This is a genomic window from Streptomyces parvus, assembly GCF_014648875.1.
Lineage (GTDB): Bacteria > Actinomycetota > Actinomycetes > Streptomycetales > Streptomycetaceae > Streptomyces > Streptomyces parvus.
The window spans coordinates 228,433-279,522 of record NZ_BMRY01000011.1 but is presented as its reverse complement, the minus strand read 5'-3'; the positions used below and the strand labels follow the sequence as shown (position 1 = coordinate 279,522).

Below are 51,090 nucleotides of genomic sequence, written 5' to 3'. Positions count from 1 at the left end.
GACCATCGTCGCGATCAACAAGGACGCCGAAGCCCCGATCTTCGAACTCGTCGACTACGGCGTCATCGGCGACCTCTTCGCCGTCGTGCCCCAGCTCACCGACGAGATCAACACCCGCAAGGGCTGACCCCTCCCGCACCACCCAGCAGTACCCCGCCCGGGCCGCACGGTGAACCCCACCGCGCGGCCCGGTGCCGTTCCGGGCGACCATTGACGCAGGTCGAGCGGCCTTATAACTTCACTATACGGATTGTTGATTCCGGTAAGCGGAAACAGCGAGAGCGTGGAGGGTACGGTCATGGGTCAGCAGGAGAAGGTGGCAACGAGCCTCGCCGGTGCGGTCAGCGAGGAGATCAGCGCCTCCCTCACGGCGGTCGACGCGGAACTCGCCCGCCGCTACCCAGGAGACCCCGGCACCCGCCAGCCCGTGCACACCGTCTACGTACCCGGTGACGTCTTCGAGCCCGGCACCCTGCGCTCCTGGGGCGACCAGGCGCTGGCCGCCCTCGACGAACACGCCCCCGACGCCGCCGCGTTCGCCTCCGTCCTCGGTATCCCCGAGGAGCTGGCGGGCCCGGTCCACGACCGCGTACGCGCCAAGCTGGAGCGCGAGCCCGTCGAGGACCTGCGCATCGACTTCGAGGACGGCTACGGTCCCCGCCCGGACGCCGAGGAGGACGAAGCCGCCGCCCGCGCCGCGCGCCTGGTCTCCGAGGCGTACGCGAACGGCACCGCCGCCCCGTACATGGGCATCCGCATGAAGTGCATGGAGGCCGGTGTCCGCGACCGGGGCATCCGCACCACGGACGTCTTCCTCACCGGCCTGATGGAGGCGGGCGGCCTCCCCGAAGGGCTCGTGCTGACCCTCCCGAAGGTCACGTACCCCGAGCAGGTCACCGCCTTCGTCCGGCTCCTCGAAGCCTTCGAGAAGGCCCACGGCCTCGACGCCGGGCGTATCGGCTTCGAGATCCAGATCGAGACCAGCCAGTCCATCCTCGCCGCCGACGGGACCGCCGCCGTCGCCCGCATGATCGACGCGGCGCGCGGCCGGGCGACCGGACTGCACTACGGCACCTTCGACTACAGCGCCTGCGTCGGGGTCAGCGCCGCCTACCAGGCCAGCGACCACCCCGCCGCCGACCACGCCAAGGCCGTCATGCAGGTCGCCGCCGCCGGCACCGGCGTACGCGTCTCCGACGGCTCCACCAACGTCCTGCCCGTCGGCCCGACCGACCAGGTCCACGAGGCCTGGAGGCTCCACTACGGCCTCACCCGCCGCGCTCTGGCCCGCGCGTACTACCAGGGCTGGGACATGCACCCCGGCCACCTGCCGACGCGCTACGCGGCCGTGTACGCCTTCTACCGCGAGGGCCTGGAGCCCGCCGCCGCCCGCCTCGCCGCCTACGTGGCCAAGGCCGGCGGTGACGTCATGGACGAACCCGCCACCGCCAAGGCCCTCAGCGGCTACCTGCTGCGCGGCATCGACTGCGGCGCGCTGGACACCGCCGAGGTCGCCCGGCTGACCGGCCTGACCCGCGCGGACCTGGACGCCTTCGCCTCCCCGCGCCGGGGCGACCTGACGGTCACCGCTCCGTAAGCCGGAGACGGACTCAGTAGCCTGCGCGCTCCGAGGGGATGGCCAGTCCCGCCGGGGTGCGCAGGCCCGCGACCGGCACCGTCCGCTGCCCGCCGCGCACCGGCAGCTTCACCACCCGGTCGTTGTTGAAGTCCGCGACGTAGAGCGCGCCGGCGGGGTCGAAGGCCAGGCCGTACGGGGAGTTGAGCCCGACCGCCGGGACGGTCCGCTGCGGTCCGCCGCCCGCCGGCAGCCGCACCACCCGGTCGTTGCCGCTGTCGGAGACGAACAGATCTCCTCCCCGGCCGAAGGCCAGGCCGGTCGGCTGGGAGAGGCCCGTCGTGGGCACGGTCGTCTGCGGGCCGCCGTCGGCGGGGACCTTGACCACCCGGTCGTTGAAGCTGTCGGCGATGTAGAGGTCGCCGTCCGCGTCCAGTGCCAGCCCGATGGGGCGGGAGAGGTCGGTGGTGGGGACGACGCTCTGGGGGCCGCCGTCGCCCGGCACCCGTACGACCCGGTTGTTGCCGGTGTCGGAGATGTACAGGTCGCCCGAGGGGGCGAGCACCATCCCGGTCGGGCGGATCAGACCGGTCACCGCGACCATGACCGGGGCCCCGCCGCCGGGCGGCAGGCGCAGCACGGTGTTGTCGCTGTAGTCGGAGATGTACAGGGGTGCCCCGCCGTGCGCCGGAGGGCGACCCTCCGCCGGGCCGGGTGCGGTCCCGGGGGCGGCGGAGGCGACCGGGGCCGCGCACAGCAGCAGCGCCGCGGCCATCACCGCGAGCCGCCAACGGGGCTGCCCGTGCCGCTGCTTCGGGGCTGAAGGGATCGACGGGGTCGACGAGGCCGATGGGATCGATGGGATCGGCCGGGTCGTTGTGGGACGGCTCATGGGTGCGTACCTGTTCCGGATGTACGGGGGCGGGGCGTCGGCCGCCGACGATAGGGAGCCGCCCCCGGCGATCCGTCGGCACCACGCCCCGATGGGCCCGGCTCGCCACCCCAACAGCTCTGGCGGGCCGGCCTCAGCCGTCCCGGCGCGCGGACACGCCGCCGCGGGCGCGGTAGGCCCGCATCTTGTGCCGGGCGCCGCACACGTCCATGTCGCACCACAGGCCGTTCGACGCCGGCGCCCGGTCGTAGAAGACCCAGCGGCATTCCGGCGCCGCGCAGGCCTTGAGCCGCGTCGCGTGACGTCCGGTCAGGCCGTCCCGCAGCAGGGCTTCGAGCACCGTCCGTACGATCCCCGCCACCGGCCCGTCGTCGACGGGCCGCAGGGCGAGGGTGCCGTCCGGGCGTACGGCCGGGGCGCCGGCCACGGAGCGGATCAGCCGGTTGAGGGCGTCGAGGGCCTCGGGCGAGGTCCGCTCCGCCAGGTAGGCCCGCACGGTCTCCCGGGCCTCCGTGAGCGCCGCCAGTTCGGCCGGGGCGACCGCTTCCGGATACCCGTGCGCCCGCAGCCACCCGCCCGCCGTCCCCGGCCGGGCGAACTCGTCCTCCCCGTGGAGGAGGGTCGCCGTGTTGCAGAACGCCTCGACCGGTTCGAGTTCCGCGGGTGCCGGGTTCCGTCGCATGATCCCCACTTTATCAACGTTACTGACATAGGGCATTCTCTGGTAACGTCGAAAGTCCGGCACGGTCTGCACCCGACATCAGGAGGCGTGTCATGAACGGCAATCTGACCAGGACGTATCAGACCCCGGACGGGACGGTCCGCTGGGACGTGCTGGGGGAGGGCGACCCGGTCGTCCTGCTCCACGGCACCCCGTTCTCGTCGCGCGTCTGGCGCGAGATCGCACCGGCGCTCGCCCGGGACCACCAGGTCTACGTCTTCGACCTGCTCGGCTTCGGGCAGTCGGAGCAGCGCGCGGGGCAGGATCTCCGGCTGGCCGCACACACGCGGGTGTTCACCGGACTCCTGGACCACTGGGGTCTTGAGCGCCCGAGGGTGATCGCCCACGACATCGGCGGGGCCGTGGCCCTGCGGGCGCTGCTGCTGGAAGGGGCCCGGTACGCCGATCTCACCCTGGTCGACGCGGTGGGCTGTGGCGACTGGGGCACCGGGCTCTTCAGGCTCGTACGGGAGAACGCGCACGTCTTCGAGCAGCTGCCCGTCTACGCACACGAGGCGCTGGCCGAGAGCCATCTGCGCTTCGCGAGCCACACCGGCTACCGGCCGGACGTCCTGGCCGCCCATCTCGACCCGTGGCGCGGTGAAGCGGGCAGGGCCGCGTACTACCGCCAGTACGGGCAGCTGGAGCAGGCGGCCACCGACGAGTTCCAGCATCTGCTGGGGTCCGTGCCGGTGCCGACCCGGATCATCTGGGGGCGCGAGGACGGCTTCCTGCCGCCGCCCTTCGCCGAGCAGTTGCACGCCCTGATCCCGCACTCCGAGCTGCACTGGCTGGAGGGGGCGGGCCACGCGACTCCCGAGGACGCGCCCGCGCGGCTTCTGGCGCTGCTCACCCGGGAGTTCCGGCCGGTGGCCGCCGCGGCCTGAGGGCGGGTGCCCCTGGGGTGAGGGTCTTTCGGGGCGGCGGGCTCTCTGCCCAGCCCCGGGGCCCGCGCGGGGCCCGACCCGGCTCAGGCGGGCGGCAGTTCGCCCGAGCCGCGCGGGATCAGCGTCGTCGCAAGCTCCACCCGCGCCGGGGCGTGGTCCGCTCCGTCGAGGCGGCGGAAGAGATGCTCGGCGGCGGTCCTGCCGACCGCCGCCGCGTCCTGTGAGATCACCGTGATGCCGAGCAGGTCGGCCAGCTCGATGTCGTCGAACCCGACCAGCGCCACCGGCCGCTCCCGCTCCGCGATCACCCGCACCGCCGTCACCGTCACGCGGTTGTTGCCCGCGAACAGGGCGGTGACCGGCTCGGGGCCGCTCAGCATCTCCTCGGCCGCGGCCCGCACCCGCTCCGGATCGGTGGAGCCCAGGGATACCCAGCCGTCCTCGACGGTGATGCCCGCGTCCCGCATGGCGGCGTGGTAGCCGCGCAGACGCTCGGTGGCCGTGTGGATCCGCGGCTGGTCGCCGATGAACCCGATCCTGCGGTGACCGTGCGCGATCAGGTGCGCCACGCCCTCCCTGGCCCCGCCGAAGCTGTCGGAGAGCACCATGTCGACGTCCACATGGCCCGCCGGGCGGTCCACGAAGACCGTGGCGATGCCCGCCTTGATCTCCGGCTCCAGATAGCGGTGGTCGTCGCCCGCCGGGATCACGATCAGACCGTCGACGCGGCGGGCGCACAGCGCCAGCACCAACTCCTGCTCCCGCTCCGGGTCCTCGGCGCTGGAACCGTTGATCAGGAGCGCGCCGTGCGCCCGGGCGACCTCCTCCACCGCGCGGCTCAGCGGACCGTAGAACGGGTCCGCCAGATCCTCCAGGACCAGTCCGATGGACGCCGTACGCCCCTTGCGCAGCACCCGGGCGCTGTCGTTGCGGCGGAAGCCGAGAGCGTCGATCGCCTCCTGTACGCGGCGCTCGGTGTCGGGCGTGACGCCGGGCTCGCTGTTCACCACCCGGGAGACCGTCTTCAGGCCGACTCCGGCCCGGGCCGCCACGTCCTTCATGGTCGGCCGGTTACCGTAGCGGGTCTCGGAATGACGGGCGGTCCGGTCCACGTGCGCTGTCCTGTCGTCGGATACGGGCGGGGCTTGCGGTGCTCCGGCCGGGGCCGAGCGGGGCCGAGACGGGGCGCCGCGCGGATGATCGGAGGCTGTGGCGTCGAGCATAGGCCCTGGACAACGTTGTCAACAGGATGAAGACTGTGCAGACTATGGACGGAACCCGCAGGTCCCGCCCCTTCACCGATCCGGAGAGCCCACACCGATGCATACCGACCTCGTCGCCGCGCTCGACATCGGCGGCACCAAGATCGCCGGAGCGCTGGTGGACGGCGACGGATCCCTCCTCGTACGGGCGCAGCGGCCGACGCCCGCCCGGGAGGGCGCCGAGGCGGTCATGGGGACGGTGGACGAGGTGCTGGGCGAGCTGATGGCCTCGCCGCTGTGGGCCAGGGCCGGTTCCGTCGGCATCGGCAGCGCCGGTCCGGTGGACGCCGCCGCCGGGACGGTCAGCCCGGTCAACGTTCCCGGCTGGCGGGACTTCCCGCTGGTGGAGCGCGTGCACAAGACGGCGGGCGGACTGTCGGTCGCGCTGGTGGGCGACGGGGTCGCGATGACCGCCGCCGAGCACTGGCTCGGTGCCGCCCGGGGCTACGACAACGCGCTCTGCCTCGTCGTGTCGACGGGCGTCGGCGGCGGCCTCGTCCTCGGCGGCACCCTGCGCCCCGGCCCCTCGGGCAACGCCGGGCACATCGGCCACATCAGCGTCGACCTGGACGGCGACCCGTGCCCCTGCGGTGCGCGCGGCTGCGTCGAAGGCATCGCCAGCGGCCCCAACATCGCCCGCCGCGCCCTGGAGAACGGCTGGCGGCCCGGCCCGGACGGCGACGCGACGGCCGCCGCGGTGGCCGTCGCCGCCCGCGCCGGGGACCCGGTCGCCATCGCCTCCTACGAGCGCGCGGCCCAGGCGCTGGCCGCTGGAATCGCGGCCACCGCGACCTTGGCGGACCTCGACATCGCGGTGGTCGGCGGGGGAGTGGCCGGGGCCGGCGACGTCCTCTTCGTACCGCTGCGCCGCAGCCTGCGCGAGTACGCCACGCTCTCCTACCTCCGTCGGCTGACGGTGGCGCCCGCGGTGATGGGCAACGACGCGGGCCTGGTCGGGGCCGCGGCGGCGGCCATCGCCCTGCGCTGACCGCGTGTCACGACAGCTTCCAGGAGGCGCCCGGTTCGTCAGGCCGGGCGCCTCCTGGGCCGGTTGGCCGCGTGCCGCGTTCACGCGGTGGCTGCCGGGCGGTCCGTTCCGCGGCGGCGCTGGTGGTACGCGACGGTCAGGACGACCATGAGCGGCCCCCAGAGCACCAGCGGGGCGTGGCAGAGGGAGAACCAGGCGGATTCCCAGCCTCCCGCCTCGCCGGGGAAGTCCGCGGGCAGTTCGTCGCCGCGGATCGTCGTGCCCCGGATCCCGGTGAGGATGAACAGGACCGTGAAGACGAGCGTGAGCACCGTGGCTCCGACGGCGGCCGGGACGACCACGGCCCATCTCGGGACCTGCCGCCCGCCCAGGTACGGGACCCAGCGGGGGAAGACCTCGCCCCAGCGGGCGATCAGGCCGATCGCGGTGAAGGCGAGAAGCTCGGAGGCGATCGAGAGCGACGGGACGTAGAGCGTTCCCCGAAGCCGATGCGGGTGCGACCGCGGGGTGACGGCAGGGCGTTCGTACGTCCCGGACGGCCGCATCCGGCCAACGCCGTCGCCCCCGCGGGGTTTCCGCGGCAGGGTGTTGCGGGCAAGCCACAGGGGGCTACGGAAGAGGGGGAACCGTGATCGTCTGGATCAACGGTGCGTTCGGCGCGGGCAAGACCAGCGCCGCCGGCGAACTGACCGATCTGATTCCGAACAGCACGCTGTACGACCCGGAGGTCACCGGCGCGGGGCTGCGCGCCCTGCTGCCGCAGAAGCGGCTCGCCGAGGTCACCGACTTCCAGGACCTGCCGATCTGGCGGCGGCTCGTGGTGGACACGGCGGCGGCGCTGCTCGCCGAGGTGCCCGGGGTGCTGGTGGTGCCGATGACACTGCTGCGGCAGGAGTATCGCGACGAGATCTTCGGCGGGCTCGCCTCCCGGCGCATCCCGGTCCGGCATGTGGCGCTCTCACCTGAGGAAACGATCCTGCGCAGCCGGATCGCGGGCCGCGAGGAGTTTCCCGGCGACGACGAACAGAACGACCGGGTGCGCCGCTGGGCGTACGAGCACATCGGCCCGTACCGCGACGCCCTCGGCTGGATCGCCCAGGACGCGCATGTGGTCGACAACAGCGCCCTCACCCCCCGGGATACAGCCGGACGGATCGCGGACGCCGTGCGCACCGGGAGCGCCCCGCCGTGCCCCATCGTGCAGACGCCCGAGCCGACGGGCGAGACGGTGGCCGCCGGGGTGCTGCTCTTCGACGAGCAGGACCGGGTGCTGCTCGTCGACCCCACGTACAAACCGGGGTGGGAGTTTCCCGGCGGGGTCGTGGAGGCCGGTGAGGCCCCCGCGCAGGCCGGGATCCGTGAGGTCGCCGAGGAGATCGGCCTCAGCCTCGACCGGGTGCCCACCCTGCTGCTCGTCGACTGGGAGTCGCCCCGCCCGCCCGGATACGGCGGGCTCCGCTTCCTCTTCGACGGCGGCCTGCTCCGCTCCGAGGACGCCGGCCGGCTGCTGCTGCCCGGCTCCGAGTTGCGCGGCTGGCGCTTCGTCACCGAGGAGGAGGCCGCGGGGATGCTGCCGCCCACCCGGTACGAACGGCTGCGCTGGGCCCTGCGGGCGCGTGAGCGGAAGACGGTGCTCAACCTGGAGGCGGGGGTGCCGGTGGGCTGAGCGGGGGCTGTACGGGGCCTGGGCGCGGCCGGGCTGAGCCACGCCTCCGGCGCCGCCGTGGAGGCGCCGCTGTGGAGGCGCCGCGCACGCCGGTCGCCCGTGCGGCCTCATCGGCCGCGGAAGCACTGCGCGCGCCGGGAACCTCGCGGGCCTCATCCGCCGTTCGCCGCCGCCTCCATCACCGCGGCGGCGTCCTCGGTGAGCGGGTCGCCGTGGCCGAAGCAGACGGTACGGGGTGCGAGCGCGGCCAGTCGCCGGAACGTGGCCGCCGCCTCCCCACGGTCCACGTTGAACACGCCGAGCATCACCCGCTCCACGGAGGCCACGGCGTCCCCGGTGAACAGCACGCCGTGGCGCGGCAGATGGAGCGCGACGGAGCCCGGCGTGTGACCGGGGGCGTGGACCACCCGCGCACCGTCCCCGAACGGCAGCACCTCACCGCCGGTCACCTCGCGGTCGACCCGGGTGGGCGGGGCCTCGGGGCACGTCAGCCCATGCGCGTACAGCGGCCGCTCCCAGTCCAGCAGGTCCGGCTCCGGCACGGGCCGCTCGCCCCGGATCACCGGGGCGTCCAGCACGTGGGCGAGGATCTCGGCGCCGTACCGGTCCGCCAGCTCCCGCGCGGCCCCGTAGTGGTCGCGGTGGCCGTGGGTGATGACGATGCGGCGGATCCGGGCCGGATCGTGGCCGAGCGCCCGGACCCCGTCCCCGATCGCGGCGGCCGACGCGCTGTCGCCCGCGTCGATCAGCGTCAGGTCCGCCCCGTCGCGCCAGAGATACGCCTGACCGATCCGGAAGCGGAACATGTGCAACTGGGGGAGTACCTCGACGAGATCCATGCGGCGAACGTACGCAGCGGCGGACGGACGCCGCACGGATCTACGCTCCGGGCGACTTCGCCGGGGGCGAAGCCCGCCCGTGAAGAGGCGAGGGCCCCGGCGGCCGGACACCGGGGCCCAGCGGGATCAGGCCTTCTTCGACTCGGCGTAGTTGCGCAGGAACAGCGCCTCGGCGACCGACATCCGCTCCAGCTCCTCGGGCGACACGCTCTCGTTCACCGCGTGGATCTGCGCCTCGGGCTCGCTCAGCCCGATCAGCAGGATCTCCGCCTCCGGGTAGAGGCCCGCCAGGGTGTTGCACAGCGGGATGGAGCCGCCCATGCCGGAGGACTGCATCTCCTGGCCCGGGTAGGCGTCCCGCATCGCGTCCGCCATCGCCTGGTACGCCGGGCTGCTCATGTCGGCCCGGAACGGCTGGCCCTGGCCCACCTGTTCCACCTTCACCCGCGCGCCCCAGGGGGCCCGGGACTCCAGGTGGGCGGTGAGCAGCTTCGTCGCCTCGGCCGCGTCGTGGCCCGGCGGCACCCGCAGGCTGACCTGGGCCCGCGCGCTCGCCTGTACGGACGGGGTCGCGCCGACCACCGCGGGGCAGTCGATGCCGATGACGGTGACGGCGGGACGGGCCCAGATGCGGTCCGCGACCGTGCCCGTGCCGATCAGCTCGACGCCGTCCAGCACCTTGGCGTCCTGCCGGAACTCCGCCTCCGGGTACTGGATGCCGTCCCAGTCGGCGTCACCCGTCAGACCGTCGACCGTGGTCGTCCCGTCCTCCGCGCGCAGCGAGGCCAGCAGCTGGATCATCGCGGCCAGCGCGTCCGGGGCCGCGCCGCCGAACTGCCCCGAGTGCAGGTTCCCTTCGAGGGTGTCCAACTGCACGCGCAGCATGGTCATCCCGCGCAGCGTCGCCGTCACCGTCGGCAGCCCGACCCGGAAGTTGCCGGTGTCGCCGATGACGATCGTGTCCGCGCGGAGCAGCTCGGGGTGCGCCTCCGCGTACCGCTCCAGACCGCCGGTGCCCTGCTCCTCGGAGCCCTCGGCGATCACCTTCACCGAGACCGGGACGCCGCCGTCCGCCTTGAGGGCGCGCAGCGCGAGCAGGTGCATGATGAACCCGCCCTTGCAGTCGGCCGCGCCCCGCCCGTACCAGCGTCCGTCGCGCTCGGTCAGCTCGAACGGCGGGGAGATCCACGCCGACTCGTCCAGCGGCGGCTGCACGTCGTAGTGGGCGTAGAGCAGCACGGTCGGCGCCCCGGCCGGCCCGGGCAGATACCCGTAGACGGACTGCGTCCCGTCGGGGGTGTCCAGGAGAGCGACGTCCGTGAACCCCTCGGCGCGCAGCGCGTCGGCGACCCAGTTGGCGGCGCCTTCGCACTCGCTCCTGGGGAACACCGCCGGGTCCGCCACCGACTGGAACGCCACCAGCTCGGCCAGCTCCTCCCGGGCACGGGGCATCAGCGAGGCGACGGTCTCGGGAATCGGACGGGCGGTCATGGGCACGCTCCTCGTGGGTGCGACGTTATGGGTAGGGCGCGGTGTGTACGCGACCGTGTGCGACGCCGTGTGTGCGACGACGCATGTACGACGAAATCATGGCCGATCCTCCCACAGGAGGGCCGGCCCGTAGCGCGCCGTAGGATGCCGTGAGCAGCTTGGGGCCACTGGTCGGATCGGGAGCAGAAGCACATCGTGAGCAGCGAGAACGCAGACGCCGGACGTGAGCCGGAAGAGTCGTTGGTGTGGGATGTCGTCGTGGTCGGCGCCGGACCGGCCGGGGCATCGGCGGCGTACGCGGCAGCCGTGGCGGGCCGGAGAGTCCTGCTGCTGGAGAAAGCGGAACTGCCGCGCTACAAGACCTGCGGCGGGGGCATCATCGGCTTCTCCCGGGACGCCCTGCCGCCCGGGTTCGAACTGCCCCTGAAGGACCGCATCCACGCGGTCACCTTCTCGCTCAACGGCAAGCTGGCCCGCACCCGCCGCTCCCGGCGCATGCTCTTCGGGCTCATCAACCGCCCCGAGTTCGACGCCGGCCTGGTCGAGGAGGCGCAGAAGGCCGGGGCCGAACTGCGCACCGGCGCCTCGGTGGTGCGGGTCGAGCAGCACGGTCCCGCCGTGCCCGACCGGCGAACGGTCGCCGTGGTGCTGGCCGGTGGCGAGACCGTGCTCGCGCGGGCGGTCGTCGGCGCGGACGGCAGCGCGGGCCGGATAGGAGCCCATGTCGGGGTGAAGCTCGATCAGGTCGACCTCGGCCTGGAGGCGGAGATCCCGGTTCCGGCCACCGTCGCGGAGGACTGGGCGGGCCGGGTCCTCATCGACTGGGGCCCGATGCCGGGAAGCTACGGCTGGGTCTTCCCCAAGGGAGACACCCTCACGGTGGGCGTCATCTCGGCGCGTGGCGACGGCGCGGGCACCAAGCGGTATCTGGAGGACTTCATCGCCCGCCTCGGCCTCGCGGGGTTCGAGCCCGCCATCTCGTCGGGCCATCTCACCCGCTGCCGCAGCGACGACTCGCCGCTCTCCCGCGGCCGGGTCGTGGTCTGCGGCGACGCGGCCGGACTCCTCGAGCCGTGGACCCGCGAGGGCATCTCCTTCGCGTTGCGCTCGGGGCGGCTCGCGGGGGAGTGGGCGGTCAGGATCGCCGAGGCGCACGACGCGGTGGACGCCCGCCGTCAGGCTCTCAACTACGCGTTCGCCATCAAGGCCGGCCTCGGTGTGGAGATGGGCGTCGGCCGCCGCATGCTCAAGCTGTTCGAGCGCCGGCCGGGCCTGCTGCACGCGGTGCTGACCGGTTTCCGCCCGGCCTGGAAGTCGTTCGCCGGAATCACCCGGGGGACGACGTCACTGGCCGAGCTCGTCCGTACGCACCCGCTGGCGCAGCGGGCGCTCCACGCGATGGACCGCTAGCTTCCCCGGCGTTCCGTGGTGATCACCCGTACTCCCCACGGAGTACGGGTGATCACCACGCACGGCGGACGCCGCCACGCCCGTCCGCCGTCTGGGGTGGCCGCCATGGACGAACGGCAACCGCCGCACCGGGGCGGGCCGCCGTGGCTGTCCCGCGCGCGCTCGCGGACCGCCGTCGGGCTGCCCTGGGTGAGTTCGCGGCCCGATCCAAGCAGCCGACCGCCGCCGCCTCGCTCGCGCTGCTCACCGAGCGGGAGCGGGAGGTGCGGGAGGTGATGGCGCTGGTCGGCATCGGCCTGTGGAACAGGAGACCGCCCGCAGACTGGTCGTCAGCCCGCTCACCGCGAAGACCCACGTCAGCCGCACGATGGTCAAGCTCGGCGCCCGGGACCGGGCGCAGGTCGTCGTCCTCGCCTACGAATCGAGGCCGGTGCGCCACGGCCGGCTCGGCTGAGGCCGCCCGTTCTCATCAGGTGACGGCGGAGTTGTCCGTCCAGAGCCTGGCCACCGCGCGGTCGCCGCGCAGGGTGACGGCGGTCAGCGGCAGCCGGTTCCAGAGGGCGAGGTAGAGCCCCTCGGCCGTACCGCTCAGCTCGCAGTCGGCATCCTCCGCGCTGCCCTCACCTGCCGTGCGTACGGCCTGCGGCGGGGCCTCGGAGATCCGTACCGTCCAGGTCGCCGCCGTGTCCACGGCCCGTACCCGCAGCGTGCGCGGCCTGTCCGAGCGGACCCGGCTCTTGGGGCGGGCGTGGAAGCCGGTGAGCAGCTCGTCGATGCCGTCGGCGGCACGGTCGGCGGAGACCGGGGTCAGCGGACCGCCGAGCGCCGATTCCGCGTCCACCCGGTGCACGGTCGTCTCGTGCAGCTGGCGGCGGGACCAGAACGCCAGGGGGGAGGGGGCCGGCAGGAAGGTCCAGCACTCCAGGTCGGCGGGCGCCTCCTCCAGGGACCGGACCAGGTGGCGGTGCCCCTCGCGGAACCAGGCCAGGAGTTCGGCCCCGTCGAGGTCGGGCTCGCCGCCGTCGGGGTGGTAGGCGGGGTGCCCCTCGGTGATGAACGCCGCCGCCCACCGGTGGACCATGCCGGTGTGCCGCAGCAGATGGCGTATCTGCCAGCCGGGGCAGGTCGGGACGGATGCGCCGGGACCGGCCTGTTCGGCGGCCGCCGCGAGCAGCCGCCCCTCCTCCGACAACGACGCGATGTGCTCGGTGATCTGCATGGCGGCGATTGTGCCAGTGGCGTGCGGGTTCCGACTGTGTCGGTGCCGCGCGGGGCCCGGCCGGGACCGGCGGCTCCCTCGGCCGGGCGGGCGGTCAGACGGCCGCGCTCGTCGTGGCGTTGCGGGCCGTGTAGCCCAGGACGGCAGCCGCGGCGGCCAGCAGCGCGACCGTTGTCAGGGCCACCGGCAGCGAGAACCAGTCGGCGAGGAAGCCGATCGCGGGCGGGCCGAGCAGCATCCCGCCGTAGCCGAGCGTCGAGGCGGCGGCGACCCCGCTGGGACCGGCCAGTTCGCCCGCGCGCCCCACCGCGACGGGGAAGATGTTGGCGAGCCCGAGTCCGGTGACCGCGAAGCCGGCCAGCGCCAGCCAGGCGGTCGGGGCCAGCGAGCCCAGCAGCATCCCGGCCGCGGCCGTGGCCCCGCCGAGAACCAGGGTGCGGGTCTGGCCGAGCCGTTCCAGGAGCAGGGTCCCGGTCAGCCGGCCCGCCGTCATCGTCAGGGCGAACAGCGCGTATCCGGCGGCGGCGAGCCCGGGGTGCGCGCCCAGGTCCTGTTCCAGGTGGAGCGCGCCCCAGTCGGCGAGGGCGCCTTCCCCGTACGCCGTGCACAGGGCGATCACACCGAAGAGCACGACGATCCGGCGGGCCCGGGGCGACAGCCGCTGCTTCGGCTCGCGCGGACCGACGGCCTCCGCAGCGGCGGGGGCGGGGCGGTGGCGGAGCAGGGAAGGTCCGGCGAACGCGGTGACCAGCAGGCCGATTCCGGCCAGCAGGAACAGATGGGTCGAGGCGGAGAGACCGCCCGCGACCAGGCCGCCGAGCCCGGCGCCGACCATCCCGCCCAGGCTGAACGCCGCGTGGAAGCTCGGCATCACCGGCCGGCGCAGTGCGGCGACCAGATCGACGGCGGCGCTGTTCATCGCCACGTTCATCCCGCCGTACGCGGCTCCGAACACCAGCAGCACGAGGCCGAGGGAGAGCGCCGAATGGGTCTGGGCGGGCAGGGCGATGCTCAGGGGCAGCAGGACACCGCAGGCCACGGTGACGGCATGGCTGCCGTAGCGGCGGCAGAGCCGGCCGGTGAGCATCATGGTGATCACCGCACCGGCGGAGACGCCGAGCAGGGCGAGGCCGAGGGTGGAGGCGGAAGCTCCGGTCTGCTGCTTGATGGCCGGGATACGGACCACCCAGCCGGCGAAGAGGAACCCGTCGAGGGCGAAGAACACGGTCAGCGCGGTACGGAGGCGGGCCGACGCGGGTGGGGCGGTGTCTCCGCCGGGTCCCCCGGGTAGGGCCGTCCGCAGTTTGTTTAGTTGCGGCACAAACTCAGCATAGGGGCGCTCCGACGGCGGACGCAACACCGCTGCACACCGCGCCCTCCGGGGGCGCGGCCGTGGCCTGAACGGGATCCCCGGACCGGCCCTGGGCGTCCGGGAGGCCTCCGGATCATGGGAGACTCGCCCCCATGAACGGCAAGGCGACCACCACCCGGACCAAGTTGGAGAGGGGCCGCAGCGCGCTCGGGCCCGCACTGGAACTGGTCCACACCGGACGCGCCCCCACCCGGGCCGTCCTCACCTCCGAACTCGGCGTCACCCGCGCCACAGCCGGGGCGGTCGCCGCGGAACTGGAGGCGCTCGGGCTGATCCGCGTCGACTCCAGCCCCGGGTCGGCGGCCGGTTCCCAGGGCCGCCCCTCGCACCGGCTGTCCGTCCTGGAGACCGGCCCCGTCGTCCTCGCGGCCCAGGTGCACGCCGACGGCTTCCGGGCCGCGCTCGTCGGGCTCGGCGGCCGGATCGTCGCCACCTCGCCGGGCTGCGTCGCGGTGATGGCCGACCCCGCGCAGGTCCTCGGCGAGGTCGTGGAGGCGGGGGCCGAACTGCTCCGCGCCAGCGGGCTGCGCTGCGTCGGCGCCGGACTCGCCGTGCCGTCGGCGGTCGCCGAACCGGAGGGCACCGCCCTCAACCCGCTGCACATCGCCTGGCCCGCGGGCTCCCCGGTCCGGGACATCTTCGCCGCCTGCGTGCGCCGGGCGGGCATCACCGGACCCGCGTTCACCGGCAACGACGTCAATCTCACCGCGCTGGCCGAGCACCGGCACGGTGCGGGCCGGGGCGCCCAGCACCTCCTGTGCGTGGCCACGGGGCACCGGGGCGTCGGCGGGGCCCTCGTGCTCGACGGTCGCCTGCACAGCGGGAGTTCGGGCCTCGCCCTGGAGGTCGGCCATCTCACCGTGAACCCCGAGGGGCGCCCCTGCCACTGCGGCGGGCGCGGCTGCCTCGACGTGGAGACCGACCCGCTGGCCTTCCTCACCACCGCCCGCCGCGAACCCGGCCCCGAGGAGTCCCTCCTCAAGCAGGCCGGGAACCTGCTCCGCGCGGAGTACGACGACCCGGCGGTGCGGCAGGCCGCCGAGGAACTGATCGACCGGCTGGGCCTGGGGCTCGCCGGACTGGTCAACATCCTCAACCCCGACCGCATCATCCTCGGCGGCCTCCACCGCGACCTGCTGGAGGCGGACCCCGAGCGGCTGCGCGCCGTCGTCGCCGACCGCAGCCTGTGGGGGCGCAGCGGCAGCGTGCCGATCCTGCCGTGCACCCTTGCCCACAACAGCCTGGTGGGCGCCGCCGAACTGGCCTGGCAGCCGGTCCTCGACGACCCGCTCGCCGCGCTGGCCTGAAGCGGCCGCCCCGGCCCGGGTCCTGTTTCGGCCTGCCGCCCGGGCCCGGAGCCTGCGTCGGGCTGAAACGCGCCCGGGTCTACGCGCCGTTCACCACAGCCGGCCCCGCCGCAGTCGGCCGGCCTCGGGCGACGACAGGTGCAGCACCTCGTAGGTCTCGCCCGCCGCCCCGGGCTCCGGCCGCTCCCACAGGGTGAAGTGCGTCAGCTCCCAGCGGCGCGGATCCACCGCCAGCGCGGTCGCCACCACGCCGGGCAGAGCGGCGGTCCGGCGGGTCTCCTCCAGGGCTGCCGAGACGGCGTCGGCCGGCCGCACGTCGGACGGCACCGGCCGCCGCGACCGGACGGCCGCGCGGGGGAGCGCGCCGGACGACGGCCCCTCCTGGTAGGCCAGACCCGTCCAGTGCTGGACCTCGGGGCGGCCGAAGTCGTCGACCAGGCCCTGGAATCCGGCGCCCCACAGAAAGGCGTTCATGCCCTCGGGGGCGTTCCACAGGTAGAACGGGGCGTACTGGTTCACCGGCGCCCCCGCCGCACGCTCCCGGATCAGATAGGCCTTGAGGCCGAGCCCGGGGAAACCGTCGAGGAGACGGCCCTTGGCCGCGACCCGGTCGCGGATGATCCCCATGTCGTAATCGGCGGGGAGGGTGATCTCGTACTGCATGGCGTGCACGCGGTGCTCCTCAGTTCTGCCGGGTGCGGGCGGCGAGCAGCGACAGCAGGCCCTCCACCGCATGGTCGAAGGCGACGGACCGGCCCGAGGCGCGGGCCAGCACATAGCCGCCCTGCACGGTGGCGACCACGGCCGCCGCGACCGGCCCGGGATCGGTCCCCGGCGCGAACTCGCCCGCCTCCACGCCCTCCTGGACGATCGCGGTGATCCGGGCACGCAGCCAGTCGAACGTGGCGTCCACCGGTGCGCGCAGCTCGTCGTCGGCGATGACGTCCGGATCCATCGTCAGCCGCCCCACCGGGCAGCCGCGCAGCACATCGCGCTCGCGCAGCAGATACGCCGCGACGCGCTCGTACGCGCTGCCGGGGCCGTCCAGCAGGAGCCCCGCCGTCCGGCGCATCTCCTCGGCGGTGCGTGTGATGGCGGCGAGCGCCAGCTCGGGCTTCCCGTTGAAATGGTGGTACATGCTGCCCTGGCCGGCGCCCGCCCGCTGCTGGATGGCCTTGGGGCTGGTGCCCACATAGCCGCGCTCCCACAGGAGCTCCTGGGTGGCCTGGATCAGTCGGTCCGGGGTGCTCATGCCCGCAGTGTACATACCAGTAGGTACAGAAGGGGAGGGAGGCGCCGTGTGGCGTGGGCGCAAGGCCCGTGGGCGACGGTCCGGCGTGACCCCGTAACCCCCGGTCCCGCCTGCCCGGGCCCGGGCAGGCGGGACCGCTCCGTCAGCCGACGACGGCCGACCGGGCGGGCAGGGCCGCGATGTCGTCGGGGGTGATGGTCACGGCCCCGAACGGCCCGTCGGTCATCGACCCGTAGACCGCGAGCGGCGGCAGGGTCGAGGCGCCGGTGACCGCCGGCAGAGTGAACCAGACGGCCTTCCCGGCCGAGCCGATCGGCCGCACGCCCCAGCTCTCGCTGACGGCGGCGATCAGCGCCAGGCCCCGGCCCGACGTGGCGAACGAATCCGCCTCGTTCACCGTGGGCAGGCGCGGATCGTGGTCGTGGACGGAGACCGTCAGACGGTCGAGCAGCAGCTCGATGTCGACGGTGCATGACTTGTCCGGCTGTGCGTGCCGGTGAACGTTGGTGAGAAGCTCGGTGACGCCCAGGGCCGCCTGGTCGATCAGAGGATCGAGATGCCAGTAGCGCAGTTGCGCCGAGATGATTCTGCGGACTTGACCGATCCGCGACGGCAGGGCCTGGAGCTCCACCGTGCAGTGCCTGCTTGGCTCGCTGATCACGGCTGCGACTCCCCGAAATAGGTCCGGAAGAAGAGAAGAGACACGAACGGGCCCGGCGGACGACTGACTGCCGAATCCGCTCTGCTCTTGTCGTGTCTGCTCGTGTCGCGCGACCCGGTCCGTGGAGCGGATCGCTCTGTCACCGAGGCTGCACCATCAGTGACGTGGATCCAGCGTGGCCCAGGGGCCGGGGCTCCGCAACTCGCGGCGGAGCCCGACGGCCCGGGAGCCAGGTCGCCGTGGAACGTACAGCCGGCTCAGTCCCGGCGGCCCCGCGCGCTGCGCAGGGTCTCCAGGAAGCGCCGCAGCGGAGCCGACCCGTCGCGTCTGCGGTTGCGCTGCCCCATCGTCAACCGGTATCGCACCCCGTTCACCCGGGCGATGACGGAATCCGCCGCGATGAACCACCACTTGCGGGCGCTGACCGTGCCCACCGGGGCGCTGTCGATCTCCCGCCCGTTGCTCGTGAGGAGCGACAGCCGGCCGTCCTTCACCACCACCTGACCGGCCCTGGTCAGCGACCTGGTGAACCGTTCGATCCTGACCCCCGACGCACTGAACTCGACGTCCGCCATCGCGGATTCGCCCCCCTTCGTCACTACTCCTGCTGTTGCAGTGTGCCCGGACACGGGCCGGACCGCCAGAGGGCCCGGAAGCCCGTCGCACGGCCGCCCGCACCGCCCGTCACAGCCGCCCCGCAGGCGGCGCCCAAAGGCAGCGCTATGGACCATCAAAGTGACCGTTTGTGCAGGTGGGGAGCCTATCGTGGGAGGTGCGAGCACCGGATCGACGACCAACAGGAGCAGGCCCATGAAGTCCAGTGAACACACGGCCGGGAGCGGGGCCAGAGCGACCGTGGACGTCGACCGCAGCGACCCGGAGTACCGGTCCTGGCTGAAGGAGGCCGTCCGCAAGGTCCAGGCGGACGCGAACCGCTCCGCCGACACCCACCTGCTGCGCTTTCCGCTGCCCGAGGCGTGGGGCATCGACCTGTACCTCAAGGACGAGTCGACACACCCCACCGGCAGCCTCAAGCACCGCCTGGCCCGCTCGCTCTTCCTGTACGGGCTCTGCAACGGCTGGATCCGGCCGGGCAAGCCGGTCATCGAGGCGTCCAGTGGTTCGACCGCGGTGTCCGAGGCGTACTTCGCCAAGCTGATCGGCGTCCCGTTCATCGCCGTGATGCCGCGCACCACCAGTCCCGAGAAGTGCCGCCTCATCGAATTCCACGGCGGGCAGTGCCACTTCGTGGACGACTCGCGCACCATGTACGAACAGTCCGCGGCGCTCGCCGCCGAGACCGGCGGACACTACATGGACCAGTTCACCTACGCGGAGCGCGCCACCGACTGGCGCGGCAACAACAACATCGCGGAGTCGATCTACCAGCAGCTGCGTCTGGAGCGCTACCCGGAACCCGCCTGGATCGTCGCCACCGCCGGGACCGGCGGCACCTCGGCGACCATCGCCCGCTACGTCCACTACCTCCAGCACGACACCCGCATCTGCGTGCCCGACCCGGAGAACTCCTGCTTCTTCGACGGCTGGACCCACCACGACCCGCACGCCAAGAGCGACCACGGCTCACGCATCGAGGGCATCGGCCGCCCGCGCATGGAACCCAGCTTCGTGCCCGGCGCCATCGACCGCATGATGAAGGTGCCCGACGCCGCCAGCGTCGCCGCCGTCCGCGCCCTGGAGCGCGCCATCGGCCGCAAGGCGGGCGGCTCCACGGGCACCGGCCTGTGGAGCGCGTTCAAGCTGATCGCCGAGATGGTGGCGCGCGGCGAGCAGGGCAGCGTCGTCACACTGCTGTGCGACCCGGGCGACCGCTACCTGGACAAGTACTACTCCGACTCCTGGCTGGAGGAACAGGGCCTGGACATCGCCCCGTACACCGCCGCCATCGACGCCTTCCTCGCCACCGGCACCTGGCCCTGCTGACAGCCCGCGCCCGGCCCGGGCCCGCCGAGAGCCCGCCGCCCCGACCGCTCAGGGCGTCGTCGCCGCCAGCCGCGTGTCCAGGCGGCGCACGGCGTCCCGGAAGGACCGGCCCACCCCGGCCCGGCCCAGGCTCAGCACCAGCCGGAACAGCCCCGTCCCGTCGGCCGCGAAGGTCCACTGCACCCGGGTCCCCGCCCCCTCCGGAGTGAGCCGCCACTCCTCCAGCAGGGCCCGCAGACCAGGTGCGTTGGTCTCGTCGACCCGGTAGGCGTAACAGCTGCCCGGCTCGGTGGCGACGATCGTCTCGCGGAAACGGACGCCGCCCCGCAGCCGCACCTCCCGGCCCGCGCCCGCGTCGGTGGGCCTGGCCCGGGTGACCGCGGTGAACCAGGACGGCCAGGACGCGACATCATCGGCGAGCGCGCGGTACACCACGTCCGGCGGCGCGGACACCTCGGCGGCGAACACCAGCCGCATCGGTGCCGAGTCGGTGAAATCCCTTCCCACGGTACGGAGTCGGCGTGCCATCCCGTGCACCTCCCGGCGGTCCGCAGTCGCGGTGTGTGGTCTGTGGAGCGCACACCCTAGCGGCCTGACCGTCAGTTGTCTGTACCACTGCCGGTCACCGCTCAGCGACTACTGCCGGTCACCGCTCAGCGCCGCTTCTCCTCCGCCGCTGCCGCCTCGGCGATGTTGCGCGCCATCCCGCCGAACACCACCGAGTGGAACGGCCACACGCTCCACCAGTACGCGTGGCCGAACAGCCCGCGCGGATGGAACAGCGCGCGCTGCCCGTACACCGTCCGGCCCCGTTCGTCGCGGCGCACCGACAGCTCCAGCCAGGCCAGTCCCGGCACCCGCATCTCGGCCCGCAGCCGCAGCAGCCGGCCCGGCACGATCTCCTCCACCCGCCAGAAGTCCAGCGAGTCGCCCACCCGCAGATGCTGGGCGTCCCGCCGGCCGCGCCGCAGCCCCACCCCGCCGACCAGCCGGTCGAGCCAGCCCCGTACCGCCCAGGCCAGCGGGAAGGAGTACCAGCCGTTCTCCCCGCCGATGCCCTCGATCACCCGCCACAGCGCCTCCGGCCCGACCGGCACGGCCATCTCCCGCTCGTCGCGGTAGAGACTGCCGCCCGCCCAGTCGGGGTCGGTGGGCAGCGGGTCGCTCGGCGCGCCCGGCACCGCGGCGTTGGACCAGCGGGTGTCGACCCGCGCCTCCTGGATCCGCTTCAGGGCCAGCCGCAGCGCCCGGTCGAAGCCGATGGTCCCGTCCGGCGGGTCGGGGACGTACTCCTTGATGTCGTGCTCCGCGCAGACCACCTCGTGGCGCAGCGACTCCGTGAGCGGCCGGGCGATGGAGCTGGGCACCGGCGTGACCAGACCGACCCAGCGGCTGGAGAGCGTCGGGGTCAGCACCGGCACCGGCAGGATCAGCCGTCGCCGCAGCCCCGCCACCGCCGCGTAGCGCTGCATCATGTCCCGGTACGTCATGACGTCCGGGCCCCCGATGTCGAAGGCCCGGTTCACCTCCGCCGGCAGCGCCGCGCACCCCACCAGGTAGCGGATCACGTCCCGTACGGCCACCGGCTGGATCCGGGTCCGTACCCAGCTCGGGGTGATCATCAACGGCAGCCGCTCCGTCAGATACCGCAGCATCTCGAACGAGGCGGAACCCGAACCGATGACGATCGCCGCGCGCAGCACCGCCGTCGGCACCCCGGAATCCAGCAGGATGTGCCCCACCTCGGCCCGCGAACGCAGATGCGGCGACAGGTCCTTCTCCGGCACCCCGGTCGGGGTCAGCCCGCCCAGATACACGATCCGGCGCACCCCCGCCGCCCGCGCCTGCTCGCCGAAGGTCCTGGCCGCCTTCCGGTCGGTCTCCTCGAAGGACGAGCCGGTGCCGAGCGCGTGCACCAGGTAGTACGCCACATCGACGTCCCGCATCGTCTCCGCCAGGGAACCGGCGTCGGTGACATCGCCGCGCACCACCTCGACCCGGTCCGCCCACGGGTAGTCGCGCAGCTTCTGCGGCGTTCTCGCCAGGGCGCGCACCCGGTGTCCGGAGTCGAGCAGCGCGGGCACCAGCCGGCCGCCGATGTAACCGGTGGCCCCGGTCACCAGACAGCGCGGAGCCGATCCGTCGGGGAGTTCCGCGCTGCCGCCGGGGTTTTCCTCTAGATCCGTCACCTGTCCGAGTGTGACACCGGACGGCTTCCGGGACCGGTCGGGGGACTCCGTACGGAGGCATCGGCTCCGTCGATACGGTGACGGCCCCGGGCCTCCAGGCCCCCCGGGCCCTCGGCCCCGTGCCGGCTCAGTGCACCGCCGCGAGCCTCCCGCCCTCGCGCAGTGACGCCGTCAGCTCCACGTCGGCGCCCCGGGGCGCCCGCACCGCGAACGTCGGCCCGCCCGCCGCGCCCCGCACCGCCCCGCTCGCCTCGATACGGGTCACCGCCCGGCTCCCCGCGGCCAGGACGTACCACCGGCCCGAGTCCGCCCTCCAGTGCGTACCCGCAAGCACGTGCTGCCCGAACCTGCTGCACAGCGCGGTGTCGTCGCGGTCGGCGACCACCGCGGCCGCCTCCGTGGGCGAAGCGGCGGGGGCGAGGAACTGCACCAGGACCCGGCCGGGGCCCCGCCAGGTGTCGGCCCTGGTGCACAGCCAGTCGGCCGACGCGCGGCCCTCGGGCAGCTTCTGCTCGGCGAAGGCCCAGTTGTTGACCGACCGCACGCCGGAGCCCGCCAGGGTCCGCAGGGAACACGCCGTACGCGCCCAGGCGACCAGCGCCTCGGTGCTCGTCGCCTCACGCGGCTGCCGGGCCGGCGCACCCCGCCCCGGCTTCGGCGTGTACGTCAGGTGTACGGGGGCCAGATCGCCCAGATCCGTCACCAGGAACGCGTGGTTCTCCACGATCCGCTCGGAGGACCGCAGTTGGAGTACTGGCCACGTCTCGCACGCGCCGCCCGCGGCGGGCCGGGGCACCGCTGCGGTGACCCCGTCCGGGCCCACCTCCAGCGCCCGTCCGGGCGTGTCCGGCGCGAGCAGGTCCCGGGTGGTCGACGCGTCGATCCAGGGGGCGAGCAGGAACCGCGCCCCGTCGCCCGTACGGCTGACGACGACCGCCGCACCCGTCGTCACGTCCGCGTCGTCGGTCCGGGCGAAGTCGAGCGCCGCCCCGCCGGACCCGGACAGCGGCTCCGCGTACCGCACGACCCGGACCCCGCCGTCGTGGAACAGCACCACCGCCGCCCCGTCGACCTCACCCGCGAACAGCAGCCGGGGCGGCTGCGCGGGCGGCACCGTGAACGTGCCGGGCGTCGCGGACACCCGGACCGACTCCGGCGGCCCCGCCCAGGCCCGCAGCGCCCGGCCCAGCAGCCCGTCGTCGTCCGTGCGCCCGCCCCTGGCCGGCCAGGCGGTGAAGTCGACGCGGGAGGTGTCCGCCCACCGCTCCGCCGCCGTCCGCATCAGCTCCGCCGGATCGAGCACCGGCGCGAACACACCCGCCGGGGCCCGGTCCTCGCCCCCGCCCCGCGCCCCCTCCCGGGCGGCCACCGCCAGGCCGCCCGCCACCACGCACAGCACCGCGGCCAACGCCGCCGCCCGCACCCGGTGCCTGCGCCGCAGCAGGTCGCTCGGGCGGGTCTGGACCGTGCACGGGTCGAACTCGCCGGACCTGAGCATCGCCTGCGCCCCGGCCCGGTCCGGACGCCCCAGCCGGGCCGCCCTGCGCACCGCGCCCGCCGGGTCCGCCGCCCCCGCCCCGGCCAGCAGCTCCCGGGCCCCGGACTCGTCGAGCCCTTCCAGCAGGTGCAGCGCGAACGCGGCCCGGACCGGCCCGTCCACCGCCGACAGCGAACGGTCCAGGGCCAGTTCGTCGACCCCGCCCGCCCGGGGGAAGAGCCGCAGCCCCCACACCACCGGCACGGCCGGACGCAGCGCGGCCGGCGCCGGCAGCCGCCCGGGCCACCAGCGGGGCCGCCGCTCGTGGGCCAGCGCCGCCCGCAGCACCCGCTGCCGCACCCAGCCGTACGCCGCGCCCGAGGGGCCACGGTCCGCCGAGGTGCCTTCCGGTGCGGGCTCCGCGCCCGCCGGAGCGCCGGTCCGGCGGGACTGGGCCGGAACGCGCGAGCTCTGCGTCCTGCTCGCGGCGGCGGGCAGGGCCCGCTGGACGACGGCGTGGGCGGTCAGGACCCGGCGGTGCCGGCCGAGTGCCGGCGGCAGGACGACGTAGGCGAGCCGTACCAGGCGCGGGTAGTGCTCCACGAGGGCGGCCTCGGCCTGCTGCACGCCCGTGCGGTCGGAGCGTACGTCGGTCCGCTGCTGCGGTTGATGGATCGGCATGGAATGGGTGCCTTCCGGGGCCGTGGCGGGGTGGTCATACCGACAAACGAGTCAATCGTGTGACGGTCACATCACCCGTACGCGGAGCCTCACCCGTGCGCGTCTCCGGGAGCGGCGAGCAGGGCGTCCAGGACCTTGCCGAACATCCGTCGCCCGGCGGAGGCGAGCAGCGGGTCACCCCATCGGGGCACCAACCGCACCCGCAGCTCCTCGACCCACACCACATGGGAACCGGAATCCGTGGGCAGCACGTCGATCGAGGCCCGGCCCAGCACCACGGAACCCCGCTTCTCCAGTTGGCACACCCCGGCCCGGCCCCCCGCGGGCGGCGTCCACCGCACCACTTCCATCGGATCGTCGAACGCCAGCGGACCCAGCCCCGTACGCGCCACGAAGACCGTGCCGAGCTGCGAGGGAAGGCCGGTCGGAACCGAGATCGACGTCAACGGCACCTGCGCGGCGTGCCGTTCCCAGTCGGTCACCCGGTGCCAGGCCTCGGCTGCGGGGAGAGGGGAGAAGCGCTCGATCCGGAAGACGGCCACGGCCCGATCCTAGGGGGTGTGCGGCGCACCCGCCGAGCAGAACGGAATCGTCGGACGCCCGCTAGCCGTCCGCAGGGGCGTCGCCCGCCACCACCAGGCCCGGCAGATGCTCCTCGATCTCCACGCGCAGCTCCGGCGCCAGGCCCGCGTCCGTGACCAGCGTGTCGACCTCCTCCAGCGCGGCGAAGGAACTCAGGCCCACCGTGCCCCACTTGGTGTGGTCGGCCACCACCACGATCCGGCGCGCCGCCCGGACGAAACGGCGGTTGGTCTCCGCCTCCGCGAGATTGGGCGTCGAGAGCCCCGCCTCCGCCGAGATCCCGTGCACCCCGAGGAACAGCACATCGAAGTGGAGGGAGTCGATGGCCCGGTCCGCGACCGGCCCGACCAGCGAGTCCGAGGGGGTGCGCACCCCGCCCGTCAGCACCACCGTCGCCGCCCCGGGCCGCGCGCCGCGCCCCCCTGCCGGACGCTGCGCGTCGTGGAACACGTCGGCCACCCGCACCGAGTTGGTCACCACCGTCAGATCCGGCACGTCCAGCAGATGCCGGGCCAGCGCGAAGGTCGTCGTCCCGCCCGAGAGCGCGATGGCGCTACCGGGCACCGCCAGCGCCGCCGCCGCCCGCGCGATGTCCTCCTTGGCGCTCGGCTCCAGCGCCGACTTCGCCTCGAACCCGGGCTCGTGCGTACTCGCCTCCACGACCGGGACCGCACCGCCGTGGACCTTCTCGATGACGCCCTGGCGGGCCAGCGCGTCCAGATCCCGGCGGATCGTCATGTCGGAGACGTTCAACTTGCGGGTCAGCTCGTTGACCCGGACCCCGCCACGCCTGCGCACCTCGTCGAGGATCAGCGCACGGCGCTGCTCCGCGAGCAGGTTCTGATTCTCGCTCAACGCCGGGTCCGGTCCTTCCCTCTGCCGTACCGTCCGCAGCGGTCTGCGGGCCACGCTCATCCTGCCACGCAGGCATGTCCGGCGTATCACCTGGGGAGATTCCGTGAGACCGCCCACATCACCGCCCCGGACCGGGGATCGTGGCTCCGGGCGGTCTCGCCGCTTCCCCGCCGCCCGCTCCGCCCGCACCCGTCCGCGCCGTGCCGCTCGCCCGAGAAAGAGTTCCCCCTTGGCTCCTGCCGCCCCGTCCCCGCCCCCCACCCCGTCCCCCGAGCCCACCGGAAGCGCTCTGGAACTGCTCGTCCACGGCGTCGGCGGCGCCACCCCGCAGGAGATGCTGGGCGACCCGCGTACCGTCCGGGTCACCGGGGACACGACCGCCGCCGTGTACCGGCGCACCGAGGACGCCCACGGCGAGAAGCATCCCGAGCGCTACGGGAACGAGCCCGTCGCCGAGGCGTACTGCTGGTCCGGCCTCACCTCGGGCAACGGCTCCCGCGCGCTGTGGCTGCTGCTCCTGCCGTTCATGGTGGTCAACCTCGCCCACTGGATGCGCCCCACCGCCACCGGCCGCACCCGCGCCGTACGGCTGTACGGGGTCCTGGTGCGGCTCGTCGCGCTCAGCCTCACCGTGCTGCTCACGGCGGCCGCCTGCGAGGTCGCCCTCGACCTGCTGGCCTGGCAGTGCGCGGGCACCGACGCCTGTGCCGAACGCCGTTCCTGGCTCGGTTTCCTCTCGGAGCGTCAGGGCGGCTGGTGGTCCCAGCCCGGCCGCCGCCTCGCCCTGGCGGCGCTCGTGCCCACGGCCCTCGTCGGGCTCCTGTGGTACCTGTCCAACCGGACCTGGAGCGCGTACGAGTCCCAACGCCCGCTGGACGGAGAGGACTTCGACGAGGACGACCCCTTCGGGGCGGCGGCGGCCCACGGCCCGGACGCACCCGGCCCGGCCGCCGACGGGAGCCCGCGCAGGGCCGCCCCGGTCCGCCCCGCGCTCGGCAGGCCCGGATTCTGGTACGGCCGGCGGCTCGTCGCCCGGCTCCGCGCCGCCCACACGGCGGCCGGGTTCCTGACGGTCGCCGCGGCCGTCGCCGGCGCCGCCGCACGGCACGACCGGGGTGCCGAAGGGCCGGTGCCCCGAATCATCGGCGCGGCCGTCGAGGGCGGCATCGTCCTGTGCGCACTCGTCGTTCTCTGGGTCGTCTGCCGCCGGGGCCGCAGCGAACGCACCCGCGACACCCGTCTGGACGGCGCCCTGATCAGCTGTCTGCCCGGCTCCGCGCTGGCCCTGCTCGCCCTCGCCGTCCTGTACGCGTCCTGGTCGCGCCCCGACTGGCAGTCCTCGGGCGCCCTGCCCGGCGAGGCCACCTTCCGGTTCCTCGCCCTCGGCCAGGGCGTCCTCGTCGTCGCCCTCGCCGTGGTCGCCCGGGGCCTCTACCGGCGTACCCCCGAGCCCCACACCGTCCTGTACGGACTGGGCGGCCCCGCGGTCGCCATGCTCGCCTGCGCCCTCGGCGGTGTGATGACCGGCGGGGTGGCCCAGCGCGTCGCCGACTGGCTGGACGGCCCCGGCACCCCGGGCATGGGCCGCGAAGCCGATATCGCCGGGCCGCCGGTCCTGCTCAGCTGGCAGGCCTCCGTCATCCCGGTGCTTCTGCTCCTCCTGCTCGTCCCCGTCCTGGTGCTCGTCGTCCGCACCGCGCGCACCGCCCGCCGGCTGGGCCCGGTCGTCGAGGCGGAGTACGCCCCGGAAGAGCCCGACGAGGGCCGCACCCGCCGCATCGCCCGGATCCGCGCCACCGCCGCCCTCACCGACTCCGCCCCCTGGATCGTCGGCGTGGTCTCCGCCGCCACCCTGCTCCTGGGGGCGGGCGCGATCGCCGGATCCTGGTACAGCGACCAGGTGCCGGGCCGGGCCGCCGACGGCAGCGGGCCGCTCCTCGAATCGCTCGCCGACGCCGCGCAGTCCACCGGCTCCTGGCTGATCGGCTTCGGCTTCATACTCTTCGTCGCCGGCGGCCGCCGCGCCTACAAGGACGCCTCGGCCCGCCGGACCATCGGCATCCTCTGGGACGTGGGCACCTTCTGGCCCCGCGCCGCCCACCCCTTCGCGCCCCCGTGCTACGCCGAGCGCGCCGTCCCCGACCTCGCCTCGCGGATGTCCGCCTGGACATCGACCATGCCCCGGGGCCGGCTCGTCATCTCGGGCCACTCCCAGGGCAGCGTGCTCGCCGCGTCCGCCGTCTGGCAACTGCCCGACGCCACCCGCCGCCGGGTCGCGCTGCTCACCTACGGATCGCCTCTGGAGCGGCTGTACGGACGGTGGTTCCCGGCCTACTTCGGCGCAGGAGCACTGCTCGGGCTGCACCGCTCGGTGCACTGCTGGCGGAATCTGTGGCGGGCCACCGACCCGATCGGCGGCCCCGTCCGCATCGACGCCGACCCCGACCCGGGCGTCGACCGGGGCCCCCTGAAGGACCCGCTGGCCTACGGGCGGACCACGAGGCTCCCGCTGCCCGAACCGATCCTCGGGCACTCCGACTACCAGGCCGACCCGGCCTTCGCCGACGCGCGCGCCGACCTCCTGGCGGAGCTGGGCCCGCTCGTCCCCCGGCAGACGGAGGCGCGGACTCAGAAGGGCACGTCGGGCAGGTCCTCCGGGTAGAGCAGGGTCAGGTCGTCCGTGCTCACCTCGGCGAGCTGGGCGACCCGGCCCGCGTGCCGCTCCACCATCGACTCGAAGGTCTGGCGGGCGGTACGGCCGTTGCCGAAGGCGGGGCCCTTGGGGAGCGCCGTGAAGTGCTTCAGGAGCGCCTCCCCGGTCCCCGCCGCCAGGCTGTACTCGTGCTCCTCGGCCTGCTGCTCGACGATCCGCAGCAGTTCCTCGGGGGCGTAGTCCTGGAAGGTGATGGTCCGGGAGAACCGCGAGGCCACCCCGGGGTTGACGGTGAGGAACCGCTCCATCTCCAGCGTGTAGCCCGCGACGATCACGACCACCGCGTCCCGGTGGTCCTCCATCAGCTTCACCAGCGTGTCGATGGCCTCCCGCCCGAAGTCCCGGCCGGAGTCCTCGGGGGAGAGGGCGTACGCCTCGTCGACGAACAGCACCCCGCCGCGCGCCCGGTCGAACGCCTCCTGGGTCCGGATCGCCGTCGAACCGATGTGCTCGCCGACCAGGTCGACCCGGGACACCTCGACCAGATGGCCGCGCTCCAGCACCCCGAGCGAGGCCAGGATCTCCCCGTAGAGCCGGGCGACCGTGGTCTTGCCCGTACCGGGGGAGCCGGTGAAGACGAGGTGGCGGCGGACGGACGCGGCCTTCAGGCCGGCCTCCGCGCGGCGCCGGCCCACCTCGATCATGTCCGTGAGCGCCCGCACCTCCCGCTTGACGCTGTCCAGGCCCACCAGCGCATCCAGTTCACCGAGGACCGCCGAGGAGTCCCGGGCCGGCTCCGCCGGGGCGACCGGCTCGGGGGCGGGCTCGACCGGGCGCTGCCCGGGCAGCGCGCCCAGCAGACCCGGCGTCGACTGCGTGGCCGTCAGAACCGGGGGAGGCGGGGCCGGAGCCGTCCGCAGACCGCTCTCGTCGCTCGTGCAGTCCCGGGCCACCGGACCCGCCGCGGAACCGCCGTCCCCCTCGGGGAACTCGTAACCGCCCCGCGCGCACCGTTCGGTACGGCACCGGGTCAGGGTCGTACGGCAGCCCTCCATGACATGGAAGCCGTACCCCTCACTGCCCGTCACCCGGCAGCCGTCGAAGGTGCCCCGGCCCTCGGCAGAGACGTAGAACCCTGCCTCGGCGGGCGAGGTGACCGTGCAGCGCTCGATGGTCGGGTCCGCGCCCTTGGTGACGATGACCCCGGTCTGTGCCGCGTCGATGGTGCAGTTGTTCAGCGTGCCGCCGCTGCCGTGGTCACGGAACCAGGCGCCCGTGGACGCCTCCCGGATCCGGCAGTCGTCGAGCTGCGCGGTCGCCCCGTCGCTCACCGACACGGCGGTGTTACGGATCTGGGAGAGGTCGCTGTCCACCACGTCGGCCCGCGAACCCCGGTCGAGGACGAACAGCGCGTCGGGCACGTCGTGCACCCGGCAGGCGTCCAGTATCACCGTCGCGCCGTCACTGACCCAGACCGCCGGATAGTCGCCCGTACTGTCGTGGATCTCGCACTGGTTCGCGTCGACCCGGGTCCCCGGGTCCCAGACCGAGAGTCCGTTGCGGCCGAACCGGCGGACCGTGGAGCGGGTCAGCGTGAGTACCGAACGCGACCGCAGGTCGACGGCGTTCTCCGGAATGTCGTGGATGTCGCAGTCGGCGAGCGTCAGTACCGCGTCGGTGTCCAGCGTGACGCCGTCCGCCGAGGTGCGGTGCACGGTGCAGTCGGTGAGGTGGGCCGAGGCGCGGGCGGTGACCTGGATGCCGCTGCCCTTGATCTCGTACACCTCGCAGCCGAACGCCTCCAGGCCGCTGCCGTCGCCGGTGACACCGATGCCCGCCCCGGACGCGTGGTGGATCCGGCAGCGGTCCAGGCGCGGATGCCCGCCGTCGCGGACCGACACCCCGGACTGGCCCGCCGAGACGATCTCGCACTCCTCGAACACGCCGCCCGCGCCGTCCAGTACGGCGATGCCGACCCCGGCCGGATTGTCGACCGTGCAGCGCCGCACGGTGGGCCTGGCCGCGCCGCGCACCTCGATGCCCGCGGCGGACCGGGTCACGATCCGCAGGTCCGTCAGCTCCGCCGTACCGTCCTCGACCAGCAGCGCCGGAGCCGCCGAGTCCTGGCCCTCGATGTGCAGGCCCTGGACGACGGCGGAGGCGCGCACGGTCAGCGGTACGCCGTCGAGCGGCGCGATCCGTACGGAGCCGGCCGACCCCTCGGGGCCGCGCAGCGTGACCGCGCGGGGGACGACGAGGTTCTCCCGGTAGGTCCCGGGAGCGACGGCGAGGACGTCGCCCTCGGCCGCTGCCTCCAGGGCCGCGGAGAGGGAGGCGTACTCGCCGGTGCGGCGGCGCCATCGCGATGTGCCGGTGTGCGTCACCTGGACCGTGCCCTGTGCCATGGCGTTGCTGTGCCCCCACCTCGTGCTGTGCGCTGCCTCGGGCCCGTCCGTCGCCGGGGAGGCGGACGGGGTCGGACCACCGTAGCGCGCGTGAGGGCCGGGAGTTGACGAGTCGGCCCCTCGGGCCGATGTCGCCCACCGCCGCGTCCGGCCGGCGGAGAGTGTGGTCAGCCGCCCGTTCCGGCCCGGCCCCAGCCCGCGCCCGCCGCGGCCCACTCCCGGTCCAGACGCGCGTACCGCCGGCGCACCATGTGCCCTACGACCACCCTGCGGCCCGCCTCGACACATCCGGCGGCGAGCAGGAACGTACCGATACCGGCCAGCACCGCGTGGGACCGGGCGGCGCGCCCGTCCATCGGCGGGGCAACCGGAAGGCCCGCCCCGTCCGTCCAGATCCGCAGTGGGGACCCGGGTGCGCCGGGCCCCGACGCGGTGGCCACCTCCCCGGTGCGCGGGCTGCCGTCCGGGGCCTGCCACGACGCCACCACCCAGATGCGTGCGGCCCGCTCGGAGCCGCCCTCGGGATCACCCACGTACCGGTCCCGTCCCGGCGCACGGCCCACCACGACCGCGTCGACGGGGCGGCGTTCCTGGTGCTGGGCGCGTACGGACTTCTGGAGGGCGGCGTCGGCGGCCGAACCGCCCGCCCAGCCCGCGGCCGGGGCCCCGACCACGAGAAGCAGCAGCGCTCCGAGCGCCACCCAGGCCTCGCGGCGGTCGGTGGCACGGCGCAGCGGATTGTTCCGCCCGCGCAGCAGAGCCCACAGCAGTACCCACTGCCCCCTCACGCCGTGCCCCCGTCTTCCCGTCGATCGATGTCCCCGCGGCCTGCCTCGGCGGGCCCGTGGTGCGGTGGATCGTCGAGATGCCGAGCCCGGCCTCCGTACCTCCAGACCACTTTCAGCCGCCGGAGGTTGCCTGGTGCGTCCCCCGGCGCACCGTGCCGTACGGAGAGGGGCGGCGGTTCAGTACCCCCGGCTCTGGTACGGCCGGTTGTACGGGTCCTCGTACGGCGACTGGGCGGGCACGGGGCGCGTCGAGGCCGGACGCATCGACTCGTACCCGGTGGCGGGCGCGGGGCGCGGCGGCTGGGGCTGCTGCGGATAGCCGCGGACCGCCGAGGGCTGCTGCGGGATGTACGGCGCGGGCGCGTGCTGCAGCTGGGCGTGCTGCATCGGCGCCTGTTGCGACGGAGCCTGCTGGTACTGCGGCATCGGCTGCTGCTGCGGGTAGCCGTAGGAGCCGGTCTGCTGCGACGGGGCCGCGGGCAGGGCCGGCAGCGCCGACGGCAGGGCCGGCAGATAGCTGTTGCCGGTGTCGTACGCGGCCGGCACACGGATGGGGGCGATCTGAGGGGTTCCCCGCTCCGCGACCAAGGAGTCGTAGATCGGAGTGTCGGGGAACGACGCGGCGTAGTAGCCGCCGCCGAAGGTGGAGCGGGGGGACGTCATGCCACCTAAGTTAAGCCCACGATGTGCCGGATGGGGAGCCCCAATCTTTGGGTTATCCGTTTTACGCAGGTTCTGTGCGCCCGGCCCGCCAAAGCGAGGTTAAAGCTTTCGTTAACGGCGGGGTCCTTTCGCTGATGAGCGACGGCTTCGACCGGTGCTCGCGCTCTTGATCGGGAACGGAGCGGACGCGCTCGGGCGGGAAGCGAATAGCGTTTGGCCATAGGGGCATGCAGACCGGTTCCGCGTCGGGGAGATCGTCCGCGGGCCGAAAAGCGTCGGCCCGCTCCGCCCTCGTTCCGCCCCGTCCGTTCGGAGCCCGGTCCTCATCCGCCCGGCCCGGTGGGAGCGGTCGCGCGGGGTGCGCGGTGCGACGGACGTCCCACCACCGGAAGGACCAGCAGCGCCGCCAGCCCGCAGGCGAGGGCCATCGACGTGAAGCCGTACCGCGCGACGGCCAGACCCGAGACCAGACTTCCGGTGGCGCCGGCGACCGCGAGTCCCACGTCCACCACCCCCTGGGTCGTGGCGCGCCGTTCCGGGGGGAGGGCGTCGGTGACGATCGCGGTGCCGCTGATCAGTCCGAAGTTCCAGCCCAGACCCAGCAGCACGAGCGCGGCACTGATCAGGGGCACCGAATCCGCCGGCGCCAGGGCGGCGAGTCCTCCCGCGGCCAGCAGCAGCGGTCCGGAGGCGCGGGCGACCCACCGCCTGCCGACGCGGTCGACGAGCAGCCCGGTGAGAGGGGAGGGCAGGAACATGGCCGCGACGTGCAGGGAGATCACGAGTCCCGCGGCCTGGGCCGACCCGCCGTGCGCCAGCATGTGCACAGGGGTCATGGTCATGACCGCGATCATCACGGCCTGGGTCAGGACCATCACGGTCGTGCCGACGGCGACGTCGCGTCTCCCGGTGGGCGCGGCCGTGCCGTCACCCGTCCCGGCCGGCCACTCTCCGCCGTCGCTCTCGGCACCGTCGCCGGGGACGGCGCGGAGAGAGACGGCCAGGGAGCGGGCGAGGCGGAGCGGATCGGGTCTGAGCAGGCAGGCGAGAGCGATCGCGGCGGCGGCGAACGCCACGGCCGCCAGCAGGAAGGGCCCGGTGAGCCGCGGCACGCCCAAGGCCTGCGCGATCTCGCCGGTCGGCGTCACCAGGACGGGCCCGGTCACCGCCCCCAGAGTGGTGGCGACCAGCACCGTGCTGACGGCCCGTCCGCGCCGGGCGGGTGCGGCCAGGTCCGCGCCGGCGTAGCGCGCCATGAGGCCCGTGGCCGTACCCGTTCCGTACACCAGGAGAGCCGGGAGGAGCAGCACGACGCTTCCGGCGGCGGCGGCCGCCACCACGCCGATGCTGCCGACCGTCCCGACCGCATAGCCCAGTGTCAGCCCGGCGCGGCGGCCCCGCAGGGTGCAGATCCTGCCGATGCCGAGCGCGCCGAGTGCGGCCCCCGCGGTGAAGAGCGCACTCGGCACTCCGGCGAGGCCGGTGGAGCCGAGCATCTCCTCGGCGAGCAGGGCTCCGACGGTGATTCCCGCCGTGAGACCGGCCCCGCCGATGGTCTGGGCGAGTACCAGCACGGCCAGAACGCGCCGCTGTTCCGGTACTTCACCCGTGGCCGCCGGCTGTCTGCCGCGCGTCGACATGGTTGGGCATCCGATCGTCGTACGGGCGAAGGGCGGTCTTTCAGGCCACGGGAGTGGGTTTCAGGCCCGAGATGTCCGCGAGTGAGAGGAGCATCTGCTCGTGGAGGAATCTCACCATGGTCCAGTGCGGCAGTGCGCCTTCGTCGAACGGCCCGAATTCCTGGCAGTACAGGGGGATCCAGCGCAGAGCCTCCTCCAGTGCCTGTTCGCGCCCCGGGCCTTCCTGGTAGCTCTCGTAGGCGATGCTGCGGTGGTTGATGAAGAACCGGCCGGGGAGCCGTTCTTCGCACAGTTCACGGTATTCGCGGGTCTGCAGGATGAGGTAGTGCCATATCTCGTCGATGTCCTGTTCGACCGGCAGGAAAAGGCCGCTGAGACGGTCGCGGTGCAGGGAGACGAGATAGAGATAACGCAGGCATTCGGTGATCTGTCGTTCCATGAAGTCGGGGGATGTGTCAGGTGACTTCTGCTGGAAATGCTGCACCACTTCGGTGTGCAGGTCCTCGCCGATCAGATTTCTGAGGTCATCGGCGGAGACTGTTCGTCCGCTGGTCATGGAATCCTTTTCCGGAGGGAGGGCGGTGGCCGTCAGGTGCGGTGGGAGGTGAGCCAGGCGTACTTGCCTGAGGGCCCGATGGGGATACGGGTGCGGTGTTCGACCCGGCAGTTCCGCCCGGTCAGTTCGGCGGTGCTCTGCCGTAGCGAATCGGTCTCGGACTTTCCGAGCGGTTCGCCGGTGAACGTCGTGTGGAGGAGAGTGGCCTCCGCTTCGCCGTGGAGGCGGAGTTGGTGCAGGAAGATACGGGGGGATACAGCCGCGATGCGCCGGTCGAGGTCGCCCTGGGCGACGGGTCCGTTCGGTGTGGGGAGCAATTCCTTGAGCCGGCCGCAGAACTGGACGATTCCCGCGGGGTCCGGCGTGCCGTCCAGGGTGCGCACACAATCGCCCGACCCGTAGCGGACGAGCGGCATGTGGGGATTGCGCACACTGGTGACGACGAGTTGATGGATCGTGCTTCCGGGGGCCACCGGATGCAGTTCGACGCTCATCCCGTCGAGATGCGGCCAGTACCTTCCCTCCCGGTCGCTGTAGTACAGATAGCCCAACTCCGTACTGCCGAACAGGTCGATGACCGGGCAGGCGAAGCGTTGGTGCAGGAAGCGCCGCACGTTCACCGGGGTGTACTCATAGGCGTGGATGATGCTGGCCGGCTCCGGGAACGCGTTCCCCAGGCCCCACGCCTCGGCCTTTCGGACGAGATGCGCCAAGTGATAGCCGGAGCAGTCGAGATGGTACTGACCCTGCGGATGTGCGGACCGGACCTGGTCGATCTCGCGGAGCATCCGCAGGACGTCCTGGCGGTCCCACCGCGCCGGATCCAGGCGGAGGTTGAGATAGCAGGTGCGCTCGTCCAGCCGGCGGTCGGCCAGGCTCGACACCCGCTCGCGTTCGACACCGCGACGGGCCGCGTTGACCCGTGCCACGTGCTCCGTCGCGAGGACCGTGGTCAGGGAGACGCGGGGACAGCCCGAGTCCCAGGTCCCGCCGATGTCGGGGTGGCCGCGCCACAGTTCGTAGTACGAGCGGAGCAGGAAGAACGGCGGTCGTATGATCCGCATCCGGGCGTGGTTGGTGCCGGTGGACAGAACGAACTCCGCCTCGCCGTTCTCCAACGCCGCGGCCAGTCGGGGCGTCATCCAGTTGCCGGGGAACCCGCGGGCGATCTCCGCTTTGTCGAGCACGGGGAAGTGGCCCTTGGCCAAGGACTCCTGGTAGATCGGTATGTCGCGTATGAGGTCGATGACCTCGTCGGTCGGCTGGCCTTTCATTAATTCCCTCTCATTTTTCGCACAGCTGGAGAAATTTGGGCTATGAGAGAGTCCGTGCGGGGACGCCCGAGGACGCGCCGCGGTGGCTGGGCGAGCTCCGGCAGACACGGCCCCGGGCGCCCCGCAGTGGATCAGGAAATACAGCCGGACTTCGGTGCGGCACTGATGCAACCGCTCTTGGGTGCGGCGCTGATGCATCCGTTCTTCGCGGACCCCTGGGCGGAGTTGGCGGCGAGCCAATTCTGCCAGACGCGGTCCTGGGTCATCTTCTCGATCAGCTGTTCCATGAGGTCCTCCGGTGATGGGTGCGGAAGGTACTCGCGGTGCCGGGCCGAGTAACGGAATTCTCCCTCGACCCGCTGGCCGAATGTAAAAGCGCGCTTGAGCGTCTGTCAATGAATGGCAATGCCGAACCATGAGAACCGGACTCCCGCGGGGCTCATTCGGCTCGATCGAGTTGTGCCGGACCAGTACCGCGGGCGTAGCGGCGCGCGACTCGCGCACGCTCTCACGATGCACGCGAAGGCACTGATGAACACGGGTGGAGCCGGAGTATGGGGCGCTTTGCGGCGGCTCGCAGGGCGGTGCTGTCGCGGGATGCGGACGGGAGTCGTCGCCCGAAGATGAGAATGCTCTCCTCAAGTCCGCTTCCAGGGGCGGGCGAAGGCAGAATGGTCGGATGCTGTGGCGAGGGATGGGGTCGGTATTAGCGGGATGTGGCGCGGGATCCTTGGTGTTGCTGACCGTCTGGCTATGGCCCGGGCAGAGTGTGCCGCCCTCCATGGGGCCGGCGGTGGTCGTGCCCGTTCTGCACGGCCCGACGCCGTCGTCCACCGCTGCCCCCGGCCCCGCCCGTCCCACGGCGGTACCGCCCGCCCCCCTGCCCGATGCGAGCCGGACCTCTTCGGGTGGCCGGCCCGTGTCCCCCTCGCCCCCGCCCGCAGCCGAGGACGCGACGGACGAATCCCGAGAGGGCCCCGGAGGCAGCGGGCATGAGGGGGGCTCACCCATCGCCGGCGATGACGAGGCCGCGTCGCGGGCTCCACGGGGTGAGGTGGACGACGACGATCTGGACGACGAGGACGAGCAGGACGACGAGGACGACGACGGGGAAGTGCCCCCCGGCCATCGGGGGGATGCGGGCGACGAGTGGGACGACTGATGATCGGGCGCACCGTCAGCGCGCGCTCCCGCATCGTCGGCTGGATGCTCCTGCTGCTGGGCGCGGCCCTGGCCGTGCCCACCTTCGGCATCACGATCGTCTGGCAGGCGGAACTGGACCGTCAGGTCGACGCACGGCTCCTGTCCGAGGCCGACAAGCTGCGCACGTTCGCCCGCACCTCCCGTGACCCGTACACCGGTGAGCGTTTCACCACGGGAGCAGCGTTGCTGACCGCGTTCATGGCGGTCCACCGCCCCGAGCACAACAGCGCCTTCTTCAGCGTCGTCGACGGGCGGGCGGACCGGCGCAGCCCGGGCCCGGCTCCCGCACGTCTGGACCGGGACCCGACGGTCGTGGCCCTGATGGCACGTACGGCGGACACCCGTATCCGATGGCTCGACTCCCCGGCGGGCAAGGTCCGCTACGGCGTCGTCCCGGTGCAGATGGCGGGCGACCACGCCGACACCCGGCTCGTCCTGCTGTCCTTCCGGGACCAGGAGTTGCGCCAGGAGCGCCACATGGCGCGGCTGCTGCTGGCCTCGGGCTGCTTCGCCCTGGTGGTCGCGGGGCTGGCGAGCTGGCTGGTCGCGGGCCGGGTCCTGGCCCCGATCCGGCTCGTCCGGCAGACGGCCGAGCGGATCAGCGAGACGGACCTGAGCCAGCGGCTGCCGGTGCGGGGGAGCGATGACGTGGCCGCCCTGGCCGAGACGTTCAACCACATGCTCGACCGCCTGTCCGGCGCCTTCACCGCGCAACGCCGCTTCCTGGACGAGGTGGCGCACGAACTGCGGACCCCCATCACGGTCCTGCGGGGGCACCTTGAGCTCATGGACGAGGATGCCGGCAGTCGCCACCGCCAGACCCGGGCCCTGCTCTTCGACGAACTGGACCGGATGAGACGGATCGTGGACGATCTGCTGCTCCTGGCCCGGGCCGAGCGCCCCGACTTCCTCACCCTCGGCCAGACCAGCCTGACCGACCTCGTGGTCGACGCGGCGGCCAAGGCGCAGGCGCTGGGGCGGCGGCACTGGACCGTGGCCGAGGTCGCCGACGTCCATGTGCACCTGGACGGACAGCGAGTCACCCAGGCGCTGATGCAGCTCGCGGCCAACGCGGTCAGCCACACTGATGAGGGCGACGTCATCGAGATCGGGTCGCGCCTTCTGCGCGGCCGGGTGCTGCTGTGGGTGGCGGACACCGGGCCCGGTGTGGCCCCGGAGGACCGCGAGCGGATCTTTCAGTGTTTCTACCAGGGCGGCACCGCGGTCCCCGGCCGTGCCGCCACCGGTATCGGCCTGGGGCTCGCGCTGGTCCGCGAGATCGCCCAGGCGCACGACGGTGCCGTGCGCGTCGAGGAGGTCCCCGAGGGCGGCGCGAGATTCGTCATCGACCTTCCCGCACTGCACCCCACGACCGAAGGAACCCCCTTTGAGCAGGATTCTGATAGCCGAGGACGAGGCGCGAATCGCCGCCTTCGTCGAAAAAGGCCTGCGCCGTAGCGGGTACGTCACCCGGGTCGTCGCCGACGGCGCCGCCGCCTACGAGCACGCCCGCAGCCGGGACTTCGACCTCCTCATCCTCGACCTCGGACTGCCCGGCGACGACGGGCTGACCGTGCTGCGAAAGTTGCGGAAGGCACGGGTCACACTGCCCGTCGTCATCCTCACCGCTCGTGACAGTGTGAGCGACATCGTGGCGGGCCTGGAGAGCGGAGCCGACGACTACATGGTCAAACCGTTCGCCTTCGACGAGCTGCTGGCCCGGGTCCGGCTGCGACTGCGCAGGGAGGAGCCGCCGGAGAACTTCCTGCTGAGAGTGGGGGATCTGGTCCTGGACCTCAGGACCCGGCGTGCCCAGGTGGGTCAACGCGTCACCGACCTGTCCGCCCGGGAGTTCGCCCTCGCCGAGACCCTCATGCGCAATCCCGAACGGGTGTTGTCCCGGGAGCAACTGCTCAGCCAGGTATGGGGGTTCGATTACGACCCGGGGTCGAACATCGTCGACGTCTACATCCGCTACCTGCGGCGCAAGATCGGTGCCGACCGGGTCCAGACCGTACGTGGCGTGGGATACCGGCTGCGGGCCTGACCTCCCGAGCGGGCGGGTCCGCCCGGCGGACACGGACCGCCGAGGCCGATGAGAACAGTCTCACCGCTGTCTCACCGCTGCCTCATCGCCCTCCCGGAGACTCATCCCCACGGCTCCCGGGTGTCGGGGGTTCCGTGAGCGGCCGGACGGCCGCCACGGCCCTCGCCCGGGGACCAGGCAGTGCTCCATCGCACCAGCGGGCACGGAGGAGGGAACACCCCTCCTGCCCCGCGGCACGAACACACCCACTGATCCCCCGTGGGTCCGGGCCTCCGTGTGCCACGAGGGCCCGGTTGCGAGCGGCTGCGAACGCGCCCGCGCGACACACCACACGTAAACTTCCTCAGGGAGGACTCTCCTGTGCGACAACTCATCGACCACGCCCGCGCCTTCCCTTCCCGCTGCGGCGGAGCGGGCCGTGACCTCCGGAGCTTCGAGGGCGGCCAGAAGCCCTCCGCCATGTTCATCACCTGCTCCGACTCCAGGGTGGTCCCCACCCTGCTGACCGACTCCGACCCCGGCGAACTCTTCGAGATGCGCACGGCCGGGAACATCGTCCCGCCCTACGATCCGGACGCGCCCACGAGCGAGATGGCGACGATCGAGTACGCAGTCCGCGTGCTGGAGGTGTCCGACATCATCCTCTGCGGGCACTCCCACTGCGGGGCCGTCGGAGCCCTGGCCCGGGGGGACGATCTGCGGACCCTGCCGGCGGTGCGCGGCTGGCTGAGCAGATGCCCCCCGCCGGACGGCCCCCGCGGCTACGGCGACTTCGGCCCCGACTGCGAACAGCCCGTACAGAGTCACGCGGTGGCGCAGCTGAACACGTTGCGCGACTACCCGTGTGTGAACCAGGCCGCGCGCGAGGGCCGGCTCGGCCTGCACGCCTGGTACTACGAGGTGCACACCGGCGCCGTGCAGATCCACGACCCGTTCACCGGAACCTTCTCCTCCCTGTGACAGCTACCCGAGGGTGAGCACGGCGGGCAGCTCCGCCGACACCCGCTGTCCCCCCCCACTCCTAGGAGCTGAAGCTCTCATGTTCTCTCCCCACCTCCGCTTACGCCCGGACGTCCTGTCCCGCGACATCCTCGCCTCGATCGTGGTCTTCCTCGTAGCCGTCCCCCTCTGTGTGGGGATCGCGGTCGCCTCCGGTGTCCCCGCCGAACTGGGCCTGGTCACGGGCATCGTCGGCGGACTGGTCGCAGGCGCGATGCCGGGCTCCTCGCTCCAGGTCAGCGGTCCGGCCGCCGGGCTCACCGTCCTGGTGTACGAGGCCGTCACCGACCATGGCGTCGCGGCGCTCGGCATCCTCGTCCTGACGACCGGAATACTCCAGGTCGGGCTGGGACTCGTCGGCTTCGGCCGGTGGTTCCGCGCCATCTCGACCGCGGTCGTCCACGGCATGCTCGCCGGCATCGGTCTCGTACTGATCAGCAGCCAGCTCTACGCCATGGCCGGGGTGTCCGCTCCCGGCGGCGGTCTCGACAACCTGACCGGGCTGCCGGACCTGCTCACCCGGATCACCGGAGCCCCGGCGATCTCCTCCTGCGCGGTCGGCGCGGGTGCCATCGCCGTCCTGATCCTGTGGAAGCGGCTTCCCGGGCGGCTGCCCCAGATGCTCCCCGGGCCGCTGGTGGCCGTGGGACTGGCCATCCTGGCGGTGGCCGTGTTCGACCTGCCCGTCGCTTCCATCGAGGTCCAGGGGCTGATCGACTCGCTGCGGCTGACGGGCCTGGACGACTTCGGTCTGCTCGCCGACGTCGGTCTCCTCGGCGTCATTCTCGCATTCACGCTCATCGCCTCGGCCGAATCCCTTTTCAGCGCCGCCGCCGTGGACCGGATGCACGACGGTCCACGCACGCACTACAACAAGGAACTCATCGCGCAGGGGACGGGCAACACCCTCTGCGGCCTCGTCGGCGCACTGCCCATGACCGCCGTCATCGTGCGCAGTGCCGCCAACGTCCAGGCAGGTGCGTGCACCAAGGCGTCACGGATCCTGCACGGGGTGTGGCTGCTGCTGTTCGCGGCCCTGTTCCCCGCCGTGCTCGGTCTGATCCCCGTGGCCGCCCTCGCCGGGATCCTCGTCCACGCCGGTGCGAAGCTCATCCCCGTGACGACCATCCGCCCGCTCTGGCGTGAACACCGGGGCGAGGCCGTGGTCCTGGCGGTGACCGCCCTGGCGATCGTGCTCACGGACATGTTCATGGGGGTGCTGCTCGGTATCGGACTGGCGGTGATCAAGACCGCCTGGGAGACCTCCGCCGTCCGCCTCGACATCGACGAGCGCGACGACCGCACCACGGTCGCCCTCGTCGGCAGCGCCACCTTCCTGCGCCTCCCCTTGATTCTGGACACCCTGGAGGCCCTCCCGAAGGACCGGCCTGTGGAGCTCGACTTCTCGCGGCTGCGCCATCTGGACCATGCCTGCCGTACCGCCCTGGACGCGTGGAGCACGCACAACGGCCCTGCCGAGAGCCCCGAACCGGAGAAGGCCGGCACACCCCGCGAGGCCGCCCTCGCCGGCCTCGCTCCGAAGAGCGAAGGGCCTCCGCGCACCACGGACCGCTAGCGGACCCCGCACCACGGACCGCCCAGCACGCGCCCGGTCCGCGACGGCGTCGGCGCCCGGAGGCTTTCCCGCCACAGACGGATAGATTGTGGGGAAAGCCTGCGGGCAGCCGGACTCGTGATGGGGGCGAGCATGACCATGCAAAAAGGGACCAACATTCCGGTGCCGGCCGGTGCCGTGCGCGTCGAACTGGGTTGGCACGCCGCACCCGGCGCCCCGGACGTCGACGCCTCCGCGCTGCTGCTGGTGGCGGGCAAGGTCCGCAGCGACGCCGACTTCGTCTTCTACAACCAGCCGGCCCACGCCTCCGGAGCGGTCCGGCACGAGGGCAAGCGGACCGCTCCCGGCGGGGTCACCGACACCCTCGTCGTCGACTTCGCGAAGGTCGAGCCCGGGATCGAGCGCATCGTCGTCGCGGCCTCGGCCGACGGCGGGAGCTTCGGCCGGGTGAGCGGGCTCTACGTACGGATCACCGACGCGGCGGGCGGCGCGGAGCTGGCCCGCTTCGACAGCACGGACGCCACGGTCGAGACCGCCTTCATCCTCGGCGAGCTGTATCTCCGTCAGGGCGCCTGGAAGTTCCGGGCGGTCGGGCAGGGATACAGCACCGGCCTCGAAGGCCTGGCGACGGACTTCGGCATCTCCGTGGACGAACCGCAGCAGGCTCCGCCCGCCCCGCAGGCTTCCCGGCCGGCCGCCCCGGCCCCGGCTCCCGCGCCCGCCGCCGCCCCGGTCGCCCCGCAACCCCCCGCTCCCGCGGCCCCGCCCGTCACACAGCCCGTACGGCTGACCAAGATCACGCTGACGAAGAGCGCCCCGTCCGTCTCGCTCGCCAAGCAGGGCGGCACCTCCGGCGCGCTGCGCGTCAACCTCAACTGGGAAGTGCGCAAACAGTTCACAGGCTGGGGAGCGAAACTCGGACGGGCCATCGCCATGCACGCCGACCTCGATCTCGATCTCTGCGCGCTCTACGAACTCACCGACGGACGCAAGGGAGTCGTACAGGCTCTCGGAAACGCGTTCGGTTCTCTGAATCAGCCGCCCTTCATCCATCTCGACGGTGACGATCGCACCGGTGCGCTCTCGACCGGCGAGAACATGACCATCAACCTCGACCACAAGAACCTGCTCCGGCGCGTACTGATCTTCGTCACTGTCTATGAGGGCGCCCGGAGTTTCGCCGATCTCCATGCCACGGTCACCCTCCAGCCGCAGAACGGCGCGCCCATCGACTTCTCCCTCGACGAGTGCACCGTGCCCTCCACCGTCTGCGCCCTCGCCCTCATCACCAACAACGGCGGCGACCTCACCGTGCAGCGCGAGGCCCGCTACCTCGTTCCCGACCGGGGCGTCAGCCCCCAGCGCACCATCGACGCCGCCTACGGCTGGGGCATGAACTGGACGCCCGGCCGTAAGTGAGGACCCGCGCCCGCCCGGGCCGGCCGCCCGCCTCCCGGAGGCGGCGTCACCGGTCGGGCGCGGCTTCCGGACGCGCGTACGTACGGCCCTTCCAGGCCGCGCCCCGCCCCCGGTAGTGCTGCACCGCCGAGTCCACCGTCATCAGCAGGTACAGCACCGCCGTCAGCGGCAGCAGCGGACCCAGCCACGGCGACTGCCGGTAGTACGCCAGCATCGGCAGATACGTCGCCGTCATCACCGCCCAGGCCGCGCCGCCCGCCCAGGCCGCCGCCGCGTCACCCGACAGCACCCCCGCCACCAGCGTCGCGGGCGGCGCCACATAGACGAGCAGCAGCCCCGGGACAGTCCCCGCCAGCAGCAGCGGGCTGTGCCGCAACTGCGCGTACGCGCTGCGCGCGACCATCCGCCAGAGATCCGCGAGCCGCGGATACGGCCGCACACTGTCCACCCGCTCCGCGAGCCCCAGCCAGATGCGGCCGCCGCTGCGCCGCACCTCCCGCGCCAGCGACACGTCGTCGATCACCGCCTGCCGGATCGACTCCGGGATCCGGGCCCGCTCGGCGGCCTCCGTACGCAGGAGTACGCATCCTCCCGCCGCCGCGGCCGTCCGCGACCGGGCGCTGTTCACCCGGCGGAACGGGTAGAGCTGCCCGAAGAAGTAGACGAACGCGGGCACCACCAGGCGCTCCCAGACGCTCTCCACCCGCAACCGCGCCATCTGCGACACCAGGTCGAAGCCGTCGGGGCCGCCGGGACCGGCCGCGGCCACCAGATCGCGCAGGCTGTCCGGCTCGTGCGCGATGTCCGCATCGGTCAGCAGCAGGAAGTCCGGCTTGTCCCGCCGGGCCACCGCGATCCCGTGCCGCAGGGCCCACAGCTTGCCCGTCCAGCCCCGCTCGGGCTCCCCGGGCGTCACCACGGTCAGCGGCAGACCGCCGTACCGGGCGGCCAGGTCCCGGGCCAGCTGCCCGGTGCCGTCGCTGCTGCAGTCGTCGACGAGGATGATCCGGGCCTCCCCCGGATAGTCCTGGACCAGCAGCGACGGCAGGCTCACCGGCAGCATCGCGGCCTCGTCGCGGGCCGGCACCACCACCGCCACCGACGGCCAGCGCGCCGGGTCGGTGCGCCGGGGGAGCCGCTGGTCCGTCCGCCAGTAGAAGCCCTGCCCCAGCAGCAGCCACACCCACACGATCAGCGAACCCACGGCGATCCAGGCAACGACGCTCATCCGCCGAAGTCTGCCCCACAGAGCCCGGTCCGCAAGGGCTGTCGGCTAGGGTGACCGGGTGAAGATCGCGCTCATGGACTCCGGAATCGGCCTGCTGGCGGCAGCGGCCGCCGTGCGCCGCCTGCGGCCCGACGCCGAACTGGTGCTCTCCTCCGACCCCGGCTCGATGCCCTGGGGTCCCCGCACTCCCGAGGACCTGACCGCCCTGGCCCTGGACGTCGCCCGCGCCGCCGCGGCCCAGCGCCCCGACGCGCTGATCATCGCCTGCAACACGGCCTCGGTCCACGCCCTGCCGGCGATCCGCGCCGAGCTGGAGCCCGCCCTGCCGGTCATCGGCACGGTCCCCGCGATCAAGCCCGCCGCCGCGGGCGGCGGCTCCGTCGCCATCTGGGCCACGCCGGCCACCACCGGCAGCCCCTACCAGCGCGGACTGATCGCGGAATTCGGCGGCTCCGCCGAGGTCACCGAGGTGCCGTGCCCCGGCCTCGCCGACGCCGTGGAGCACGGCGACGAGGCCGCGATCGACCGGACCGTCGCGGCCGCCGCCGCCCTCACCCCGATCGACGTGCGGGCCGTCGTCCTCGGCTGCACCCACTACGAGCTGGTCGCGACCCGGATCCGCGACGCCGTGCAGCGCCCCGGGCGCCCGCCGCTCGCGCTGCACGCCTCCGCCGGGGCGGTCGCCGCCCAGGCACTGCGCCGGATCGGCGCGGAACCCGCCCCGACGGCCGCACCCTCCGGCGGGCTCACCGTGCTGCGGGCAGGGCGTGTCGCGGCTCTCCCGGACGCCGCCCTGACCTACGCGGAAGGCCGGATCCTGGCCGCCGGAGAACCCGTCCGCTGACCGCACGGCCGATCGGACGGCTCGCCCGATCGGCCCCCGCAGCCCCGGCCGGGAGTCCGGAACGCGGCTACGCTGCTGAATATGACCGACCACCCCGAGAGTGCGAGGCACGGGTCGAGCCAGGCGCCGCCCACGGAGTGGAACGGCCGCGCCACCAACCGGCTCCAGTGGCTGCTGGCCCTCGCGGGCGCGGGCTGTGTGGCGCTCGGCATCGAGCTCGCCGTCGACGGTGCCTGGACCTCGGGCATCGCCCCGCTGCTCATGTCCGTGATCGGTTGCCTCGCCGCCGGACTGCTGATCCTCTTCGGCACACTCGCCTTCGTCCATGTGGCCGTCAAGGTCGACGGGGACAGCCTGGAGGTCCGCTGCGGCCACGCCGGCCTGCCGCGCCGCCGGATCCTGCTCAGCCATGTCACGGGCGCGGAGTTCGTCCCCCGGATCAATCCACGCGAGTGGGGCGGCTGGGGCTACCGCTGGCGCCCCGAACAGGGCACCGCCGTGGTGGTCCGCAAGGGTGAGGGCATGGCCCTGAGCCTCGGCGACGGCCGTACCTTCACCGTCACGGTCGACGACGCGGAGACGGCCGTACGGTTCATCCGGCAGCGCCTGCACCTGCCGTCCCCCGGGAAACGGCCCGGCGACTGACCGGGCCGCCCCGAAGCCGCCGGTGACCCGGCCCCGCGCAGGTCAACGCCGCCGCTCACAGCCGCCCACCGTAGACTCCGGCGGGTGAGCGCCACCATGACCCCCGTCGACGATTCGCCGCCCCCGGCAGCGGCCCCCCGGGCCGCCGGGCTGCCGCGGCGGCTCCTCCGCCCGGCCGCCGCCGTGCTGTCCGGGCTCCTGCTCTACGCGAGCTTCCCGCCCCGGACCGTGTGGTGGCTCGTGCTGCCCGGGTTCGCGCTGCTCGGCTGGGTGCTGCACGGGCGCCGGCTGCGGGCCGCGTTCGGCCTCGGCCTCCTGTCGGGCCTCGGCTTCATGCTGCCGCTGCTGCACTGGACCGGCGAGGACGTCGGCCCGGTGCCGTGGCTGGCCCTGGCCGCCGCGGAGGGGCTCTTCATCGCCGTGGGATGCCTGGGCATCGCCGCGGTGACCCGCCTCGCGTACTGGCCCGTGTGGGCGGCCGCGGTCTGGACGCTGGACGAGGCGGTCCGCGCCCGGATCCCGTTCGGCGGTTTCCCCTGGGGCAAGATCGCCTTCGGCCAGTCCGAGAGCGCCTTCCTGCCGCTCGCCGCGCTCGGCGGCACCCCGTTGCTCTCCTTCGCCGTCGTGCTGTGCGGCTTCGGCCTCTACGAGGCGGTGCGCCAGGTCATGGCGTACCGGTCCACCGGGAAGATCTCCCGCGCCGCCGTCGCCGGAGCCGCCGCGAGCGTCCTCGTACCCATCGCGGGCGCTCTCGCGGCGCTGCCCCTGGTCGACGACTCGGCGGAGAACGGCACCGCCACCGTCGCCGCGATCCAGGGCAACGTGCCGCGCCTCGGCCTCGACTTCAACGCCCAGCGCCGCGCCGTCCTCGACAACCACGCCCGGCGCACCACCCAGCTGGCCGAGGAGGTGAAGGCGGGCAAGGAGAAGCAGCCCGACTTCGTGCTGTGGCCGGAGAACTCCTCCGACCTCGACCCCTACCTCAACGCGGACGCCCGCCAGGTCATCGACGACGCGGTCAAGGCGATCGGCGCCCCCACGGTCGTCGGCTCGGTGGTCGAGAAGGGCTCCGACAGCCTCCGCAACACCCTGATCGAGTGGGACCCCGACCGGGGCCCCGTCGACACCTACGACAAGCGCCACATCCAGCCGTTCGGCGAGTACATGCCGATGCGCACGGTCGCCCGCTTCTTCAGCGAGGACGTGGACCGGGTGCAGCGCGAGTTCGTCCCCGGCACCGAGGTGGGCGTCTTCGACCTCGCGGGCACGAAGGTCGGGCTCGTGACCTGTTACGAGGCCGCCTTCGACGACGCCGTACGCGACACCGTCACCCACGGCGGGCAGATGATCGCCGTGCCGAGCAACAACGCGACGTTCGGCCGCAGCGAGATGACCTACCAGCAGCTGGCCATGTCCCGGGTGCGGGCCGTCGAGCACGGCCGGGCCGTCGTCGTCCCCGTCACCAGCGGGGTCAGCGCGGTGATCCGGCCCGACGGCACGATCGTGGAGAAGAGCGGGATGTTCACCCCCGACGCCCTCGTCGCCGAGGTGCCGCTGCGCTCCTCGCTCACCCCCGCCACCCGGATGGGCCCGCTGCCCGAGGGTGTCATCGCGCTGCTGGCCCTGGCCGGCCTGGGCTGGGTGGGCGTCTCGGCGGTCCGGGCCCGCAGGGTGCGGGGCGCCGGGAAGTAGCACCGGATCCGGCCACGTAGGCTCGGATCCATGGCTACTCCCGACTTCATCCGTGACATCCGCGCCACCGCCGGGCACCAGCTGCTTCTGCTGCCCGGCGTGACGGCCGTCGTTCTCGACGACGAGGGCCGCGTGCTGCTCGGCCGGCGCGCGGACACGGGGAAGTGGGCGGTCATCGGCGGGATCTCCGAACCGGGGGAGGAGCCGGCGGCGACGGCGGAGCGGGAGGTGCTGGAGGAGACGGGTGTGCACTGCGTGGCCGAACGGCTGGTGCTCGCCCAGGCGCTGGAGCCCGTGCAGTACGCCAACGGCGACCGCTGCCAGTATCTGGACATCACCTTCCGCTGCCGGGCGACCGGCGGCGAGGCGCGGGTCAACGACGACGAGTCGCTGGAAGTGGGCTGGTTCCCGCTGGACGGGCTCCCGCCGCTCGGCGAGTTCGCCCTGTTCCGGATCAAGCAGGCCCTCACCGAGGGCCCCGCCTGGTTCCAGCCCACCCCGAGCACGACCTGAACCCTCTCCTTCGCGGTGAGGGTTCCTGTCGCCTCTCCCCGACGGCTCTACCCGACGGTGAAGGTTCCCGTCGCCCCGGTGAACGGCGTGATCTTCCCGAGCAGGTTCTTCGCGTCCCCGTGGTGCACGATCCGGTAGGTGCCGGGCGCGGTGTCCGCCGCGATCTTCCAGGTGACCGTGGCCTTCGAGGTGCCGGCCAGGCCGTTGAGCCGGGTCCAGCGGTAGGTGGTCTCCCAGTCACCGTCGTCCAGGACCCGCTTCCAGGTGCCGTTCTCCAGCCGCTGGACCTCCAGGAAGGTGGAGCCCCGGCGGACGTTGTTCTTCGGGTGGCCGGTGGCGAACTCCACGGTGGCGGTGGAGCCGCGCGCGTACGAGCTCTCCGGGGCCTTCAGGACCGCGCCGAACGCCTTGCCCGAGGGCGGGTTGTCGTACACGACCCCCGTCTGGAAGGTGAACTGCCGCCCCGACTCGTCCGCCGGCAACGTACCCCGGTCCAGGGCCGTACCCGCACGCAGGGACTCCGCGATCCGGGTGTACTCCTGCTGGTAGGCGGGCAGGGTGTAGCGGCCGTACAGCGTGGAGCCGCCCTCGTAGTTCTGGGTGTCGTACTCCTCCGGCGTCGTGACGTACTGGCTGAAGGCGTTGGCGTACCCCTGGAGCAGGACGCGGTCCAGCGGTACGCCCAGCTGCTCGGCCACCGTGCGGCGTACGCGGAGCCCGGAGGCGATGGTGAACTCGCCCGGGGCGGCCACCAGGTGCAGCTCGCCGATCTTCATGATCTGCAGGGGGAGCCGCTTCGGGGTGACCGGGTGGACGTTGCTCAGCAGGCCCGTGGGGATCAGGCTCGCCTTCGGGTACTGGCAGGTCGCGAGCCAGGACGGGGTGTCGACGCGCAGCGCTTCGAGTATGGGTGCGATCGGGGTGCGCATGCCCTCCTCGAAGAGCGGGACGGCCGGACCGTCCTCGACGCTGCCCGCGAGCGTGGACGCGCCCACGACGGCGGGGCAGGTGCGGTGCTCCTCGCCGTCCGGGGTGTACTCCGGCCGTACGGTCACGTTCTCCATGTCGACATAGGCGAGGCGGGAGTCGACCCCTCCGGCGACGGGGCGCGCGTCGTCGTAGATCTCCCGGGCCTTGTCGAGCTGGCGCTCACCGATGATGCGCGCGTTCTCGAACTCGTCCTCGGTGGGCCCGGAACCGGGCTTCAGATTGAGGTTGGGGGACATGTCGCCGGCGTTGGTGTTGGGGAAGGCCGCGACGAACCCCGGGGTGTCGTCGAGATAGTGGACGCCCTCGTGGTCGTGCTCCCAGGCGTAGGAGGCATAGCCCTTGTTGTCGGGGCTGATGAGCGTGTTCTTGTTGGTGATCGAGGTGTTGTGGGTGGCGAACCAGCTGATCGCGCCCGCGTCCTTGTCACCCTGCTTGAAGCGCAGCACGGTCATCGCCGGGTCGATCCCGTCGGGGAAGGCGGCCCGGTCGGCGGCCGGGTTGCGGTCGAACGCCTCCCGGGATCGGTTGACGCTGGCGTTGGTCAGGGTCCCCGTGCCCAGACTCATCGTGCCGGGCTTCAGGTCCTCGTGCGCCTCGGCCACCGACTCGGTGATGCCGTCGACGATCGCCCGGTAGGTCTCCTTCTGGAAGCCGAGGACGGAGAGGTTGTAGGCGACGTTGTGGGAGTATCCGCCGGGCCCCGAGTGGGTGTGGGTGGCCGAGAGGAGGACGTTGTCCTCGTCGTACAGGCTGCCGTAACGCTCCGTCAACCGGGCCATGACGCCCTGCCGGACGGACTGGAAGATCATCGCCAGGTCGGCGTTGACGTACACCACGCGCTTGCCGCTCGCCTTGTCGACGACGACGAAGGCCCGCGACCGCTGCCGCTGGTGGATGCCCGAGGTCTTCTGGTCGAAGCTGGAGTAGCCCATCATCCCCGTCTCGGCGGCCTCGCCCGTGACATCGGCGATACCGCGCCCGACGAGGTAGCCGGTGTCCTCGGCGGTGTCCGACGCGGACGCGGGGGAGGGGGCGCCGAGGGTGACCGCTCCGAGGGCGGCGGCGAGCAGCGCGACGGGGAGCCTGCGCCGGGAGCGGCGGACGGTGGGGGGTGGCATGGAACCTCCTGGGGCGGGAGAGGACGTTGGCCGGGCCCCGTCGGCGGCTCACCGACGTGGAGGGGCCGGGGCAGTGCCCCGACCGTAGGGGAGTGTGACCTGGGTCGCATAGATGTCTACCGGCCAGTAAAGGAACTCGGCCCGTGGGGGAACAGCCGTACGGCGGTGCGATAGTGGGGGCTCATCAGCCACGGGCCGACCGGAGGAACTGCCGTGCACTACGAACTCGCCGACCGGCTGGTCATCGGGATCGCGTCCAGCGCTCTGTTCGACCTGACCGAGTCGGACGCCGTCTTCCGGGAGCAGGGCGAGGAGAGCTACCGCGCCCACCAGGAGAAGCACGTGGGCGACCCGCTACGCCCGGGCGCCGCGTTCCCCTTCATCCGCCGGCTGCTGTCGCTGAACGACCTCGGGGAGGTGAACGACCCGCTGGTCGAGGTGATCGTCCTGTCCCGCAACGACCCCGACACCGGGCTGCGGGTCATGCGCTCCATCGAGAGCCACCGGCTGCCCATCAGCCGGGCCATCTTCACGCAGGGCCGCTCGCCCCACCGGTTCATGCCCGCCCTCAACATGTCCCTGTTCCTGTCGGCGCACGAGGGGGACGTCCGGGAGGCGGTCGCCGCCGGACTGCCCGCCGGGCATGTCCTCGGCGCTCCCTACGAGGACGACGCGGACGACCACGACCTGCGGATCTCCTTCGACTTCGACGGGGTCCTCGCCACGGACGCCTCGGAGCAGGTGTTCCAGGAGGGCGGGATCGAGAAGTTCCGCGCTCATGAGGTCGCGAACGCCGCCGTTCCGCACGACGCCGGGCCGCTGCGGGACTTCCTGGCGAACGTGAACCGGATCCAGCAGCGGGAGGAGCAGGAGCGCGGGAAGAACCCCGACTACCGGATCCGCCTGCACGTCTCCATCGTCACGGCCCGCAACGCGCCCGCGCACGAGCGTGCGGTGCAGAGCCTCAAGGGGTGGGGAGTGACCGTCAACGACGCGTTCTTCCTCGGCGGCATCGACAAGGGCCGCATCATGGGCATCCTGAAGCCGCACATCTTCTTCGACGACCAGCAGGGCCACCTGGTGAGCACCTCGCGCACCACCCCGAGCGTGCACGTGCCGTTCGGGAAGCTCAACGAGTCGGCGGCCCCCGCGGTCCCGGACGCCTGAGCTCGTACGAGCACGGGCCGAGAGGGCTCAGCGGGCGCCCTCCGGCCGGTGAACCGTCACCTCCCCGTGGGCCGAGAGCGCGGCGGGCAGGTCGACGGGCGTGCGGCGCAAGGTGGCGTCGAGGAAGGACAGGGTCGCCCCTGCGGTGATCCGATGCCCCTCCGTACGGCCCAGGGAGCCCACGATCCCCGGGACCGGCGGCAGATAGAACGGGGCGTCGGTGAAGGTGAGGTGCGCGGCCCCGGGGACGGTCAGCCGGTAGCTCGTCGCGTCACTCCGTCCCAGCACCCGGGTGAGCCGGGGCAGATAGTCCGGGTCGGTACCCCGCCCGATCTCCTGGGTCAGCGCCAGCACCGGCTGCTCGAAGCGAGCACCGACGGGACCGTGCGGGAAGCCGTC

46 protein-coding genes and 2 pseudogenes (1 of these 48 only partly in view) are annotated in these 51,090 nt (G+C 73.0%); 20 read left to right on the top strand and 28 right to left on the bottom strand.

The annotated features are described in order from the left end of the window. Both IE140_RS29690 and IE140_RS29685 read left to right on the top strand, forming a co-directional pair. Window positions 1-127 (top strand): annotated as a pseudogene (locus IE140_RS29690) (electron transfer flavoprotein subunit alpha/FixB family protein); the annotation flags it as partial. A gap of 171 nt (window positions 128-298) precedes the next feature. Continuing rightward, a complete protein-coding gene (locus tag IE140_RS29685; protein WP_150196653.1) occupies window positions 299-1,597 on the top strand; it encodes a DUF6986 family protein in 1,299 nt (432 codons plus the stop codon). A gap of 13 nt (window positions 1,598-1,610) precedes the next feature. On the opposite strand, the gene IE140_RS29680 is transcribed toward IE140_RS29685, so the two are convergent. After that, window positions 1,611-2,351 carry an NHL repeat-containing protein gene (locus tag IE140_RS29680; protein WP_150196654.1) on the bottom strand — a complete coding sequence of 247 codons (741 nt, stop codon included), beginning with the start codon at window positions 2,349-2,351 and terminating at the stop codon, window positions 1,611-1,613. Between the two features lie 250 nt (window positions 2,352-2,601). Then, window positions 2,602-3,150, bottom strand: a complete 549-nt coding sequence (locus IE140_RS29675; RefSeq protein WP_150196655.1) for a CGNR zinc finger domain-containing protein — start codon at window positions 3,148-3,150, stop codon at window positions 2,602-2,604. A gap of 92 nt (window positions 3,151-3,242) precedes the next feature. Between IE140_RS29675 and IE140_RS29670 the strand changes: the two genes are divergently transcribed. After that, entirely contained in the window at window positions 3,243-4,076 is an 834-nt protein-coding gene (locus IE140_RS29670; protein ID WP_093441388.1) for an alpha/beta fold hydrolase, read from the top strand. A gap of 83 nt (window positions 4,077-4,159) precedes the next feature. On the opposite strand, the gene IE140_RS29665 is transcribed toward IE140_RS29670, so the two are convergent. Beyond that, window positions 4,160-5,188, bottom strand: coding sequence for a LacI family DNA-binding transcriptional regulator (locus tag IE140_RS29665; RefSeq protein WP_093441390.1), 1,029 nt, complete (start codon window positions 5,186-5,188; stop codon window positions 4,160-4,162). Window positions 5,189-5,396: 208 nt separating this feature from the next. On the opposite strand from IE140_RS29665, the gene IE140_RS29660 reads away from it, so the two are divergent. Beyond that, the gene (locus IE140_RS29660) at window positions 5,397-6,326 is read left to right on the top strand and encodes an ROK family protein (protein ID WP_032766162.1); all 930 of its coding nucleotides are present in this window, start codon (window positions 5,397-5,399) and stop codon (window positions 6,324-6,326) included. An 80-nt stretch (window positions 6,327-6,406) separates the two neighbouring features. Here IE140_RS29660 and IE140_RS29655 read toward each other — a convergent pair whose 3' ends face one another. Further along, complete coding sequence (locus tag IE140_RS29655; RefSeq protein ID WP_229826944.1) at window positions 6,407-6,871, bottom strand: hypothetical protein; 465 nt, start codon at window positions 6,869-6,871, stop codon at window positions 6,407-6,409. Between the two features lie 83 nt (window positions 6,872-6,954). On the opposite strand from IE140_RS29655, the gene IE140_RS29650 reads away from it, so the two are divergent. After that, window positions 6,955-7,992, top strand: a complete 1,038-nt coding sequence (locus tag IE140_RS29650) for an NUDIX hydrolase (protein ID WP_150196656.1) — start codon at window positions 6,955-6,957, stop codon at window positions 7,990-7,992. 152 nt (window positions 7,993-8,144) lie between these two features. Here the strand turns inward: IE140_RS29650 and IE140_RS29645 are convergent, their stop codons facing one another. Both IE140_RS29645 and IE140_RS29640 read right to left on the bottom strand, forming a co-directional pair. Beyond that, on the bottom strand, window positions 8,145-8,831 hold the full coding sequence (locus tag IE140_RS29645; protein WP_150196657.1) for an MBL fold metallo-hydrolase: 687 nt from the start codon (window positions 8,829-8,831) through the stop codon (window positions 8,145-8,147). A 126-nt stretch (window positions 8,832-8,957) separates the two neighbouring features. Then, complete coding sequence (locus tag IE140_RS29640; RefSeq protein WP_100560914.1) at window positions 8,958-10,322, bottom strand: dipeptidase; 1,365 nt, start codon at window positions 10,320-10,322, stop codon at window positions 8,958-8,960. A gap of 195 nt (window positions 10,323-10,517) precedes the next feature. On the opposite strand from IE140_RS29640, the gene IE140_RS29635 reads away from it, so the two are divergent. Further along, complete coding sequence (locus tag IE140_RS29635; protein WP_006122614.1) at window positions 10,518-11,732, top strand: geranylgeranyl reductase family protein; 1,215 nt, start codon at window positions 10,518-10,520, stop codon at window positions 11,730-11,732. Window positions 11,733-11,908: 176 nt separating this feature from the next. Then, window positions 11,909-12,186: pseudogene (locus IE140_RS29630) on the top strand (response regulator transcription factor); the annotation flags it as partial. 15 nt (window positions 12,187-12,201) lie between these two features. Here the strand turns inward: IE140_RS29630 and IE140_RS29625 are convergent. Further along, window positions 12,202-12,951 (bottom strand): maleylpyruvate isomerase family mycothiol-dependent enzyme, encoded by a 750-nt coding sequence (locus tag IE140_RS29625; protein WP_150196658.1) that lies wholly within the window; start codon window positions 12,949-12,951, stop codon window positions 12,202-12,204. A 94-nt stretch (window positions 12,952-13,045) separates the two neighbouring features. Further along, on the bottom strand, window positions 13,046-14,176 hold the full coding sequence (locus tag IE140_RS29620) for an MFS transporter (protein WP_093441401.1): 1,131 nt from the start codon (window positions 14,174-14,176) through the stop codon (window positions 13,046-13,048). Between the two features lie 239 nt (window positions 14,177-14,415). Here IE140_RS29620 and IE140_RS29615 point away from each other — a divergent pair, with 239 nt between their 5' ends. Continuing rightward, entirely contained in the window at window positions 14,416-15,630 is a 1,215-nt protein-coding gene (locus tag IE140_RS29615) for an ROK family protein (RefSeq protein WP_093441404.1), read from the top strand. 90 nt (window positions 15,631-15,720) lie between these two features. On the opposite strand, the gene IE140_RS29610 is transcribed toward IE140_RS29615, so the two are convergent. The 4 genes from IE140_RS29610 to IE140_RS29595 all read right to left on the bottom strand — a co-directional run bounded on the left by IE140_RS29610 (window position 15,721) and on the right by IE140_RS29595 (window position 18,118). Next, on the bottom strand, window positions 15,721-16,302 hold the full coding sequence (locus IE140_RS29610) for a DUF4865 family protein (RefSeq protein ID WP_150196659.1): 582 nt from the start codon (window positions 16,300-16,302) through the stop codon (window positions 15,721-15,723). A 10-nt stretch (window positions 16,303-16,312) separates the two neighbouring features. After that, on the bottom strand, window positions 16,313-16,882 hold the full coding sequence (locus tag IE140_RS29605; RefSeq protein WP_229826943.1) for a TetR/AcrR family transcriptional regulator: 570 nt from the start codon (window positions 16,880-16,882) through the stop codon (window positions 16,313-16,315). A 142-nt stretch (window positions 16,883-17,024) separates the two neighbouring features. After that, window positions 17,025-17,543 carry an ATP-binding protein gene (locus tag IE140_RS29600; RefSeq protein ID WP_006122603.1) on the bottom strand — a complete coding sequence of 173 codons (519 nt, stop codon included), beginning with the start codon at window positions 17,541-17,543 and terminating at the stop codon, window positions 17,025-17,027. A 257-nt stretch (window positions 17,544-17,800) separates the two neighbouring features. After that, on the bottom strand, window positions 17,801-18,118 hold the full coding sequence (locus IE140_RS29595) for a hypothetical protein (protein WP_075268683.1): 318 nt from the start codon (window positions 18,116-18,118) through the stop codon (window positions 17,801-17,803). 235 nt (window positions 18,119-18,353) lie between these two features. On the opposite strand from IE140_RS29595, the gene cds1 reads away from it, so the two are divergent. Further along, window positions 18,354-19,487: an L-cysteine desulfhydrase Cds1 gene (gene cds1, locus IE140_RS29590; RefSeq protein WP_150196660.1), complete on the top strand. Its 1,134-nt coding sequence runs from the start codon at window positions 18,354-18,356 to the stop codon at window positions 19,485-19,487. Window positions 19,488-19,535: 48 nt separating this feature from the next. Here the strand turns inward: cds1 and IE140_RS29585 are convergent, their stop codons facing one another. The 5 genes from IE140_RS29585 to IE140_RS29565 all read right to left on the bottom strand — a co-directional run bounded on the left by IE140_RS29585 (window position 19,536) and on the right by IE140_RS29565 (window position 25,271). Next, window positions 19,536-20,015, bottom strand: a complete 480-nt coding sequence (locus IE140_RS29585; RefSeq protein ID WP_150196661.1) for an SRPBCC family protein — start codon at window positions 20,013-20,015, stop codon at window positions 19,536-19,538. A 125-nt stretch (window positions 20,016-20,140) separates the two neighbouring features. Further along, entirely contained in the window at window positions 20,141-21,676 is a 1,536-nt protein-coding gene (locus IE140_RS29580) for an SDR family oxidoreductase (protein WP_150196662.1), read from the bottom strand. A gap of 127 nt (window positions 21,677-21,803) precedes the next feature. Then, complete coding sequence (locus IE140_RS29575; RefSeq protein WP_189460846.1) at window positions 21,804-23,834, bottom strand: hypothetical protein; 2,031 nt, start codon at window positions 23,832-23,834, stop codon at window positions 21,804-21,806. An 89-nt stretch (window positions 23,835-23,923) separates the two neighbouring features. Then, a complete protein-coding gene (locus IE140_RS29570) occupies window positions 23,924-24,376 on the bottom strand; it encodes an SRPBCC family protein (protein ID WP_088576465.1) in 453 nt (150 codons plus the stop codon). Window positions 24,377-24,437: 61 nt separating this feature from the next. After that, window positions 24,438-25,271: a DeoR/GlpR family DNA-binding transcription regulator gene (locus IE140_RS29565; protein WP_150198700.1), complete on the bottom strand. Its 834-nt coding sequence runs from the start codon at window positions 25,269-25,271 to the stop codon at window positions 24,438-24,440. 229 nt (window positions 25,272-25,500) lie between these two features. On the opposite strand from IE140_RS29565, the gene IE140_RS29560 reads away from it, so the two are divergent. Then, a complete protein-coding gene (locus IE140_RS29560; protein WP_189460844.1) occupies window positions 25,501-27,933 on the top strand; it encodes a hypothetical protein in 2,433 nt (810 codons plus the stop codon). On the opposite strand, the gene IE140_RS29555 is transcribed toward IE140_RS29560, so the two are convergent. The 8 genes from IE140_RS29555 to IE140_RS36465 all read right to left on the bottom strand — a co-directional run bounded on the left by IE140_RS29555 (window position 27,900) and on the right by IE140_RS36465 (window position 36,379). After that, window positions 27,900-30,329, bottom strand: coding sequence for a right-handed parallel beta-helix repeat-containing protein (locus IE140_RS29555; RefSeq protein WP_150197669.1), 2,430 nt, complete (start codon window positions 30,327-30,329; stop codon window positions 27,900-27,902). The two genes, IE140_RS29560 and IE140_RS29555, sit on opposite strands and share 34 nt — an antisense overlap. A gap of 167 nt (window positions 30,330-30,496) precedes the next feature. After that, on the bottom strand, window positions 30,497-31,117 hold the full coding sequence (locus tag IE140_RS29550) for an Rv1733c family protein (protein ID WP_150197670.1): 621 nt from the start codon (window positions 31,115-31,117) through the stop codon (window positions 30,497-30,499). 177 nt (window positions 31,118-31,294) lie between these two features. Then, the gene (locus tag IE140_RS29545) at window positions 31,295-31,780 is read right to left on the bottom strand and encodes a DUF6643 family protein (RefSeq protein WP_150197671.1); all 486 of its coding nucleotides are present in this window, start codon (window positions 31,778-31,780) and stop codon (window positions 31,295-31,297) included. A gap of 323 nt (window positions 31,781-32,103) precedes the next feature. Continuing rightward, window positions 32,104-33,420 (bottom strand): MFS transporter, encoded by a 1,317-nt coding sequence (locus IE140_RS29540; RefSeq protein ID WP_150197672.1) that lies wholly within the window; start codon window positions 33,418-33,420, stop codon window positions 32,104-32,106. Between the two features lie 40 nt (window positions 33,421-33,460). Beyond that, entirely contained in the window at window positions 33,461-33,976 is a 516-nt protein-coding gene (locus IE140_RS29535) for a glycine-rich domain-containing protein (RefSeq protein ID WP_150197673.1), read from the bottom strand. A gap of 32 nt (window positions 33,977-34,008) precedes the next feature. Continuing rightward, entirely contained in the window at window positions 34,009-35,250 is a 1,242-nt protein-coding gene (locus tag IE140_RS29530) for a phenylacetate--CoA ligase family protein (RefSeq protein WP_150197674.1), read from the bottom strand. Between the two features lie 131 nt (window positions 35,251-35,381). Beyond that, complete coding sequence (locus IE140_RS29525) at window positions 35,382-35,537, bottom strand: hypothetical protein (RefSeq protein ID WP_167533584.1); 156 nt, start codon at window positions 35,535-35,537, stop codon at window positions 35,382-35,384. A 716-nt stretch (window positions 35,538-36,253) separates the two neighbouring features. Then, window positions 36,254-36,379 (bottom strand): hypothetical protein, encoded by a 126-nt coding sequence (locus IE140_RS36465; protein ID WP_268252793.1) that lies wholly within the window; start codon window positions 36,377-36,379, stop codon window positions 36,254-36,256. Between the two features lie 32 nt (window positions 36,380-36,411). On the opposite strand from IE140_RS36465, the gene IE140_RS29520 reads away from it, so the two are divergent. The 5 genes from IE140_RS29520 (at window position 36,412) to IE140_RS29500 (ending at window position 42,494) form a co-directional block, all read left to right on the top strand. Beyond that, window positions 36,412-37,911: a sensor histidine kinase gene (locus tag IE140_RS29520; RefSeq protein WP_093445585.1), complete on the top strand. Its 1,500-nt coding sequence runs from the start codon at window positions 36,412-36,414 to the stop codon at window positions 37,909-37,911. Further along, a complete protein-coding gene (locus tag IE140_RS29515; protein WP_032766127.1) occupies window positions 37,841-38,500 on the top strand; it encodes a response regulator transcription factor in 660 nt (219 codons plus the stop codon). Before IE140_RS29520 ends, IE140_RS29515 begins: the two co-directional genes overlap by 71 nt. A gap of 360 nt (window positions 38,501-38,860) precedes the next feature. After that, complete coding sequence (locus IE140_RS29510; protein ID WP_150198308.1) at window positions 38,861-39,460, top strand: carbonic anhydrase; 600 nt, start codon at window positions 38,861-38,863, stop codon at window positions 39,458-39,460. Between the two features lie 79 nt (window positions 39,461-39,539). After that, window positions 39,540-41,075 (top strand): SulP family inorganic anion transporter, encoded by a 1,536-nt coding sequence (locus tag IE140_RS29505; RefSeq protein ID WP_150198306.1) that lies wholly within the window; start codon window positions 39,540-39,542, stop codon window positions 41,073-41,075. Between the two features lie 120 nt (window positions 41,076-41,195). Further along, window positions 41,196-42,494 carry a TerD family protein gene (locus IE140_RS29500; protein ID WP_189460842.1) on the top strand — a complete coding sequence of 433 codons (1,299 nt, stop codon included), beginning with the start codon at window positions 41,196-41,198 and terminating at the stop codon, window positions 42,492-42,494. Between the two features lie 46 nt (window positions 42,495-42,540). Here IE140_RS29500 and IE140_RS29495 read toward each other — a convergent pair whose 3' ends face one another. After that, window positions 42,541-43,722 (bottom strand): glycosyltransferase, encoded by a 1,182-nt coding sequence (locus IE140_RS29495; RefSeq protein WP_100560891.1) that lies wholly within the window; start codon window positions 43,720-43,722, stop codon window positions 42,541-42,543. 58 nt (window positions 43,723-43,780) lie between these two features. Between IE140_RS29495 and IE140_RS29490 the strand changes: the two genes are divergently transcribed. The 4 genes from IE140_RS29490 to IE140_RS29475 all read left to right on the top strand — a co-directional run bounded on the left by IE140_RS29490 (window position 43,781) and on the right by IE140_RS29475 (window position 47,416). Further along, window positions 43,781-44,566, top strand: a complete 786-nt coding sequence (locus tag IE140_RS29490) for a glutamate racemase (protein ID WP_150194156.1) — start codon at window positions 43,781-43,783, stop codon at window positions 44,564-44,566. 81 nt (window positions 44,567-44,647) lie between these two features. After that, window positions 44,648-45,211, top strand: coding sequence for a hypothetical protein (locus IE140_RS29485; protein WP_032766118.1), 564 nt, complete (start codon window positions 44,648-44,650; stop codon window positions 45,209-45,211). Window positions 45,212-45,307: 96 nt separating this feature from the next. Further along, window positions 45,308-46,903, top strand: a complete 1,596-nt coding sequence (gene lnt, locus IE140_RS29480) for an apolipoprotein N-acyltransferase (RefSeq protein ID WP_150194201.1) — start codon at window positions 45,308-45,310, stop codon at window positions 46,901-46,903. Window positions 46,904-46,933: 30 nt separating this feature from the next. Continuing rightward, window positions 46,934-47,416, top strand: a complete 483-nt coding sequence (locus tag IE140_RS29475) for an NUDIX hydrolase (RefSeq protein ID WP_032766115.1) — start codon at window positions 46,934-46,936, stop codon at window positions 47,414-47,416. A 47-nt stretch (window positions 47,417-47,463) separates the two neighbouring features. On the opposite strand, the gene IE140_RS29470 is transcribed toward IE140_RS29475, so the two are convergent. Next, window positions 47,464-49,524: a neutral/alkaline ceramidase gene (locus tag IE140_RS29470; RefSeq protein ID WP_150194158.1), complete on the bottom strand. Its 2,061-nt coding sequence runs from the start codon at window positions 49,522-49,524 to the stop codon at window positions 47,464-47,466. Between the two features lie 213 nt (window positions 49,525-49,737). Between IE140_RS29470 and IE140_RS29465 the strand changes: the two genes are divergently transcribed. After that, the gene (locus IE140_RS29465) at window positions 49,738-50,691 is read left to right on the top strand and encodes a 5'-nucleotidase (protein ID WP_150194160.1); all 954 of its coding nucleotides are present in this window, start codon (window positions 49,738-49,740) and stop codon (window positions 50,689-50,691) included. A gap of 27 nt (window positions 50,692-50,718) precedes the next feature. Here the strand turns inward: IE140_RS29465 and IE140_RS29460 are convergent, their stop codons facing one another. Then, window positions 50,719-51,090 carry the 3' portion of an alpha/beta hydrolase family protein gene (locus IE140_RS29460; protein ID WP_150194162.1) on the bottom strand. It continues 1,089 nt past the right edge of the window, so only the last 372 of its 1,461 coding nucleotides appear in the window; its start codon lies off the right edge, out of view; its stop codon occupies window positions 50,719-50,721.

Excerpts from the sequence above, each read along its gene's own strand:
- IE140_RS29645 (WP_150196657.1), bottom strand. The coding sequence starts at position 8,831 with ATGGATCTCGTCGAGGTACTCCCCCAGTTGCACATGTTCCGCTTCCGG.
- IE140_RS29535 (WP_150197673.1), bottom strand. The coding sequence starts at position 33,976 with ATGACCAGCGGACGAACAGTCTCCGCCGATGACCTCAGAAATCTGATC.
- lnt (WP_150194201.1), top strand. The coding sequence starts at position 45,308 with ATGACCCCCGTCGACGATTCGCCGCCCCCGGCAGCGGCCCCCCGGGCC.
- IE140_RS29520 (WP_093445585.1), top strand. The coding sequence starts at position 36,412 with ATGATCGGGCGCACCGTCAGCGCGCGCTCCCGCATCGTCGGCTGGATG.
- cds1 (WP_150196660.1), top strand. The coding sequence starts at position 18,354 with ATGAAGTCCAGTGAACACACGGCCGGGAGCGGGGCCAGAGCGACCGTG.
- IE140_RS29525 (WP_167533584.1), bottom strand. The coding sequence starts at position 35,537 with ATGGAACAGCTGATCGAGAAGATGACCCAGGACCGCGTCTGGCAGAAT.
- IE140_RS29680 (WP_150196654.1), bottom strand. The coding sequence starts at position 2,351 with ATGGCCGCGGCGCTGCTGCTGTGCGCGGCCCCGGTCGCCTCCGCCGCC.
- IE140_RS29555 (WP_150197669.1), bottom strand. The coding sequence starts at position 30,329 with ATGGCACAGGGCACGGTCCAGGTGACGCACACCGGCACATCGCGATGG.
- IE140_RS29595 (WP_075268683.1), bottom strand. The coding sequence starts at position 18,118 with ATGGCGGACGTCGAGTTCAGTGCGTCGGGGGTCAGGATCGAACGGTTC.
- IE140_RS29615 (WP_093441404.1), top strand. The coding sequence starts at position 14,416 with ATGAACGGCAAGGCGACCACCACCCGGACCAAGTTGGAGAGGGGCCGC.
- IE140_RS29495 (WP_100560891.1), bottom strand. The coding sequence starts at position 43,722 with ATGAGCGTCGTTGCCTGGATCGCCGTGGGTTCGCTGATCGTGTGGGTG.
- IE140_RS29585 (WP_150196661.1), bottom strand. The coding sequence starts at position 20,015 with ATGGCACGCCGACTCCGTACCGTGGGAAGGGATTTCACCGACTCGGCA.
- IE140_RS29505 (WP_150198306.1), top strand. The coding sequence starts at position 39,540 with ATGTTCTCTCCCCACCTCCGCTTACGCCCGGACGTCCTGTCCCGCGAC.
- IE140_RS29655 (WP_229826944.1), bottom strand. The coding sequence starts at position 6,871 with ATGCGGCCGTCCGGGACGTACGAACGCCCTGCCGTCACCCCGCGGTCG.
- IE140_RS29675 (WP_150196655.1), bottom strand. The coding sequence starts at position 3,150 with ATGCGACGGAACCCGGCACCCGCGGAACTCGAACCGGTCGAGGCGTTC.
- IE140_RS29475 (WP_032766115.1), top strand. The coding sequence starts at position 46,934 with ATGGCTACTCCCGACTTCATCCGTGACATCCGCGCCACCGCCGGGCAC.
- IE140_RS29575 (WP_189460846.1), bottom strand. The coding sequence starts at position 23,834 with ATGCCGATCCATCAACCGCAGCAGCGGACCGACGTACGCTCCGACCGC.
- IE140_RS29530 (WP_150197674.1), bottom strand. The coding sequence starts at position 35,250 with ATGAAAGGCCAGCCGACCGACGAGGTCATCGACCTCATACGCGACATA.
- IE140_RS29485 (WP_032766118.1), top strand. The coding sequence starts at position 44,648 with ATGACCGACCACCCCGAGAGTGCGAGGCACGGGTCGAGCCAGGCGCCG.
- IE140_RS29540 (WP_150197672.1), bottom strand. The coding sequence starts at position 33,420 with ATGTCGACGCGCGGCAGACAGCCGGCGGCCACGGGTGAAGTACCGGAA.
- IE140_RS29500 (WP_189460842.1), top strand. The coding sequence starts at position 41,196 with ATGGGGGCGAGCATGACCATGCAAAAAGGGACCAACATTCCGGTGCCG.
- IE140_RS29640 (WP_100560914.1), bottom strand. The coding sequence starts at position 10,322 with ATGACCGCCCGTCCGATTCCCGAGACCGTCGCCTCGCTGATGCCCCGT.
- IE140_RS29470 (WP_150194158.1), bottom strand. The coding sequence starts at position 49,524 with ATGCCACCCCCCACCGTCCGCCGCTCCCGGCGCAGGCTCCCCGTCGCG.
- IE140_RS29625 (WP_150196658.1), bottom strand. The coding sequence starts at position 12,951 with ATGCAGATCACCGAGCACATCGCGTCGTTGTCGGAGGAGGGGCGGCTG.
- IE140_RS29670 (WP_093441388.1), top strand. The coding sequence starts at position 3,243 with ATGAACGGCAATCTGACCAGGACGTATCAGACCCCGGACGGGACGGTC.
- IE140_RS29545 (WP_150197671.1), bottom strand. The coding sequence starts at position 31,780 with ATGACGTCCCCCCGCTCCACCTTCGGCGGCGGCTACTACGCCGCGTCG.
- IE140_RS29685 (WP_150196653.1), top strand. The coding sequence starts at position 299 with ATGGGTCAGCAGGAGAAGGTGGCAACGAGCCTCGCCGGTGCGGTCAGC.
- IE140_RS36465 (WP_268252793.1), bottom strand. The coding sequence starts at position 36,379 with ATGGCCGGGGGGCACTTCCCCGTCGTCGTCCTCGTCGTCCTGCTCGTC.
- IE140_RS29660 (WP_032766162.1), top strand. The coding sequence starts at position 5,397 with ATGCATACCGACCTCGTCGCCGCGCTCGACATCGGCGGCACCAAGATC.
- IE140_RS29605 (WP_229826943.1), bottom strand. The coding sequence starts at position 16,882 with ATGAGCACCCCGGACCGACTGATCCAGGCCACCCAGGAGCTCCTGTGG.